We start from the raw sequence: 57,671 nt of genomic DNA on the forward strand, positions 1-57,671 counted from the left end.
TTTTAGCCGATCGCCTTCAGGTGCACGGCAAAACGTTCTGCCAGCCAGTGCGCCGCGGGGCCCAGAGGTTCGTCACGGCGCCAGGCCAGTTCCACCACCAGTGCCGGGGGCGTCCATTGGCTGGCCAGCTCCACCATCTGGTTCTGATAGGCCGGGTACTGCACCACATGCCGTGGCAGCCAGGCCCAGCCCAGCCCGCGCATCAGCCATTCGGCCAGGACGTAGAAGCTGTCAGCCCGCCAGACCTGGGGGCTGACCTGCTCACCACCGGGGTAGCCACTGGCTTGCGGAGCGATGAGCAACTGCCGGTGTAGGGCCAGCAACTGGCGGTTGACCCTTTTTTCATGGGCCAGCGGATGCCCCACGGCGCAGACAGTGACCATCTCCACACTGCCCAGGGCCCGGCGCTCCAAAGTTTCCGGCATCTGCTCATGGTGAAACAGCAACCCCAGGTCGGCCCGGCGCTCCACCAGTTTGCGCGCTACGTCGCCCTGGGCCCCGCTGGCCAGTTGCACCTCCAGGCTGGGAAAGTGTTCCGCCAGGGCCTCCAGGCTGTCGAGCACCGGCTGATAGGGCATCGCCTCGTCCTGGGCCAGGCGCAACCGCGCTTCCTGGCCGCGCATCAAGGCCAGCGCCCGGCCATTGAGGCGGTCGCACTGGCGCAGGATCTCCCGCGCTTCCTGCAACAGTGCACTGCCCGCCTCCGTCAGCCTTGGCTGGCGGCCACTGCTGCGTTCGAACAGGCTGACTCCCAGGTCATCCTCCAGCTGGGCGATGGCACTGCTGATGGCCGATTGCGCCTTGCGCTGCTGGCGGGCCACGGCAGAAAACGAACGCAGTTCGGCGACCCCGACAAACAGGCGCAACTGCTCCAGGTTCCATTGCATGTTCATGGCACAACCTATCTATCATCCAGATAGGTAATGACTTTACCCCATCTGAACTTTCTCTAGAATGCCGACCTCACAAAGCAGTCCCAGCCCCGAGGAACCCTCCCATGAACGCTTACTACTACCTGGCTATCGCCATCTGCGCGGAAGTGATCGCCACTGTTTCAATGAAAGCGGTCAAGGGCCTGAGCACTCCGCTGCCCCTGGCATTGATCATCGTCGGCTACGGCGTGGCCTTCTGGATGCTGACCCTGGTGGTGCGTACGGTGCCGGTGGGCGTGGCCTACGCGGTATGGGCCGGCATGGGCATCGTCATGGTGAGCATCGCCGCGCTGTTTCTGTACGGCCAGAAGCTGGATATCCCGGCGATGCTGGGCATGGCGCTGATCGTCCTCGGCGTGGTGGTGATCCAGTTGTTCTCGAAAACCGCCGGGCACTAGAAAGCAGCCTCACGCCACACGCCTCAAACGGCCAGAGTGAGCGCCAAGCTTGCAGCTTGAGGCCTGAGGCTTGAAACTTGCGGCTTCGTTTTACTTACCGAGGTCGCTGCATGCCATCCGCTATTTCCACCGATGTGCTGATTGTCGGCGCAGGCGTCGCCGGTCTCTGGCTCAACGCTCGCCTGCAACGCCTGGGTTTTTCCACCGTGCTGGTGGAAAGCGCCAGCCTCGGCGGCGGACAGAGCGTGAAATCCCAGGGGATCATCCACGGCGGCGCCAAATACGCCCTGCACGGCGCCCTCACTGGCGCCTCCGAGGCCATTGCCGACATGCCACGGCGCTGGCGCGAAGCCCTGGCGGGCAATGGCGAGCTGGACCTGTCCGGCGTGCGCCTACTGTCCGAGGCCCACTACCTCTGGTCCCCCGGCACCCTGGCCGGCAACCTCACCAGCTTCTTCGCCAGCAAGGCGGTACGCGGGCGGGTCGATCAGGTCAAGGGCGAGCAACTGCCCCCGGCCCTGCAGGACAAGCGTTTCAAGGGCAAGGTTTACCGCCTCGCCGAACTGGTAGTGGATGTGCCGAGCCTGATCGAGCGCCTCGCGCACCTGGCGGGAGACAGCCTGCTGGCCGGGCAGAAGATCGAGCCCCTGCTGGAGAACGGCCAACTGCTGGGCCTGCGGGTCGACGGCCGGGAAATCCGCGCGCAACGCATTGTTCTCAGCGCCGGAGCCGGCAACGCCGAGCTGCTGCAAGCGGCCGGCCTGAGCCAGCCCGCCATGCAAAGGCGACCATTGCACATGGTGCTGGTCAAGGGCCCGAGCCTGAAACCGCTGTACGCCCACTGCCTGGGCGGCGGGCCAAAACCACGGATCACCGTCACCACTCACCCGGCCGCCGACGGCCAGTGGGTCTGGTACCTGGGGGGCGATATCGCCGAAGCCGAGGGCGTGGCCCGGGAACCGGCAGCGCAGATTGCCGCAGCCCAGAAGGAACTGGGGCAACTGCTGCCCTGGATCGACCTGAGCCAGGCGCAATGGGCCACCCTGCGGGTCGACCGCGCCGAACCGGCACAGTCGGGCCTGGCCCGCCCGGACAACGCCTTCCTCGCCGAGCAGGATCGCCTGCTGGTGGGCTGGCCGACCAAGCTGGCCCTGGCACCGGACTTCGCCGACCGGGTCCTGGCTGCCCTGGAGCGCGACGGCATTCGCCCCGCCGCCGCCCAGGCCCTGCCCGAACTGCCCAAGCCGCCCCTGGCGCAACCAGCCTGGGAGCAACTGCTGCCATGAGCCAGCCAACCCTGCACGATCTGCATCGCCCCTTGGGCAGCACCGGCCTGCTGGTGTCGCCCCTGGGTCTGGGCACGGTGAAACTGGGCCGCGACCAGGGCGTGAAATACCCCAACGGCTTCCAGATCCCCGACGACCAGGAGGCCCGCATGCTGCTCAAGCTGACCCGCGACCTGGGCATCAACCTGATCGACACCGCTCCGGCCTACGGCCGCAGCGAAGAGCGCCTGGGCCCGCTACTGCGCGGCCAGCGCCAGGAATGGGTGATTGTCAGCAAGGTCGGCGAAGAGTTCGCCGATGGCCTGTCGCGGCACGATTTCAGCGCGGCCCATACCCGGATGTCCGTGGAGCGCAGCCTGCAACGCCTGGAAACCGACTTCATCGACCTGGTGCTGGTGCATTCCGACGGCAACGACCTGGCGATCCTCGAGCAGTGCGAGGTCTACCAGGCCCTGGCGCAGCTCAAGCAGGAGGGCAAGATCCGTGGCTTCGGCTTCTCCGGCAAGACCGTAGACGGCGGCCTGAAGGCCCTGGAGCAAGGCGATTGCGCCATGGTTACCTACAATCTGAACGAACAGGCCGAGCGGGCAGTCATTGACTACGCTACCGCTCACCACAAGGGCATTCTGGTGAAAAAGGCGCTTGCCAGCGGCCACGTCTGCCTGAGCCCGGGCATCGATCCCGTGCGGGCCAGCTTCGAGCTGCTGTTTGACCGGCCCGGTGTCGCCAGTGCTATTGTCGGGACCATCAATCCCTTGCACCTGGCCCATAACGTGTCGACTGTGGCGCAGGTCCTTGGCAAGAACTGATGCCGCCGACGCGGCCGACCCCGACGCAAGAAGGAGCCGAGATGTCGCGACCGCTCATTAGAAAGAACCCCAGCAACTTCAAGACCCTGCCCCTGTTCGTCGAAGCGACTCCCGAAGGCTTGAGCTACCAGAGCGTCGGAATGCCGCTGAACTTCGCCCAGACCCTGCAGCGCCGGCGCGCGGTGACGGTGGCCGACAATCAGCGCTTCGCCCTGGAGCTGGCCAACCTCGGAGTCTCGGTGCGCCTGACCCTGCACTGGCAGAACCGCGACTACTGGGTGCTGGTGCGCCAGCGCCGCCAGGATCGCGGCGATGTGGTGCTCAAGCTGATTTCCGGCTATGTCCCGGCTCACGAGCTCAACCTGCCACTGCATACCGCGATCCAGGAAATTGCCGAGGAATGCCTGCTGGAAACCCCCGAAGGCTGGCTCGGTGGGCGCTTCAACGACACCTGGCTGCCCGCGCCCTACGCCGGCGCCCTGCACTATCGCGAGGCCCTGCCCTTTCGCCTGACCCCGCTGTCCGGGGCGGCGCTGCCGGTGCGCTGTGGCAACCTGCAGTTGCTGGAGCGTCCCCGGGCCTATGTGCACCTGCCCACCGCCTCACTGCAGTTGATCTACGACCTGCGCCTGGACGTGCCGAGGGAAGCCAAGTCCCTGAGCCTGTTCCACGTCGACGAGCGCCTGGAGGGCGACCAACTGGTGGCACGGCTGGACCGCAAGCGCCCGGACCTGTACCTGATGCCCCTGGACAACGGCGAGCCCTGCGCCGAGCTCTACACCCTGAAGAAAGACCAGTTGCATCCGGCCAGCACCCGCGGCCTGTACCTGGCGGAAAGCTTCGCCCAGCAGGAAGGCTGGGTGGTGAGTGACGAGCGGATTCGCTGGAAGGACTGGCTCAGGCAGCGGGGCCTGGAGCCACCGCAAAAGGCGTCGAAGCTATCGCGGCTAACCGGCCGGGCCCGGCAGATCCTGCGCAAGATCGTCCCCGGCAACGCCCGGCGCCAGGGCTGAGGCAAAAAAAGGCGCCTGCAACAGGCGCCTTTTTTTGCGGACCGCAAGGCCGTTACTCGGCCTTGTCGGTCTTGCGGATCTTCTCGACGATAGCCGTGGTCGAGCTGTTTTCCACAAGCCCCAGCACCTTAACGGTGCCGCCATAGGCACCGACTATATCGGCACCTACAACCTGGTCGATGGAATAGTCACCGCCCTTCACCAGCACGTCCGGCCGAACCTGGGACAGGAGGTTTTCCGGGGTGCCTTCGGGGAAACTGATCACCCAGTCCACCGCCCCCAGCCCCGCCAGCACCGCCATGCGCCGGTCGACACTGTTGATCGGACGGCCAGGGCCCTTGAGGCGGCTGACCGAAGCGTCATCGTTGATCGCCACGATCAACCGGTCGCCCTGGGCTCGCGCCTGTTCCAGGTAGGTCACGTGCCCGGCATGCAGGATGTCAAAGCAGCCGTTGGTGAAGACGATCTTCTCGTTGTGGGCTCGGGCATCATCGATGGCCAGCAACAACTGGTCGAGGCTCAGCACCCCGCGCTCGGAGCCTTCCTCGCGCTGGATCGCCCGGCGCAGTTCGGGAGCACTGATGGCGGCGGTACCCAGCTTGCCAACCACGATGCCGGCCGCCAGATTGGCCAGGCCCACTGCGTGGGGCAGCTCTTCGCCGGCGGCAATGGCGGCCGCCAGGGTGGAGATCACCGTATCCCCGGCACCGGTAACGTCGAACACTTCCCGGGCCCGGGCTGGCAAGTGCATGGCCGGGTGGTCGGGGCGCAACAGGGTCATGCCATGTTCGCCACGGGTCACCAGCAGCGCCCCCAGCTCCAGGTCATGCATCAACTGCGCGCCCTTGCTCACCAGTTCGTGCTCGTCGGCGCAGCCGCCGACGATGGTCTCGAACTCGCTGAGGTTCGGCGTGATCAGGCTGGCGCCGCGGTAGATGGAGAAATCCTTGCCCTTGGGGTCCGCCAGCACCGGAATGCCCCGGGCCCGCGCAGCGGCGATCAGCACTTGGTGATTGCGCAGCGCGCCCTTGCCGTAGTCGGACAACACCAGCACCTTGATCCCGTCGAGCAGGGCATCGACCTCGGCCGCCAGGGCCAGGGCGTCGGTGGCGAAGGGTTCTTCGAAATCGATACGCAACAACTGCTGGTGACGGCTCATGACCCGCAGCTTGACGATGGTCGGCTGGTGCTTGATGCGCTGGAACAGCGCACGCACGCCCGCGCCTTGCAGGCTGTTGGCCAGGCTGTCGGCGGCTTCATCGTCGCCGGTCACGCCCACCAGGGAGGCCGGCGCGCCGAGGGCAGCGATGTTCAGGGCAACGTTGGCGGCACCGCCGGGGCGATCCTCGATTTGCTCGACCTTGACCACCGGCACTGGCGCCTCAGGGGAAATCCGTGAGGTACCACCATGCCAGTAACGGTCGAGCATGACATCGCCGACCACCAAGACGGGGGCTTGATCGAATCGCGGCATGGACAACTTCATGGAGCATCCCACATACAAAATGAACAGGGGCGCGATATTAACACAGGGTTGGCGCCGCCTAGTTCTATGCCTTGAATGGGGCCGACGAAGAATTCTTGCCGCTTATTTACGGGGCAGCAGTTGCAGCAGGCGGCGGATCGCCTCCGGCAGTGCCACGGTCGCCGTGTCGATCTCGCAATCGGCCTGCAACGGCGCTTCATAGGGGCTGTCGAGCCCGGTGAAGTCCTTGATCCGCCCCTCCAGCGCAGCCTGGTACAACCCTTTGGGGTCACGCCGGGCACAGGTGTCAAAAGGTGTACTGACGTACACCTCGATGAATTCCCCCGGGCCGAACAGCGCGCGGGCGGCATCGCGCTCGGCGCGAAACGGCGAGATCGCCGACACTATGACCAGCAGGCCGGCGTCCACCATCAACCGCGCCACCTCGGCCATGCGGCGGATATTCTCCTTGCGCGCCTCGGCCCCCATTCCCAGGTCACTGCACAGGCCACCGCGAACGTTGTCACCGTCGAGGACGAAGGTGTGCATACCCAACTCGTTGAGCCGCAGCTCCAACAGATTGGCCAGGGTCGACTTGCCGGCCCCCGACAATCCGGTCAGCCAAAGACAGCAGGGTTGCTGCTGCTTGAGGGCGGCCCGGGCCTCGGTGGACAACGACAGGCTGTAGGGACGGATTTGCGGGCACTCCAGCGGTACACAGGCAAGCTTATTCATAACCGAGCATCTCGTAGTCGCGTTGATAGACCCGGCGCACCAGGCGCCGGGTGCGTACCGAACAGATATCCCTGACGGGGGTGCTATGGCGCTGCTGGGTGCTGTTGACATGGGGCAGTCGGGTCTGGACCTGCAACTGCTCGCACAGCAGTTGGAAATCTCGCTGCAGGTGCTCCTGATAGCCGACGAAATCCAGGGCCAGGCGGCCCAGGGAATCGGTGAGAAAATCGCTCTGGGCAGCAAAGTGCATCTGCTTGTGGATGGTTTCCGGGTGCAGCCAGCGGCCGATAAAGTCATCGAAGTCGCGGTAATGCCCTACCAGCGCCTGGGCTGCCTGGTCCCGTCGGCCGAGGCGATTGCCCCGCAGGAAAGCGTAGGCCGAGTAGGCGCGCTCCAGGGGGTCGCGCACGAAAGCAAACTTGAAGCTGCTGGAAAAGGCCTGGGGAAACTGCTGCTCGTACCAGTACAACGGCAGGTGCCCGGGCATCCAACCGTCGAACAATGCCGAACAGATGCTGCTGCCCGCGCACTTGGGGACATGAATGAACAGGCAGGAGTGCCGGGAGAAGGCATCAGGAAAGCGCACATTGGCCGACATGGACTTGTTCACCACTTGGCGATCCACCACCGACAGGCGCCCAAGCAGGAAATTGCGCTGGGTCTTGGGTAATAACTTCCACACAAAGCGTTGCAACATTCTGCTACCCACGCGAGAGGGATGGCCCCCTCGATCTGTTCAAAGATTCAGGCGGGAACCATAACAAGCGGGAAACGCAGAATTATTTAGGCTTGGTCAAGACTGTAAGGAAGCGGCTACAAATGATGCCAAGGTGCCTTGCACACCAAGGCCCCGGGGAGCGAGCCGGCTCGCTCCCCGGAACAGGTCAGGCGATTCCGCTGGGCGCGGGCTCTTCCAGGCCCATGGCATGCAACCGCGAGTAGTAGCCGTTCTGTGCCAGCAACTGGGCATGGCTGCCGCGCTCGACAATCCGCCCCTGGTCCATGACCAGGATCAGGTCGGCTTTCTCGATGGTCGACAGGCGGTGGGCAATCACCAGGGTGGTGCGGCCCTTCATGACCTTGTCCAGGGCGGCCTGGATGTGCCGCTCGGATTCGGTATCCAGGGCCGAAGTGGCCTCGTCGAGAATCAGCAGCGGGGCGTTCTTCAGCAAGGCCCGGGCAATCGCCAGGCGCTGGCGCTGGCCACCTGAAAGCAGTACGCCGTTCTCCCCTACCTGGGTATCCAGGCCTTCGGGCAACTGGGCAATGAAGTCCATGGCATAGGCATCGGCGGCGGCCTTCTCGATGTCCTCACGCGGCGCACCGGCCAGGTCACCGTAGGCAATGTTGTTGGCCACGGTGTCACTGAACAGGGTGACGTGCTGGGTAACCTGAGCAATATGCCGACGCAGGTTCAGCAGGCGGAAGTCTTCGACCTCGGTGCCATCCAGAAGAATCTGGCCCTTGTCGTGGTGGTAGAACCGCGGAATCAGGTTGGCCAGAGTCGACTTGCCACTGCCGGAACGCCCCACCAGCGCCACCATTTTCCCGGGCTCGATACTGAAGCTGATGTCATCGAGCACCTGCCGTTCGGTTCCCGGGTAGGTGAAACTCAGGTTGCGCACCTCCAGGTGCCCATTGATGCTGGCGCGCTCGACGGTGCCGCGATCGACCTCAGGTTCGACGTCCAACTGCTCGAAGATGCTCTCCGCACCCGCCACGCCTTTCTGGATCGTTGAGCTGACTTCGGACAGCTGGCGGATCGGCTTGGGCAGCAGACCGGCCATGGTGATATAGGCCACCATTTCACCGGCAGAAGCATCACCGCGCAGATACAGCACCAGGAACATCAGCACCGCCATGGCGCTGTAGATCACCAGTTGCAACAGTGGGGTGTAGATGGCGCCGGTACGGGTCATGCGCAGTTGCTTGTCAGTGTTGCCCTGGCTGGCCGCAAGAAAACGCTGCTGCTCATAGGTCTCGCCGCCAAAGCTGCGAACCACGCGATAGCCCTGGATGGTTTCCGAGGCAACATGGGTCACATCACCCATGGCCACCTGGATCTTCTTGCTCTGCTTGCGGAATTTCTTGCTGGCGGTGCGGACCATGACCGCGATCAGCGGCAGGATGGCGATCATCACCAGGGTCAGGCGCCAGTTCATCCACAACAGCGAGCCGAACAGGAAGATCACGGTCATGCCTTCGCGGATCACCACCTTGATCGCGTCCGTCGCCGCCCCCGTGACCATGGTCACGTTGAAGGTGATACGCGAGATCAGGTGCCCGGAGTTGTGCTTGTCGAAGTAACGGTTGGGCAGGGTCAACAGGTTGTTGAACAGTTGCACCCGCAAATCGTGCACCAGCCCCAGGGATACCTTGGCCAGGAAGTAGTTGCCCAGGTAGGAGCCCAGGCCTTGCCAGGCAGCGATCAGCACGATCAGCAGCGGCACCGCTTGGAGCAACTGCATGTCGCGCAGATAAGGCACACCGGGAAACAGCACCGCCTGAGGGTTGGACAGGCCGTCGACGAAATACTTGAGGATGTAGCCGAGCATGGGCTGAGTCGAAGCGAAGATCAGGAACCCGACGATGCTGATGAGAAACAGACCAATATAGGGCCGCACATAGCCGAGCAGACGGAAGTAGATTTTCAAGCTCGAGGGGCTTGCGTCAGGACTGGAGTCGGTCATATCACGCGAATGTCGTCAAAAAGGAGGCTGACTTTAGCACAGCTTGTTCGCGGTACTGGCACTCCCATAGGCCCGAGATTGTTCAGCTGACCAACGACATCGCCAGCCATAAGTCGTTATGATTGCCAGCTTAACTTCCGGGATGAACGTTCAAGCATGCAACCCAATGCCCTTCACAACACGGCCAATCGAGTATTCGATTTCATTTGCCTGTGGATTCTGCCGATCGGTTATCTACTGCTTCTCTGTGCGATGTTCTTCCTGCCGGGGCGCAGTGGATTGCACAAGCTGTACTACGGACTGTTCAGCATCCCGACGCTTATTGCCCTGTGTACTCGCCCCAGTGAACTGAAAAGCCTTCTGCGCGAACCTGTCTTCATCGCCATGTTGCTGTTCTGCACCTGGGCCATTGTCAGCCTGGCCTGGAGCCCTCCGGTGGACAGCGTGCTCGGGGAAATCAAGACGCCTCTGCACACCCTGATGCTGTTCGCCGGCTGCATGCTACTGGTTCGCTACCGCGGCGAGGTGCTACAGCCGCTGGTCTTTTGTGCTGCGATCGTTGCTCTCATCGCCTCGATCTTCAACCTGTACGTCTTCGTTCGATACCACACCCCCGAACTGCGCATGATCGGTGCGGGCGCCTTTGACAACCCATTGCTGAGCTCCCATGTCTTTGGGTTCTTCTGTGTCTACTGGCTGTGCCTGAGCATGAACTGCCGTCGTTACCAGATACTCTGGCTGAGCGTTCCGGCGTTGGTCATCATGGTCGCCGCGCTGATCGCCACGGGCTCCAGAACGCCTCTGGTGGCATTGACCCTGGCGGCACTGTGGCTGAGCTTCATTAGTTGGAACCGTCGTTCGCTGATGCTGCTGGGCGGCATGCTGGCAGGAGGTATAGCCGTCGTTGCGCTGTTCTCGCAGATGCTTCTGGAACGGGGCAGCTCTTCGCGTTTCGATCTCTGGCGCCTGGCCCTGGAACAGATTGCCAACCACCCATGGATCGGCCACGGCTACAACGCCAGTCTGTCCCTGGACCCCGGCATCGGTTTCCTGCTGCAAGAGCCCCATAACTTCGCCCTGGGCGTGCTCTACTATGTGGGCATCATCGGCCTTCTGCCGTGGCTGTTCATGCAGGCCTGGGCCCTGTTCAAAAGCTGGCAACTGCGGGCCGAACCACTACTGATCCTGGCCTCGACCTGGCTGATGTTCGGCATTGGCGCAGGCCTGACCGAAGGCGGCGGGATTCTCTCTCGCCCCAAAGAGCACTGGTTCCTGCTGTGGATTCCCCTGGCCCTGATCGCTGCCCTGTGTATCAGCCAACGTGCGCGACGCTCACCCAGCCACACGGTCGAGTCGCTCACCCAGGCCGACGCCGACAAGCTGATGGCCAATGCCCGGGTTATCGAAGCCGACGGCCTGGGCCCCAAGGTCCTGCGTCTTGACGACGGCAGCTTCCTCAAGCTGTTTCGCCCTCGCCGCTGGTACACCTCCGGAGGGTTCAACCCCTACTCCACGCGGTTTGCCACCAATAGCGAGCAACTGCGCGAGCTGGGCGTCACCACCCCGAAAATCCTCGGACTGTATCGTCTTGCCGACGGCAGCAACGCCGTCCGCTACCAACCGCTGCCCGGCCAGACTCTGCGCCAGAGTCTGCAATTGGCAAGCTCTGGCGACGAGCGTGCCAAGTTGATCAAGCGCTTTGGCGCCTTCATGGCCAACCTGCATGAGCAAGGGGTGTATTTCCGCTCACTGCACCTGGCCAATGTGCTGGTACTGGAAAATGGCGAGTTCGGGCTGATCGATCTTGCAGACCTGCGGGTCTACCCCTCCTCACTGAGAAAATCGCTGCGCCAGCGCAATGTGCGCCATATGCAGCGCTATGCCGAGGATTGTGGCTGGCTGTTCCTGGAGCACCTGGACGCACTGCAGGCCGGTTACGCCCAGGGCACCTCGATGCCCCTGGCCACCGGACTGTTGAAGCAGCTACCGGCGAATGACCTGCACCAGGTGGCTCGCTGATCCCTGCGCACGCACCTGTTCCATGACAGCTACACAGGGCTGCCTGGAACAGGTTCGGAAGGGATTAAACAGCGAGCGGTCAGGCTGAACGCTGCCGGGCGTAGGCCAGGAAGCCGTCAATATCATCGCTGCAGAGCTTGTCGGCCAACCCGTGCAACTCAGCCTCCGGCCAGTCCCACCAGGCACTCTGCAAGAGTTGCTGGCGCTGCTCCTCGGGAAAGCGCCAGCGCAGGAAACGCGCCGGGTTGCCACCGACCACCGCATAAGGCTCGACGTCCTTGGTAACCAGCGCTCCCGCCGCGACAATCGCACCATGGCCAATGGTCACACCGGATAACAGCGTGCTGTTGGAACACAGCCACACATCACTGCCCACCCGGACGTCGCCATTGGTCCCGGCGTAGCCACTGATGTGCGCGGCCTGAGGCAGCATGGCCGGGAAGGGATAAGTGGTGACCCAATCCGCTCGGTGGTGGCCACCGAGGAATATCTGCACCCCTTCGGCAATCGAGCAGTACGCCCCGATGCTCAGGGTCGAGCCCTCCTGCCAGTCATGCACCTCGGGCAAGCCATAGCTGCCACGCCCGATGCTGTAACCTGGATATCTCTGCTGGAAACGCACCACGCCGCGCTCGATTTTCGGCAGCTTGCGGATCGCACGCTTGGCGCGCTTCTCCAGAAAACGTTGAATCCAGCCCATGCTCCGGCGTCTCTTCAGTCTTTTTCCAGTGGAGAAAAATAAAGGCGGCCCAATCCACGCCAGGTTTTCTTGTTCCAGGCCTTGAACGGAATCTGTGCCAGCAGCTCGCGTGCCAGTTTGCGATCCCGATTGGAGACTTTGAGGAACATCGAACTGAGGAACTTGTAGCGCACCTCGTCATACAGCGGGTGGTCGCTGAACAGGGCGTAGGAACGCAGGATGTTGTCGATCATGAACCTGTGGTTCTTGTAGGAGTTGGTGGCGTGCTTGCGATACCGCGCCATCAACACGTTCAAGCCATCGATGAAATAGCCGGCCCGGGTGATCTTCAACTCGATCAGCAGGTCTTCAAGACGGATATTCGGATCGAAACCGCCGACCTTTTCCAGGGCCTCACGACGAATCATCAGGGTCGGAGCCGGTGGATAGGGCTTGCGCTCAAGGAACATGTCGTCGAAGTCCAGGCGCCGGAACGGCACGTCACGGCGCTGGCGCTTCTCGGGAAACAGGTTGCCATCGCTGTCGATCAGCTCGATATTGCCCGCGCAGATCCCCACCTCAGGCTTGCCATCCATGTAGGCCACCTGAGTCGCAATGCGCTCGGGCAGCATGATGTCGTCGGAGCCGAAAGGCACGATCAGGCTGCCCCTGGACCGTGCAATGGCACCATTGAGAGTGTTGGTCAGGCCCTGATTCTGCTGGACCCGGAAGTCGAAGCCATGCTGCTCCTGCAGGCGCCGGATACGCTCGACACTGTCATCGCTGGAACCGTCATCCACCACCAGCAGCTCGATGTTCGGATAGGTCTGGTTGAGCACACTGAGAATGCTTTGCTCAATGTAGGGCGCGTGGTTGTAGGAGGCGATAATCACCGTCACCACAGGTTGCTGGTCTGCCATTACTGCCTCTTGCCCGCTTGACTCAAGCCGGAGTCGATCAATTGCCGGTACTCCTCGCGGAACACCTCGATATCGTGTTCTTTCTGCAGATAGGCATAGGCCTGCTGGCCCTTGGCGGCCAGTTCCTCGTCGGACAGCCCGAGATAGGCATCCAGCGCGGTGACCAGCGCCGATACATTGGCCGGCTCCACGGCCAGGCCGCCAGCCCCCTCGATCAGGGGCAGCATGGCCGGCACGTTCGAGGCAATCACCGGCAACTGTCCGCTCATGCCTTCAAGCAAGGCCAGGCCCAGCCCCTCGGCCAGCGATGGCATGGTCCAGATATCGAAGGCCCGCACGTATTGCAGGGCGTTCTCCTTGAACCCCAGCAGGTGAGCCCGGCCCTGCAGCCCCAGGCGCTCGATTTCAGCACGCAGATTGGCTTCCTCGCGACCGGCACCAATGATTGCCAACTGAGTTTTCGGGTACTTGTCCTTGAGTTGAGCAAAGGCCTGCAGCAGATAGGTATGACCCTTGACCGGCACCAGGCGGCCCAAGGCACCAATCAGCCGCACATCGGGGGCCAGCCCCAGCAACTCTCGGGAGCGCTCGCGGGAATGCTGCAAGGCCTCTGCCTGTTCAATGTCGATGGCGTTGGTGATCGCCCAGGTGTTCTGGTCGGTGAAACCGCATTGGCAATCGAGCAGGTACTGCTTGACGGCCGGGGACACACCGACAAAGCGCCAATGCCGATCGATCAGACGCTGGGTCTGGCGGCGCCGGTAAAGCCGGTCGTACTCACCAAAACCGTGGGAAATTCCGATGCACAACGGCACCTTCAACCAGCGGTTGAGGGTCAGCATCATGTTCACCGGCTTGAAGCGATTGCAGATCACCACATCGAACTGTTCCTTGCGGCAGAACTGATACAGCCGCCACATGGCCCGCAGGCGCATGCCCTTGAGGGATTTGTCGGAAAACTCGAAATACACCGAATGCGCGGCGCGACTCACCGGATCGTTCGGCCCGGGGCGCCCCCGCAGGAACGCTGCGGTGACTTCGTAACGCTCAGCCGGCAAGGCCTTGACGATCTGCTCGGCGAGATCGGCGAAGTCGTGGGATTTGACGTTGTAGTCCGGCTGCAACTGCAGGACCTTGAAGCGCTGACTCATAACTATCCCCGGTGAAAACCTGCGGCATCGATGATCCAGGACGGCTCACTGGCCAGGGCTTGGAGCGACTGCGCATCCTGCTCCGGCAACTGCGACCACTCATTGCGCTTCCAGCACACAAAGTGGAAGTACGGGAAACTGCGGTCGCCGTCGCGGTCATTGGTCAGATGCCCATCCTTCCAGTACCAGCGCGTCGGAAAATCACGGCTGCCGTCATGCCACTTGATGACTCCGCCCGGCGTGCTGAAGGCCTCGGTGAACTCACTGCGGCGGCGCCATGGATTGAACTTGCCCACCAGCTTGAACAGCGGTTCCGGGAAGTTCTTGCGCCAGAGGAAAATCCGACTGAACGCCCCTTCATCCAGTGCGTGATGCTGCTGGTCGGTAAAGCGCGTCTGCCAATCCTTGATCTGCCTGAACAACTCAAGCTTACGTGCAGTATTGCGTATCAGGCACAAGTGCCCGGCGACGCGCCGTTCATGGGTGGAGAACAGGTCATACCCCGCCAGGCGATCCGCAGTGAAATAGGCCCGCAGGTCACCGTAGACCAGGTCGATATCGCCGAAGGCCCAGAAGTCGTAGCCCTCCAGACGATCAATATGGATGTACCCCATTGCCGGCCTGATATCACAGAGCTTGTAGGCCGCATTGGGCGCAAAGTCGATCTCCAGGCGCCGGGATACCAAAGCGCAGTACTCAGCAAAGCTCATGCTTTCTAGCTTGACGTTCGGCGGCAGATTGTCCGGGGTCCCGCAGTCGCTGAAAAAGAGCCAGTCTATATCCGGATTCCGGCGGCAGCTTTCGAGAAAAAACGGCATCCAGAATGGCCAACGCCCGAAGTAGGGCATGAGAAACAAGATTCGCGGGCGAGGATTGATCACAAAGGACTCACTGTCGGATTGGGGCTACAAAACGCCCCCATGGTTATGTCGGTTTATCGCTGTTGCAATAGCCAGAACAGCTCATGGCGTCTGACCGCCTTGCGAAAGAACTCATTCTCCCCAAGTGCTGAAGGCATCCTACTGGCCATAAGCCATTGTATCGACCTGCGCAGGCGTCGCTTGAACGGCATTTTCGGTTGCAGGTCATGCATCATGCCCAAGGCCATGGCCTTGTCATACTGCTCGCCCTGGGACAGTGACAAGCACCAGGGACGCAACACCGCCGTCGACTCGAACACCGGCGGCAACGCAATGCCTGCGCCCGAATCCCCCATGGGCCAGCGGTCGTTGTCATGCAGGTGATTGGCGTAGCCAAGGATAGTGGTCGGCTGCCAGGCCAGCCCTTCCAGGGCTTGCATGACCGCCTCGCGAGCACAGATGTGGTCGGGATGAGGGTCCAGCGTCGGGTGCGGCAGCACTATCACCTCAGGGCGCGCCTTGAGCAGCAGCTCACGCAGGTCGGCCAGGAGATTGTTCCAGGTCGGCAACCCGTCCTGGTCGGCGGGCAGCGGGAATGGATTGAACTGGCGGAACAAGCGGATATCGCTCAGTTGCGCCTCGCGAGAGGCCACCGGCTGTTCAGGGGAGGCCTGCATGGCAGGCAGCTGCAGGCAGAAATAGCCCAACTGCACGCAATGGGATTCAGGCACCCCGGCCCAGCGCGGCACAGTAATACTGTCCCAGGCCCGCAAGCGCCCCTTGATCCGCGCCGCCTCTGCCGGGTTCATGCCCATGGCCTGGTAATGCTCAGCCTCGATTTCGCCTGCGGTGAGGGTCACGATCCAGGCCTCGTCGGCCTGGCTGTACAGACCGAAGGCTGCCAACTCGGCATCGTCGGCATGGGGAGCGATCACCATCACCCGCTGGCGCCGGTAGTCGGGATCCCGCCAGAACATCAGTTGCGGCTGGATGCGGAGCCGACAGAAGCGCCCGCGCAACCTCAGCTCGCCACTGACCAGGGAACTGGCCAGGCCGCTGAGGTTGAGGTAGCGCAGGCCATTGACCCCGCGCTCGAACACCTGACGATCGGCAAGCGGACCGCCCGACACCTCAACAGCCGGGTCGAGAAAACGTCCCAGCCACGAGCTCTTGACGTGCACGCCTAGAACCAGGGTTTCATCCCCGGCCAGCGCCAGCGGCGCCTCCAGCAACAGGCGCCCCCCTTCAAGGCGCACAGCGGCCTGCTGGGCATCGCTGCCGAAGTCGTAGCAGTAATCATCCTTGGGCGAATAGAACAGATGATCGGCAAACCAGGCTTCATGGGCCAGCCAGGCCAATACCGCCAGCAATACCGGCACCCACCAGGCCACCAGGATGCCGGCCACCAATAGCAGCACCAGCCCGATCAACAGAGCGATTCGTTTATTGCGCCGGTGACGCTTGAGCAGTTGTTGCTTGCGACTCATGGGCTGACTCACACCTGGAAAACCGGCACAGGATTGCACCAACGGTCCTTGTATTCACGGTCGGCACGACCGAAGGAGAAACGCAGTGGCTTGTTCAGGGCACGGGCCTGTTCCCAGGCACTCTGGGTGTTGAGAAAACTCAGCACGCTGCCAGGGCTGAACTCACGAGTCTCCGGGTCTACCCCACCGTTCACGTACTCGACGCTGATCCACTCCGGCGCTTCGACCCGGTAGATCAGTTGCACGGCAATCGGCGCGTCGTTGAGGAAGATCACCGAACCGATCAGCAGCTCGCGCAGGCGCTCCAGCACCTCGGCCATACGCTCGGCACCGGTGGCGGCAAAGCCCCAGCGGCGCTGGAACAGGTCGCAGTAGATCGCCGCCAGCTCGGGGCTGCTGAAATCACTGACCGGGCGTACAACCCCGCCCGCCTCTTCCAGCAGGCGCAGCTCACGACGCTGGTTGTAACGAAACTTCTTCGACAGCTCTTCCGGCGTCCTGGCCATGGCCAGCTGTTCAGCCTGGGGCTTGAGGCCGGTCAGGCGCCCCTCGTTCAATGCGGACAGGTAACGCCCACGATGGCGCAACACCGCCTGAGCATCAGCAGCGGCGGGCAGGATCAGCTCGGCATTGCCGATATCGAACAGGCCCTTCTTGCCGGCCCGCTTGAGCACGTCCTTGGACAGCGCCAGGTCGCGCCCCCAGGTGGCAATGGCCGCCTGCAATTGGCCGTTGCGCTCCCAGGCCAGGTAGCGCACCGGGATCTGCGCCAGGTCCGCCAACTGCTCCACCACCAGGGGATGGGTTGCCACACTGCCACCGAACCGCTGCCAGGCATCGGCGTAGGTCGATGCGTCAATGACTGACCAGCCACGTTCGCGCCAGCCTTGAAATCGATTGAGCATCAGCCCCTCGCGGTCAGATCGGTGACTTGCGGCAAACGCCAGAATACGTCGCGTACAGCACGGTCGGAGAAGCGCTCGCGCAGGCGATCGAGCATCAGCTCGGCACAGACCCGGCGCTGGTGGTCGTCCATCGCGGCCAGATGCTGAAGCCCCTGGGCCATATGTTCAACGTCGCCCAGGGGGAACAGGATGCCCACCCCCTCGACCACTTCCCGGGCACCGCCACAGGCGGTGGCCAGCAGCGGCACGCCGGCGGCCATGGCCTCCAGCAGGACCATGCCAAAAGGCTCGTGGTCGGAGCTCAAGGCAAACACATCGAAGGCGCGGAAATAGCGTCGGGCCTGAGGCACCTGCCCGAGGAACAGCACGCGATCGGCAATCCCCAGCTCGCGGGCCAGGGACTTCAGGTCTTTTTCCAGACGCCCGGTTCCGAGAATCGCCAGTTGGCTGTGCGGCGGCAATTGCGGCAAAGCCGCGGCAAAGCCACGCAGCAAGGTGGCCTGGTCCTTGTCCGGATGCAGGCGCCCGACGTTGCCGACAATCCAGGCATCGGCGGACAGGCCCAGCTCGCTGCGCGCCTGGGCAGCGCTCAGTTGCTCGGCCTGCAGTGCCTCAAGGTCGATACGGTTGTACAGGGTCTGAATGCGCTGCGCCGGCCATTTCGGCAGGCAGGCACGCATGTCGTCACGCACCGCATCGGACACCCCGAGCAGGCTCAGGCGCTTACGGAACAGTTGGGCGAAGAGCTTGCGGCTGCCGCGCTTGTAATCGGAAAACGCATGATGGACACCGATCACCGGCAAGCCGGTACCGAGCAAGGCGATATAGATCGGCTTGAAGCGGTGAGCGATGCAGAAGCTGAAATTGCGTGACGCGGCGATCTTGCGCAGGTCGCGGATGGCGCCCAGCTTCAGGCCGCGGATGGCCTTGGAGCTGTATTCCATGAACAGCACTTCATCAGACGCGCAGCCCGCGGCGACATCGGCATCGGCGGCCCCGGTGAGAAACACCGTGGTCACTCGATAGCCGCTGCCCGCGAACAGGTTGGCGTATTGCCGGGCACAGTCCAGGAACGGCCCGTCATAGCCGTGGCAGAACTGCAGCACATGGCGTTCAGCCGAGCGTGTCATAAGGGTCCACGCCGTCTTTGACCACCAGAATGTCTTCCATGATCAGGTACTGCAGGTCGGAGCCGTAGAACATGTTCAGGGCATCGGTGGGCGAACAGATCATCGGTTCGCCACGGCGGTTCAACGAGGTGTTCAGCGACACGCCGTTGCCGGTCAGTACTTCCAGGGCCTTCATCATGTCGTAGTAGCGCGGGTTGTATTCGCGCTTGAGCACCTGGGCCCGGGACGTGCCATCCTCGTGGACCACTTCCGGTACCCGGGTCTTCCACTCTTCAGCCACTTCGAAGGTGAAGGTCATGAACGGCGCCGGGTGATCGACCTTGATCATCTGCGGGCCGACGGTGTCGAGCATCGACGGGCAGAAAGGCCTCCAGCGCTCGCGGAACTTGATCTGTTCGTTGATCCGGTCGGCCACGCCAGTGGCGCTCGGGCAACCGATGATCGAACGGCCGCCCAGGGCACGCGGACCGAACTCCATGCGGCCCTGGAACCAGGCCACCGGGTTGCCATCCACCATGATCTTGGCGATACGCTCCGGGGTGTTGTCGATCTGCCGCCAGGCTGGCTTGTTCGGGTGGCGGGCACAGGCCGCGATCACGTCTTCGTTGCTGTAGGACGGGCCGAGATAGACATGCTCCATCTTCTCTACCGGCACCCCACGGGCATGGGAAACGTAAGCCGCCGCACCAACGGCGGTACCGGCGTCGCCGGAAGCCGGCTGCACGAACAGCTCCTTGACCTCGGGACGGGCAATGATCTTCTGGTTCAGCTTGACGTTCAGCGCACAGCCGCCGGCGAAGGCCAGCTTGCCGGTTTCCTTGAGGATGTCGCCCAGGTAATGGTCGATCATCTGTAGGGCCAGCTTCTCGAACAGCGCCTGCATGCTCGCCGCGTAGTGGATGTACGGCTCGTCGGCGATGTCGCCTTCGCGCTTGGGACCCAGCCACTCGATGAGTTTTGGCGAGAAGTAGAAACCCTTGCCCTTCTCTTTGTAGCGACGCAGGCCGATGACGTTGGCGTAATCGGTGTTGATCACCAGCTCGCCGTTTTCAAAACTGGCCAGGCGCGAGAAATCGTATTTGCTGGCATCGCCGTACGGCGCCATGCCCATGACCTTGAACTCGCCGTCGAGCATCTCGAAGCCGAGGAACTCGGTGATCGCGCCATAGAGGCCGCCCAGGGAGTCCGGGTCGAAGAATTCCTTGATCTTGTGGATCTTGCCGTTTTCGCCGTAGCCGAAGAAGGTGGTGGCGTACTCACCCTTGCCGTCGATCCCGAGGATCGCGGTCTTCTCCTTGAAGCCCGAGCAGTGGTAGGCACTGGAGGCGTGGGCCAGGTGGTGCTCCACCGGCTCGATCTTGACCTTTTTCGGGTCGAAGCCCAGTTGCTCCAGGCACCAGACGATCTTATTGCGGTAGCGCTTGTAGCGACGGTTGCCCATCAGGATCGCGTCCAGGGCGCGGTCCGGGGCGTACCAGTAGCGCTTGGCGTAGTGCCAGCGAGCCTTGCCGAACAGGCTGATCGGGGCAAACGGAATCGCGACTACGTCAACGTCGGAAGGCTTGATCCCGGCCTGCTCCAGGCAGAATTTCGCCGACTCGTAGGGCATGCGGTTCTTTGCATGTTTGTCGCGCACGAAACGCTCTTCTTCAGCGGCGGCAATCAGCTTGCCGTCGATATACAGGGCCGCTGAAGGATCATGGCTAAGGGCGCCGGACAGGCCAAGAATCGTCAATGCCACAGGGGTCTAGCCTCGTTTAGTCTGCATGCGGGCGCGATGCGCCTTGAAAATGAAGTGTGCTCGCAAGGGGCGAGAAACAACGAAAGGGCGGGATTATAACGTAAAAGCAGGTGCAAGCCTCTAGCGGCGAGCGCCAAGCCCGGGTTGGCACCCGCCGCGCGCCGTGGCCGCGGCGCAGGCAGCGGCCATGGGTCGCAGGTCAGGCCTCGGTGCCCTGGGCCGTCTTGGGCAGGCGCTGGTCAATCACTTGATACAAATTGCTGTCTTGCGGCCAATTGCGCATGAATCGCGCGCGATCACGGGCATAAGCCGGGGCAAAGCTGCTCAGGCTGGAGTGCTGGCACATGGAATCGAGGTCTATCAGCGCCCAGCGACCCTCTTGCCAGAACAGGTTGTGGCCCTTGAAGTCGCCATGGCTGATGCGCTCCTTGATCAGCTCGGCAAACAGCTGGTCCAGCGCCAGCAATTCCGGCTCCGGGGCTTGCCCGCTGTCCACGAAGGGTGCAAAGCGCTCGATGATGTCCGGCCCTGGCAGATGCTCGGTCACCAGGTAGGCGCTGCGCCGCAGCCACAGGAAACGCCGCTCCAGCAAGGCCAGAGGCTTGGGCGTGGCAATGCCCAGGAACGCCAGGCGATTGCCTTCGCGCCAGGAATGCCAGGCCCGGCTCGGGCGCCAGAAGCGCTTGAGCCAGTGAGCAAAGCCCTTGATGTTGTAGCGCTTGATCACCAGCGGCCGGCCCGCAACCTCGACCCGCCCAACACTGGCCGCGCCACCGGTCTTGTACAGATGGCCCTGATCCAGCAGGGCGTCGGCCTGCTCCAGCACCGGCAGCATCGCCGCCTCTTCCTCACGGCGGATCGCGCGCAAGGCGAACGGGCCGCGCTGCACGCTGAACAGCGTGCACTCGCGGCCGACCTTGTTGAGAAAGTCCCGCAGGCGCCAGCCCCGGACCTTGTTCACCTGCTTCTGCAGGGCTTCCAGGGGCAAGGCATGCTCGGCGTTGCTCAACAGGTAGTGCACCAGCAACTCTTCGGTGAACGGTTCCAGACTCTTGGGCAACTGGGCGAAGAATACCCCGAGGTTCTCCAGGACCTTCTGCCGGGACAGGGGCTTGCCCGCCTCTTCGACACAGATCCCCGCCCCATCGATCAAATACAGCCGGTTGTCGTGGCGCAGCAGATTGTCCAGGTGCAGGTCCGATTGCCACAGGCCCTTGGCGTGCAACTGGCCGATAGCCCCGAGGGCCTCGGCCAGTACCTCAGCCTGCTCGTCGGCCAGCACTGGCAGAGCTTCCACCTGCTTCCAGGCGTCGCCCAGGCTTTGTGCGCCCTGCAGTAACTCGAACAGCAGCCAGCCGCCCTCGCCTTCCTGCAAACCGTCCGCCAGCAGCAAGGGCGTCGTCAGCCCTTGTTCTGCCAGCAGGCGCACACCCTGCAATTCTCGCTGGAAATGCCGAGCGGCCTTGGAGCCCACCAGCAGCTTGGCCAGCACCGGACGCCCGCGCCAGACCCCGGCCCCCACGTAACGCTGCCCCGGCAGCACCCGCAGCAGGCTCAGCAACTGCAACTGTGCCGGGCCGGCGGCGTCCGCCAACTCAAGGCTCAAGGGCAGCGTCGGGCTGCGCCCGCTGTTCTTCAGTTCGGACAGACGCATCAGCGTGCCCCCTTGTGGCTGCGCCGAGCACTGAGCCGCGCCACCCAGGCATCCACCAGGGAGCTGTCCCGAGGCTGGCCCACATAGGCCGCCAGCAGGCTGCGCACCTCATCGCCGCTCCACACCGCAGCCCGGCGTAGCAAGGGCTCCAGATCCTTGACCCGATCACGCTGGCCAAACAGCAGGGGCCGGGTCTTTTCCAGGTCGATCAACTGCGCCTGATACCCATCGCCCTCGGCCCGCAGGAAAATATGCTTGGGATAGAAACAGCCATGCACCTGGCGCAAGCCGTGCAGCTGCCGGGCCAGTTGCCCGCAAGCCTGGAGCACCGCCTGCCGCTGATGCTCGCTGAGCCGGTCCCACTGCAACAGCAGCGCATCCAGGTCATCCCAGCCATCCAGGGCCCGGGTCAACAGGATCGCCCGGGACTCGCCATCGACCTTGCGCATACCGAAGAACACCGCTTGCAAGGCCGGAATGCCCAACTGCTGGTAGCGGCGGATATTGCGAAATTCACGGGCGAAACTCGGCTCGCCAAAGGGCCGGTGCAGGGTCCGGGTCAGGTAGTTGGTCTGGCGCTTGAGGTAGAACCCCTGCCCTTCCACATCCAGGCGAAACACACTGCTGCTGCCGCCACGACCGGTATTGGGTTCATCCACCGCTTCCAATTGGGTGGCCCACAGCTGGTCGAAAGTGCCGAGGCCATTGCGCTCCAGCAGCGCACGCTCCTCGGACGCCAGAAAATCAGTCATTCACGCCCCTCGAAAAATCTCACCACGTGGCGAATACGCTCCTTGTCGGCGGCACTCAAGTGATCACGCTGACGGTATTGCAGGTAGAAACGCAGGCGCTGGGTGGCCGACAGATGGTATTTGGCCACCTTATCCAGACAGGCCAGGTCCTTGGTGATCCGGTACTTGAGCCAGAAACCACGCCAGAAATCGCCGTTCGGACAATCGATCAGGTACAACCGGTCCTGGTCGTCGACCAGCAGGTTGCGCCACTTCAAATCATTGTGGGTAAAGCGGTGGTCATGCATGACCCGGGTGTAAGCGGCCAACTGACGGCTGACGCCATCCACCCAACGACGGTCCTGCAGACGCGGGTCGTTGCGTTCGGCCAGCACCGAGAGATCCTCGGTACGCGGCAGCTCCCGAGTGATCATCGCCCCCCGGGAATAGGCCAGGCAGCGACGCTCCAGGCCCCAGGCCACCACATCGGCGGTGGGAATGCCCCATTTGGCGAAGCGCTTGAGGTTCTGCCACTCGAACTTGACCCGGGGCTTGCCCAGGTAGCGCCGCAGATTCTTGCCGGCGCCGGTATAGCGCTTGACGTAATAGTTGACGCCACCACGCTCGACGCGGATGACTTCGGACAACGGATCCCGGGTCAGGTGCTCGCCCTGCAGGGCAAACACCGCTTCCAGACTGCCGAAATCCTCCGCCAACGCCTGATAGGCCGGGTCCAGGTTCCAGCTCGCCATCAGAGTGCATCTCCGTACCGTTGCTTGCGGGCGTAGAGCTTTTCCGCCTTGCCTTCGAGCCAGGCCAGCAGTGCGGCCTCCTCGGCCAGAATCTGCCGCAACGGCTGCTGGAAGTAGCCCTTGAGAAAGCGCAGCTTGTCGCGGCGCGTCAGGCCGATATCCAGGGCCGAGAAATACAGCGCCGCCAGATCCTTGTTGCGCCAGCGCTGAGTGATCTTCGGCCGGGTCTGGGCCCGGTGCAGGTCGATCACCGAGAGCTTGAGCCCTTCGGGAGTGACAGGCCGATCGGTGTGCAGCAGGAAGTGGCAGATATAGCAGTCGCGGTGGTTGACCCCGGCGCGATGCATCATGCCGGTCATGCGCGCTACCTCGGCGATCAGCGCGCGCTTGAGCGCAGGCGCCGGCGGCTGCTTGACCCAGTCGATGCTGAAATCTTCGAGGCTGACGGTCGGCGCCAGTTCCTCGGTGACGATGAACGAATGCTGGTCTGCCGGATTGGCCCCACGCTCGCCGTAGGCCACGGCGGTCATGGTGGGCACGCCCACCTGATGCAGGCGCTCCAGGGCGCGCCATTCCTGGCCGGCGCCGAGCACCGGCAGTTTGGCGGTGACCAGGTTCTTGACGATCTCGCCCCAGCCGATACCACGATGGATCTTCACGAAATAACCGCGGCCGTCGACTTCCGTACGCAAGGTACGGCGCGCTTCCAGCTCACGGTAGACCTGGCCCTTCAGGCCCTCGACAGCGTCGAACGCATCGCGTCCGGCCCAGAGGCTCTTGAAGGGTTCGGCAAGCATCAACTTCATCGGTGTTGCTCCGCCAGAATCACATCCGCAGCGTGCTGCGGCATGCTGTAAAGGTCGGCCGTCTCGGCGAACGCCAGGCCATTTCGGCTCCAGGTCGCGCGTGCAGCGTCGTCGGTCAACATGGTGGTGAGGTATTGATTGAGCTGCGCCTGTTCCAGCGGCTCATCCAGCACCAGGCCGCTCTGGGCCTCGGCAATGTAATGGGCATAACCGCAGACCGCGCTGACCAGCACCGGCAGGCCGGCCACCAGGGCCTCCAGCAATACGGTGCCGGTGTTTTCGTTGTAGGCCGGGTGAATCAGCAGGTCGGCGCCCAGCAGGAACCGCGGGATATCGCTGCGGCCCTTCATGAACTGCACCTGGTCGCTCAACCCCAGCGCAGCACTTTGTACCTGGAATACCTTGGGGTCGTCCTGGCCGATTACAAACAGCCGGGTGCGTTTTTTCAGCGCCGAAGGCAATGCCGCCAGGGCCTTGAGGCTGCGGTCCACACCCTTGGTCTTGAACCCGGAACCGATCTGCACCAGCAGCAGGTCGTCATCCTTGAGCTTGAATTCGCGACGAAAATCCGCCCGGATCTCGGCGGCGTTGGCCGGTGCCCGGCGGTCCTGGGCGATCCCCGGCGGCAGCAGATGGAAGCGCTCCAGCGGGGTGTCGTAGTGCTTGATGAACAGCGGCTGCTGGACCTCGGAGATCATCAGGATCTCGGTCTTGGCGTCCTTGGCAAACACCGCGCGCTCGTACTCGGCAAAGTGCCGGTAACGGCCCCAGCGCCGGTACAGGGAGTGCCGCAGGTTCTGTGCCTTGTCCTCGAAACAGCCATCGGCGGCGTAGTACACGTCCAGCCCCGGCATCTTGTTGAAACCCACCAGCCGGTCCACCGGGCGCTTGGCCAGGTCGGCCTCCATCCAGGCGCTGAGCTTTTCATTGCGACGATGGTTGAACAGCGCCTTGACCGGCGCCACCAGCACTTCGAAACCGGGAGGGACATCGCCTTCCCAGATCAGGGTGTAGACACGGATCTGATGCCCGCGCCGCTGGCACTCCAGGGCGATGCGCATGAAATCGCGCTGCAGGCCGCCGAAGGGGAAATACTTATAAAGGACAAAAGCCAATTGCATCAGCGCGGCTCCTCAGCCAGTAACAGGGTGCTCAGTCGGCTGGCGACACGCTCGGGATTCAGGCGAGTGAAGCACAGCGGCCACTCGCGTTTGAGGTCATAACGCTGCTGGTCCACAGCGGTGGGCTGATAGGTGCATTTCTTCTGCAGGCACGGTGCGCACGGGAAGTTGCTGCCCAGGTGGATCTGCACCCGGCCATAGGCGCCGGTCAGCCCCGGGTTGGTCGGCCCGAACAGTGAGATGGTCGGTACATCCAGTGCCGCGGCGAGGTGGCCCAGCCCGGTGTCCACGGCCACGCAGGCCTGGGCATCGGCCAGCACCTTGGCGACCCCGGCCAGGTTCAGCTTCGGCAGCACCGTGGCGTTTTTCAGGCCGCTGGCGATGCGCTCGGCTCGAGCCTTTTCCGCGGGGTTGCCCCAGGGCAGCTTGACCTCGACGCCGAGCATGCCCATGCGTTCGGTCAGCTCGCGCCAGTAGGCCTCGGGCCAGTGCTTGGTGTCCCAGGTGGTGCCATGCAGGAACAGCACGAAGGGCTTCTTGCGCGGCAACTCCACGAGTTTTTCGACGTTCAGGCCATAGTCGCCCAGGCCCTGGGGCAGGTCGTAGCCCAGGGCCACGGCGAACAGTTGGCGCACGCGCTCCACCGCGTGCTGCCCACGGGCCACCGCCAGGCGCCGGGAGTAGAAGCGTGAAGCCAGAGGCTCGCGGGCCGAGTTCTTATCCAGCCCCGCCACCGGGGCGCGCACGTAGCGGGTCAGCCAGGCGCTTTTCAGCAGGCCTTGGGCATCGATCACCAGGTCGTACTTGGTCGAGCGCACGCTCTGCTTGAAGCGTCGCCACTCGCCACTCTTGATGGTCTGCCAGATGTTCTTGCGCCAGCGACGGATCGCCACCGGTATCACCTTGCCGACCGCCGGATGCCAGGTGGGAATTTCGGCAAAGCCTTCTTCCACCACCCAGTCGAACTTGATCCCGGGGATGGCTCGCGCGGCATCGGTCAGCGCCGGCAATGCATGGATCACATCCCCCAGGGACGAGGTCTTGATCAACAGTACCCGCAACTTATTGAACCTCGACCACGGTGCCCTGCAACCGCTGCAGGGCTTCGTTCACCGGCTGCGGCAACAACTGGCGCAGGCAGTTGTAATGGCCGAAGCGGCAGGTGCGGTCAAAGCACGGGCTGCATTCGATCCCCAGCCGTACTACCTCGACCCGATCGGCCAGGGGCGGGGTGAAGCCCGGCGAAGTGGAGCCGTACACCGCCACCAGCGGGCGATTGAGCGCCGCAGCCACGTGCATCAAGCCGGAATCGTTGGACACCACCGAGTCGGCGCAGGACAGCAGATCGATGGCCTCGGCCAGGGACGTTTCGCCACTGAGGTTGCTCGATTCCTCGCGCAGGCCGGGAATCAGCCGCCCGCGAATCTCTTCGCCCACAGCATGGTCATTCTTCGAGCCGAACAGCCAGACCTGCCAGCCTTCGCGGATCTTCGCCTCGGCGACCTGGGCGTAGTGCTCGGACGGCCAGCGCTTGGCTTCGCCGAACTCCGCCCCCGGGCACAGTGCCAGCACCGGGCGGTCCAGGCTCAGGCCGAACTTGGCCAGGGCCGCGTCCCGGCTTTGCGGATCGATCTGCAGGCTCGGGCGCGGATAAGGCTTGGGCAGCTCGGTCCCCGGCTCATAGGCCAGGGCCATGAAACGCTCGATCATCAGCGGATAACGTTCTTTGTCGAGCTTGCGCACGTCATTGAGCAGGCCGTAGCGGAACTCGCCGCGCCAGCCGGTGCGCTTGGGAATGCCGGCAAAAAACGGCACCAGCGCCGACTTCAGCGAGTTGGGCAGCAGGATCGCCTGATCGTACTGGCCAGCCAGGGACTTGCCGATCCGCCGGCGGGTCGCCAGTTCCAGGGCGCCATGGCCCAGGGGAAAGCTCAGGGCCCGACGCACCTGGGGCATGCGTTCGAGGATCGGCCGGCTCCACTCGGGGGCCAGCACGTCGATCTCGCATTGTGGATGACGCTGTTTCAGGCACTCGAAGAGTGTCTGCGCCATCACCATGTCACCGACCCAACTGGGCCCAACGATCAGAATATTCATGTGGTTTCCATAAACGAACCGGGGAGGCATACGCCTCCCCGCCTCGAGAATCCAGCACCGCGGCCTTCACCGCCGGTTCAGTTTGGGCGAGCCGGCAAGGCCCGCCGAATACATGGTTGGCCTTCTCAGGCCGCTTAGCTTAGCCCCAGCTCACGCCAAATTCGTAACACTTCCCGTCGTTCGGTCACAAATTGATCACCGGTAATGATTCCGGCCTCATTCTGCAACGCCTGCCGGTGAGCCGCGGAACGGTAGGCCTTGTAGACCTCGCGCAGCAGGCTGGCATCGCTCGCGGGCATCAGCCCGACTTGCTCCAGACCTTCCAGGATGCGGATGTTATCGGTATAGCGCAGCAGTGACGGGTGCTCTTCGGACCACGCCAGGGCCGCGTATTGCACCATAAATTCGATATCGACGATACCTCCGGCGTCCTGCTTGAGGTCGAACGGCGCCGTGGCTTCGAAGGCATTGGCTGCAGTTCCGGCGGCGGTCAGGCGGCTGCCCAGGTTGTCGCGCATCTTGGCCCGCATCTCGCTGACTTCCTGGCGCAGCTTGGGCAGGTCGCGTTTTTTCCCCAGCACCGCGGCCCTGACCTTTTCAAAGGCCTGGCCCACATCCTGGCTGCCCACCAGCACCCGCGCCCGCACCAGCGCCTGGTGCTCCCAGGTCCAGGCCTCGTTTTCCTGATAGCGGGCAAAGGCCCCCAGGGAACTCACCAGCAACCCAGACGCGCCGGAAGGCCGCAGGCGCATATCCACTTCATAGAGCTGGCCGGAGTTGGTCTGGGTGGTCAGCAGGTGAATGATGCGCTGCCCCAGCCGGGTGAAGAACTGCGCACCGTCTATGGGTTTGGGCCCGTCGGTTTCCGCCTGGGGGTCGCCATCATGGATGAACACCAGGTCCAGGTCGGAACCGTGGCCCAGCTCGATGCCGCCGACCTTGCCGTAACCGACAATGATGAAGCCCGGGTCGCACAAGGTGCCGTCGGTACGCAGCGGTGCACCGTGCTTGGACACCGTCTGGCGCCAGGCCAGGGCCAGCACCTGTTCCAGGATCGCTTCGGCGAGCCAGGTCAGGTAATCGCTGACTTTCATTAAAGGCAGGCTGCCGGCGATCTCCGAGGCGGCCACTCGCAGGCGGTGGGCCAGCTTGAAGTGGCGCAGGGCTTCCATCTGCTGCTCCAGGTCATCCTCGGGAATGCGCGTCAGGCGCTCGCGCAACTCGGCAGCCAGTTCCGGCGCCAGGGGCGGCTTGAACAGGCGCCCTTCGTTGAGCAGTTCATCCAGCAGCAGGGGGAAGCGGGTGATCTGCTCGGCGATCCACGGGCTGGCGGCGCACAAGGTCAGCAGACGACGTAGAGCCCCCGGGTTCTCGGTGAGCAGCACCAGATAGGCCGAACGCCGCGCCACGGCTTCCACCAGCGGCAGCACTCGCTCCAGCACCAGGTCCGGATTGGCGTGCTCCACCGCCTGGGCCAGCAACCGCGGAATAAAGGCATCCAGACGTTCGCGTCCCAGGCGCTGCATGGCACGTAGCTGCGGGCTGCCCCGCAGACCGGCCAGGGCACGCAGGGCCTTGGGCGCATCGACGAAGCCGCCCTCCTGCAACTGGCGGCAGGCGGCCTCCTCGTCCTGGGCTTCCTCCCACAACGGCAGCCATTCGCCACCCACCACCACTTCGCTTTCGGCGCCTTCATCCTCATCCGGGTCGGCGATGACCTGACGGAAGTGCCAATCTACCCGGCCGCGCCAGTGCATCAACTGTTCGTGGAAGGCGTTCCAGTCGGCAAAGCCCAGCATGAAGGCGATCCGCGCCTGATCCTGGGGATTGTCCGGAAGCATCTGCGTCTGGCGATCGGCGATGGCCTGGATCGCGTGCTCGGTATAGCGCAGGAACTCATAGCCTTCGCGCAGCTCGCTGATCACGGCAGGCGGCAGGTAGCCCTGCCCTTCCAGAGTGCCCAGCACCTTTAATAGAGGACGCTGCTGCAGGCTCAGGTCGCGTCCGCCGTGGATCAGCTGGAAAGCCTGGGCGATGAACTCGACCTCGCGGATCCCCCCCGAGCCCAGCTTGATATTGTCGGCCATGCCCTTGCGCCGGACTTCCTGCTGGATCAGCTGCTTCATGGTGCGCAGCGCCTCGATGGCGGAAAAGTCCAGGTAACGGCGATAGACGAAAGGCCGCAGCATGTCCAGCAACTGCGCACCGGCGGCCTGATCCCCTGCCACCACCCGGGCCTTGATCATGGCGTAGCGTTCCCAGTCGCGCCCCTGATCCTGGTAGTACTGCTCCAGCGCATTGAAGCTCAACACCAGGGCACCGGCAGAACCATAGGGCCGCAGGCGCATGTCGACGCGGAACACGAACCCGTCGACGGTCATCGGGTCCAGGGCCTTGATCAGGCGCTGCCCGAGGCGAATGAAGAACTCCTGATTATCCAGGGGCCGCTTGACGCCGACGGTCTCGCCGCCTTCGGGGTAGGCGAAGATCAGGTCGATGTCCGACGACAGGTTGAGTTCCACCGCCCCCAGCTTGCCCATGCCGAGGATCACCATCTGCTGCGGCTCGCCGCTACGCCCGCCGGTGGGCACGCCGAACTGCTGGGTGTGACGCAGATACAACCATTGATAGGCCTGGTCGATGCAGGCGTCGGCCAGATCGGAAAGGTCGCGGCAGGTCTGCACCAGATCCGCCTGGCGGGTCAGGTCGCGCCAGATGATCCGTACCTGCTGACGGGTGCGCTGGCGCCGCAGCACGCGCCCCAATTGATCCTCGCTCTCGGCCGCCTGCACCGCGGCGGCGATTTGCGCGCACAACTCCCCAGGCGCGAATGGGCGGTCCAGCTCGCCGCTGCGCACCAGCTCTAGCAACATCAAAGGGTCACGCAGGCTCTGTTCAATGACAAAGTCGCTGGCGGCGCCCACCCGGGCGAACTCCGCCCAGCGTTCGGCGCTCCAGTCGGCCAACCCGGGATCGCCTTCCAGGGCCGCGACGGCGCCACGCAACGACTGCTCTGCGCGGCTGACCAATGGCAAGAGAATCGCGGGGACGGGGGCAAGCGCGGGCAGGCTCATGGGCTATCCTTGATCGGCGTGGAAAATGCGGGCGGGGACGGATGTCGCGGGCAGGCCGCCTGATGGACTGTCGAACAAAAGTTAGAAATAGCTGAAAATAGGTTTTTTTTAGCAGCCGGCATTAATTTATTACCTATTCCCGTTAGCCATCGACCAACAGTAACGATTATTCTCACAACGCAGCAGGAGGCCACAAGCCGCTCTTCTGTAGTTTTACTACTCGTATATACATTCGAAAGGCTGAAATGGCCGACGATTTGTAGTAAAACTACACGCCGCTGGATCAACCTCCGGCAATCCAAGAATTTATAATCGTCTGCCCAAAAGGCCAGTCGCAAACTCAGGCAACCGATTCTGGAAGCCTTTCCGCCCTGGAGCAAGCCATGCAAGACCTCGATCCCGTCGAAACCCAGGAATGGCTGGACGCCCTGGAATCGGTTCTCGACAAAGAAGGCGAAGACCGTGCTCACTATCTGATGACCCGTATGGGCGAACTCGCGACCCGCAGCGGCTCGCAACTGCCCTACGCCATCACCACGCCGTACCGCAACACGATTCCCGTCACCCACGAAGCACGCATGCCTGGCGACCTGTTCATGGAACGCCGCATTCGCTCGCTGGTACGTTGGAACGCGTTGGCCATGGTCATGCGTACGAACCTGAAAGATTCTGACCTGGGCGGTCACATCTCCAGCTTCGCCTCCAGCGCCACCTTGTATGACATCGGCTTCAACTACTTCTTCCAGGCCCCGACCGACGAACACGGCGGCGACCTGATCTACTTCCAGGGTCACGCATCGCCAGGCGTCTACGCCCGTGCGTTCATGGAAGGCCGCATCACCGAAGACCAGATGAACAACTTCCGCCAGGAAGTCGATGGCAATGGCCTGTCGTCCTACCCGCACCCTTGGCTGATGCCTGACTTCTGGCAGTTCCCGACCGTTTCCATGGGTCTGGGCCCGATCCAGGCGATCTACCAGGCGCGCTTCATGAAGTACCTGGAAGCCCGTGGCTTCATCCCTGCCGGCAAACAGAAAGTCTGGTGCTTCATGGGCGACGGCGAGTGCGACGAGCCGGAATCCCTGGGCGCGATCTCCCTGGCCGGCCGCGAGAAGCTGGACAACCTGATCTTCGTCATCAACTGCAACCTGCAGCGCCTCGACGGCCCGGTTCGCGGCAACGGCAAGATCATCCAGGAACTCGAAGGCGTGTTCCGTGGCGCCCAGTGGAACGTCAACAAGGTGGTCTGGGGCCGTTTCTGGGACCCACTGCTGGCCAAGGACGTCGACGGCATCCTGCAGCGCCGCATGGACGAAGTCATCGACGGCGAGTACCAGAACTACAAGGCCAAGGACGGTGCGTTCGTCCGTGAGCACTTCTTCAATACCCCTGAACTCAAGGCGATGGTTGCCGATCTGTCCGACGACGAGATCTGGAAACTCAACCGTGGCGGCCACGACCCGTACAAGGTCTATGCGGCCTACCACGAGGCGGTCAACCACAAAGAGCAGCCGACCGTCATCCTGGCCAAGACCATCAAGGGTTATGGCACCGGCGCCGGCGAAGCGAAGAACACCGCGCACAACACCAAGAAAGTCGACGTCGACAGCCTGAAGCTGTTCCGCGACCGTTTCGACATTCCGGTGAAAGACGACGACATTGAGAACCTGCCGTTCTTCAAGCCAGAAGAAGGCAGCGCCGAAGCCCGCTACCTGAGCGAGCGTCGTGCCGCACTGGGCGGTTTCGTGCCGCAGCGTCGCGCCAAGAGCTTCAGCGTCCCGACTCCGCCACTGGATACCCTCAAGGCCATCCTCGACGGCTCGGGCGACCGTGAAATCTCCACCACCATGGCCTTCGTGCGGATCCTCGCGCAGCTGGTCAAGGACAAGGAAATCGGCCAGCGCATCGTGCCGATCATCCCGGACGAAGCCCGTACCTTCGGTATGGAAGGCATGTTCCGCCAGTTGGGCATCTACTCCTCCGTCGGCCAGCTCTACGAGCCAGTCGATAAAGACCAGGTGATGTTCTACCGCGAAGACAAGAAGGGCCAGATCCTCGAAGAAGGCATCAACGAAGCGGGCGCCATGAGCTCCTTCATCGCTGCCGGTACTTCGTACTCCAGCCACAACCAGCCAATGCTGCCGTTCTACATCTTCTATTCGATGTTCGGCTTCCAGCGTATCGGCGACCTGGCCTGGGCTGCCGGCGACAGCCGTACCCGCGGCTTCCTGATCGGCGGTACTGCCGGGCGCACCACCCTCAACGGGGAAGGCCTGCAGCACGAAGACGGTCACAGCCACATGCTGGCCGGGACCATCCCGAACTGCCGCACCTTTGATCCGACCTACGGCTACGAGCTGGCGGTGATCATCCAGGACGGCATGAAGAAGATGACCGAAGAGCAACAGGACGTCTTCTACTACATCACCGTGATGAACGAGTCCTACCAGCAGCCAGCCATGCCGGCCGGTGTCGAGGAAGGCATCATCAAGGGCATGTACCTGCTGGAAGAAGACACCCGCGAGGCCGCGCACCACGTGCAACTGATGGGCTCCGGCACCATCCTGCGCGAAGTTCGCGAAGCCGCGAAGATCCTGCGTGACGAGTTCAACGTCGCTGCCGACGTCTGGAGCGTGACCAGCTTCAACGAACTGCGCCGCGACGGCCTGGCCGTGGAACGCAGCAACCGCCTGCACCCTGGCCAGAAGCCGAAGCTGAGCTATGTCGAAGAGTGCCTGAACGGCCGCAAGGGTCCGGTCATCGCCTCCACCGACTACATGAAGCTGTTCGCCGAACAGATCCGCCAGTGGGTCCCATCCAAGGAGTTCAAAGTCCTGGGCACCGACGGTTTCGGCCGCAGCGACAGCCGCAAGAAACTGCGTCACTTCTTCGAAGTAGACCGTCATTTCGTGGTGTTGGCAGCCCTGGAAGCCTTGGCTGACCGTGGTGACATCGAACCTAAGGTCGTGGCTGAAGCCATCACCAAGTTCGGTATCAACCCGGAAAAACGCAACCCACTGGACTGCTGAGGAGACTTTCTGTGAGCGAACTCATTCGCGTACCTGACATCGGCAGCGGTGAAGGTGAAGTAATCGAACTGTTTGTGAAGGTCGGCGACCGTATCGAAGCCGACCAGAGCATCCTGACCCTGGAATCGGACAAGGCCAGCATGGAAGTGCCGGCCCCGAAATCCGGCGTCATCAAGAGCCTCAAGGTGAAGCTGGGCGACCGTCTGAAAGAAGGCGACGAACTGCTCGAACTGGAAGTCGAGGGCGCCGCTGCTGCGGCCCCGGCGGCTGCTCCTGCGGCAAAAGCTGAAGCCAAACCGGCGGCTGCTCCTGCCGCAGCGCCAGCCCCAGCCGCAGCCCCTGCTGCCGCTTCGGTTCAGCAAGTGCACGTGCCGGACATCGGTTCGTCGGGCAAGGCCCAGATCATCGAAATCCAGGTCAAGGTCGGCGACAAGGTCGAGGCTGATCAATCGCTGATCACCCTGGAATCCGACAAGGCAAGCATGGAAATCCCGTCGCCTGCCGCTGGCGTGGTCAAGGCCATCAGCGTCAAGCTCAACGACGAAGTCGGCACCGGTGACCTGATTCTGGACCTGGAAGTGGCGGGTGCTGCGGCTCCTGCTGCCGCTCCGGCCCAGGCTGCTGCTCCGGCCGCTGCCGCTGCGCCTGCTCCTGCAGCAGCCCCGGCTGCTCCAGTGGCTGACAGTGTTCAGGACATCCACGTTCCGGACATCGGTTCGGCCGGCAAGGCCAAGATCATCGAAGTGCTGGTCAAGGCTGGCGACAGCGTTGAAGCCGACCAGTCGCTGATTACCCTGGAATCCGACAAGGCGAGCATGGAAATTCCATCGCCTGCCGCTGGCGTGGTGGAAAGCGTTTCCATCAAGCTGGACGACGAAGTCGGCACCGGCGATCTGATCCTCAAGCTGAAAGTCAAAGGCGCAGCGCCTGCTGCTGCCCCGGCTCCGGCTGCGGCGCCAAGCGCTCCGGCTCCAGCCGCCGCTGCTGCCCCGGCTGCCGCTGCACCTGCTGCCGCCCCGGCCGCCGCACCTGCCAAGCCAGGCGCGAAAGTTCACGCCGGCCCGGCTGTGCGTCAACTGGCCCGTGAATTCGGCGTCGAGCTGAGCGCTGTCGGCGCCAGCGGCCCGCACGGTCGCATCCTGAAAGAAGACGTGCAGGTCTACGTCAAGGCCATGATGCAGAAGGCCAAGGAAGCGCCAGCTGCTGGCGGCGCAACCGGTGGCGCGGGCATCCCGCCGATTCCGGTCGTGGACTTCAGCCGCTTCGGTGAAATCGAAGAAGTGCCGATGACCCGCCTGATGCAGGCCGGCGCCGCCAACCTGCACCGCAGCTGGCTGAACGTGCCACACGTGACTCAATTCGACTCGGCCGACATCACCGAGCTGGAAGCTTTCCGCGTTGCACAGAAGGCCGTGGCCGAGAAGGCCGGCGTCAAGCTGACCATCCTGCCGCTGCTGCTCAAGTCCTGTGCCCACCTGCTCAAGGAACTGCCGGACTTCAACAGCTCCCTGGCGCCAAGCGGCAAGGCGATCATCCGCAAGAAGTACGTGAACATCGGCTTCGCCGTGGACACTCCGGATGGCCTGCTGGTACCGGTGATCAAGAACGTCGACCAGAAGAGCCTGCTGCAACTGGCGGCCGAGGCGGCTTCCCTGGCGGAAAAAGCCCGCACCAAGAAGCTGTCCGCGGACGAGATGCAAGGCGCCTGCTTCACCATCTCCAGCCTCGGGCACATTGGCGGCACCGGTTTCACGCCGATCGTCAACGCGCCGGAAGTGGCGATCCTCGGTGTTTCCAAGGCCACCATCCAGCCAGTCTGGGACGGCAAGGCCTTCCAGCCGAAACTGATGCTGCCACTGTCCCTGTCCTACGATCACCGTGTGATCAACGGCGCGGCCGCCGCACGCTTCACCAAGCGCCTGAGCGACCTGCTGGCAGACATCCGCACCATTCTGCTGTAACCCGCGTACCGGCCCTCCTGTCATGGGTGGGCCGGTAGCGCACGCTTTCCGAGCGCCACGCTCGTACCTCAACCCCGTCAATTTGGCGGGGCTTTTTTTGCCAGAAAAACGTCGCCAATTGCCCGTCAGTGCACGACGCCAAACAGCAAAAAAGTTACTTTGCAGAAATCCTTCTGCCTGCCGATACAGGTTTATAGCACTTAGCCTTCATCTTACTTGTCAGTCGATGCGCCATGATGCAACCTTGCCGCAGGCAACAGTAAAGAGGGCGTGAGCCCGGCGCGATCAGCAATTTCGAAGCGAGTTTCCCCATGAAAAGCCAACCCGATGCCGCCAGCCGTATGGCGGCCGAGGTAGTGACGCAGTTGCCTGTGCCCTCGCGGCTCGGCATGTTGCGTTTCGAACGGCTGAATGAAGCGAGCTGGGCGCTGCTGTTTCTCGATCCCAATTGCGAACGCCAGTTCGGCCTGCCCGCCGTCGAACTCTGCGCCCTGGTCGGCTCGCCCTATGCCAGCCTGATGGAGCCCGAAGCCCGCTATCAGTTGCACGACACCATCCAGCAGCAACTGAGCAACAGCTCCCATTACCTGATCCGCTATACCCTGCACACCGCCCAGGGGCCCTTGAGCATCCTCGAGCTGGGCGAAGCCTACAAACAGCACAACCGGCACCTGCTGCGCGGCTACCTGTTGGTGGTCGAAGGGCTGTTCAGCGATGCTTCGGCGCTGCCGGCACTGGATCTGGAAACCCAGAACACCCGCCTGCAGATCGCCCTGGAACTCAACCAGCGGGCCCAGCAGGAGCAATTGCAGCACCTGGAACGGGTGCGTGCGCAGCAGGATTTGATCCTGCTCCTGACCCGCCAGCGCTACAGCACCGGCAATTCGTTGAAGGAAGCTGCCGAACTGATTACCCGCAGCGCCTGCGACATCTACCAGATCGACTGCGCCAGCATCTGGAACCTGGAAGACCAGCAACTGGTGCCGATTGCCGCCTATCACCGCGGCCCCCAGGAATACCGCATGCCGGAGTCCATCGACGCCAGCAGCTTTCCCGACTACCTGGAAGCCCTGCACAGCTGCCGCGCCATCGACGCGCAGAACGCCATGCGCGACCCGCGAACCCGGGAGATGGCCGAAAGCCTGCGCCCGCGGGACGTCAACGCCATGCTCGACGCCAGCATCCGCATCGACGGCCAGGTGGTCGGGGTGCTGTGCCTGGAACAGACCGGCATGACCCGGGCCTGGCAGTCCGACGAGATCGCCTTCGCCGGCGAACTGGCAGACCAGTTCGCCCAGGTCATCAACAATCACAACCGGCGGGCCGCCACCAGCGCCCTGCACCTGTTCCAGCGCGCCGTGGAACAGAGCGCCAACGCCTTCCTGCTGGTCAATTGCGACGGCGTGGTGGAGTACGTCAACCCCAGCTTCACGGCGATCACCCAATACAGCACCGAAGAGGTCCATGGCCACCGCCTGTCCGAACTGCCGGCCCTGGAAAACCTCAGCGAGCTGCTGTTCGACGCTCCGTCCAGCCTGGCCAAGAGCAACAGCTGGCAGGGCGAGTTCAAGAGCCGGCGCAAGAACCTGGAGCCTTACTGGGGCCAGCTGTCGATCTCCAAGGTGTATGGCGACAACCGCGAGCTGACCCACTACATCGGCATCTACGAAGACATCACCCAGACCAAGCTCGCCCAGCAGCGCATCGAGCGCCTGGCCTACACCGACAACCTGACCAACCTGGGCAACCGCCCCGCCTTCATCCGCAACCTCGATGAACGCTTTGCCCGAGACAGCGATACCCCGATCAGCCTGCTGCTGGTGGACATCGACAATTTCAAGCGGATCAACGACAGCCTCGGCCACCAGACCGGCGACAAACTGCTGATCAGCCTGGCCCGGCGCCTGCGCAACAGCCTGAGCCCCAGCGGCAGCCTGGCGCGCTTCGCCAGCAACGAATTCGCCGTGCTGCTGGACAACACCGACCTGGAAACCGGGCAACAGATCGCCAGCCAGTTGCTGATGACCCTGGACAAGCCGATGTTCGTCGACAACCAGTTGATCAGCGTCACCGGCTCCGTGGGCCTGGCCAGTGCGCCGCTGCACGGCCGTGACCCGCAGACCCTGATGCGCAACGCCGGCCTGGCCCTGCACAAGGCCAAGGCCAACGGCAAGCACCAGGTGCAGGTGTTCACCGAGGCGCTGAACGCCGAGGCCAGCTACAAACTGTTCGTCGAGAACAACCTGCGCCGCGCCCTGACCCAGAACGAGCTGGACGTGTTCTACCAGCCCAAGCTGTGCCTGCGCAGCGGCCGCCTGCTGGGCATGGAGGCTCTGCTGCGCTGGAACCATCCGGAAAAGGGCATGATCCGCCCCGACCAGTTCATCAGCGTGGCGGAAGAAACCGGCCTGATCATCCCCATCGGCAAGTGGATAGCCCGCCAGGCCTGCCGCATGAGCAAGCAACTGACCGCCGCCGGCATGGGCAACCTGCACGTGGCCATCAACCTGTCGCCCAAGCAGTTTTCCGATCCGGACCTGGTGGCCTCCATCGCCAGCATCCTCAAGGAAGAACAGCTGCCCTCCTCGCTGCTGGAGCTTGAGCTAACAGAGGGCCTGCTGCTGGAAGCCACCGACGACACCCACCAGCAGCTGGAACAACTGAAAAAACTCGGCCTGACCCTGGCCATGGACGACTTCGGCACCGGCTATTCGTCCCTGAGTTACCTGAAGAAATTCCCCATCGATATCATCAAGATCGATCGCAGCTTCATCCACGAGATCCCCGACAACCAGGACGACATGGAAATCACCTCCGCGGTGATCGCCATGGCCCACAACCTGAAGATCAAGGTGGTCGCCGAAGGCATCGAGACCGCCGAGCAACTGGCCTTCCTACGCCGCCACCGCTGCGACGTGGGCCAGGGCTACCTGTTCGACCGGCCGATTCCCGGCTCCGAGCTGATTGCCAAGCTCAAGCGTTATCCTCGTGGCCCAATTGCCTGACAGCGCTGTAACACTCGGGCAAACTGCGTGTCTGATTAATTACTCGATCCCACCCTGACTGAGAGGACTGATCATGGTTCTGCGCTCGGAAATTCTGGTGAACAAAAACGTGCTACCGACCAAAGAACAAGCTCTGCCTGGCCGCGAAACCCCGATGACTCTGCCTGAAAAGCACTTTGTCTTCGAAGACACCCCGCTGCTTGGCCCGTTCTTCCAGGACGTCGACTTCGCGATCTTCGGCCTGGGCTGTTTCTGGGGCGCCGAACGCCGCTTCTGGCAGTGCGAGGGCGTGGTCAGCACCGTGGTCGGTTACGCCGGCGGCTTCACCCCGAACCCGACCTATGAAGAGGTCTGCTCGGGCTTAACCGGCCACACCGAAGTGGTGCTCGTGGTGTATGACAAGGCCAAGGTCAGCTACAAAGAACTGCTGGCAATGTTCTGGGAACTGCACAACCCGACCCAGGGCATGCGCCAGGGCAATGACATCGGCACCCAGTACCGCTCGGTGATCTACGCCACCAATCCGACCCAGCTGGAGCAGGCGCTGCACAGCAGGGACGTGTTCCAGGCGGAGCTGACCAAGGCCGGCCTGGGCACCATCACCACGGAAATCGAAGAAGCGCCGACCGTGTACTTCGCCGAGGCTTACCACCAGCAGTACCTGGCGAAGAACCCTGAAGGCTATTGCGGGATCGGCGGCACCGGCGTGACCTGCCCGATCTGAGTCCTTGGGCCGGCCAGCCGGCTCCTGCAACCTTCCGCAGGAGCTGCCTGGCCAGCGCCCCCTTACTCCGCGATCAACCAGTCCATCTGCCAGCCGCCCTGGGTCTGGCCGAGCTTCTTCGACAGCCAGGGCAGCAGCTCGCGCAACTCCTCTTCCAGGCCCCAAGGCGGGTTGGCGATCGCCAGGCCCGAACCGTTGAGGCTGTTGGGCGTATCCAGCGGATGCACCAGCAACTCCACCCGCAGCAGCTTCGGCGCACCGGTACCGGCCAGATCCTGGTAGAAACGTCGCAGGGCGCGCTGGTCCTTGACTGGGTACCAGATGGCCGCCACGGTCTGGCGCATGCGGCCAATGGCTTCCTTCAGCGAGGCCGCACAGCGCTGCATCTCGTCCAGTTGCTCGAAAGGCGGGTCGATGAGCATCACCGCGCGTTTTTCCGCCACCGGCAGCAGGGCCCGGGCCACGTGCCAGCCCTCGCCCAGGTGCACCGCTACCCGCCGGTCACCCTTCATGTTGTCCTTGAGCAGCAGGCCGTCTTCCGGGTGTTTCTCGTTGAGCAGCACCCGATCCTGGGAACGGGTCAGGCGCCTAGCCAGTTCCGGCGAGCCCGGGTAGTAACGCAACTCGCCATCGGGGTTCATCTTGTGCAGCACCTGCATGTAATCGGCGGTCAGCGCCGGCAGGTCCTCGTCGCCCCACAGGCGGGCGATGCCTTCCAGGTACTCGCCGGTGCGCGTGGCCTGGTCGCCCTTGAGGTCATACAGGCCGATACCGGCGTGGCTGTCGAGGTAGGCGAACGGCTGCTCCTTGCGCGACATCAGGGCGATGAGGCGGGTCAGGGTCAGGTGTTTGAAGACGTCGGCGTGATTACCGGCGTGGAAGGCGTGACGATAGTTCATGGTTGCTCCTGCGCAGGGGGGCAAGTTTACCCTGTGCGCAGGCTGTCGTCAGTTCAGAGCGGGGCCGTACCCGGCGCAGGCGACGACGGGCACGGCCAGGGTTTCAGACAAACTCGTGGCTGACTTGCGACCACAGGCTGACCCGCCGCCCGGACGTTTCGAACACCTCGATCTCGCGCTTGATCCCGCCACTGTCCTTCCAGCCCGGCAGGTCGAGCACGATCAGCTCCTCCATCATCGCCATGTACAGCGCATCCACCGGCGCCCAGAGCTTGCCGATGGCGGCATTGTCCTTGCCCGCCAGGCACAGGTTGATCGGGTGGGACATGCTCACCTGGCTGAACACCGCATGGCCGGCTTCCAGTATCTGCGCCGCGACCTGGTTGCATTGGAGAAAACGCTCGTTGATGACGGCCGGCTCGGAATGGCTGTAGGGGCAGGCCAGGAAAATCTTGCGCATCGTTACCTCGATCTCAGGGATAGGTGATGCGGGCCGTCAGGCCCGCGCAGGTTGCAGGGCAAAGGCGGCCGCCTGTTCCTGCTCTTGCAGCTCATAGCGCTGGGCGGCCGGCACCGAGATGCGGATGGCGATCGCCACCGCCAGCAGGCCGCCAAACAGTTTGCCGAGCAGAATCGGCAGGATCAGGCTTGGCTGGAAGTTCGCAGTGAAGGCCAGGTGGTCGCCGATCAGTGCCTGGGCGCAGACCCCCAGGGCCACGCACAGCACCTTGTCGCGGGCGGTCATGTGCTTGAACAGGTGGAAGGTGGCGATGATGTTGGCAAACACCATGATGAACCCCGCGGCACCGGTGCTGGACAGGTTCAGATGGCGCCCCAGCAGTTCCATGGGCTTCTTGCAGTAGCGCTGGAACAGGTAGCAGATGGGGAAGGTACCGGCGAGCATGATGCCGATGTAGCCGGCGATCTCGATGGCCCGGAACAGCTCCTTTTCGTCGGCGAACATCGGGTCGAAGCCCCAGCCGCCGAAGTTGATGCTGAAGAACTTGGTGAAGTGCTCGACGATGCTCAGGGCCAGGATCAGCTTGATCGCCGCGTCCATGATCTTGCCGAACACCAGGAAGCCCCTGACCATCATCTGCGGCCGGTAGCGCAGCCCCGCCGCCAGCAGGAAGCAGAACACGAACAGCGGCGCCAGCAGCTTGAGCATGTCGACGAAGCCCAGGGACAGGTAGTACAGCGCCTCGGAGTTGGTGGAAACGATGTCCCGCACCGGCAGGTGGGTAGCGGTGATGATCAGCAGCGACATCAGCACCGCGAACGGAATGCTGATCAGCCCGGCCATGGCACCCAGGGCCAGGTACTTGTGGTCCTTGCGCTCGAGCATGGTCAGGCCCACCGGGATCAGGTAGACGATGGTCGCCCCGGAGGTGTAGCCCACCAGCATTGCGGTAATCCACAGGTCACGGTTGGCGGTCAGGGCGTTGGCCAGCTGGTAGCCGCCCATGTCCACGGCAATGATCGACAGCGCCGCGATGGAGACATCCGAACCCAGGGCGTTGAAGAACGGCCCCAGGGCGTGGGAAATGCCCTGGGACAGGTAGGGAATCGCCACCATGATCCCGGCCTGGGCCAGGAACACCGGGCCGATGGAGTGGATACCGTTGACGAACTCCTTACCCAGCCCGCTCTCGGGCTTGATGATGGATGACAGGGCGCCGATCACGGCGCCGAGCATGATCAGGTAAATGACGTAGTTTCCAAATTCAGCCATGTGGGTTCATCTCTCTGAGCGTCATTTATAGGTTTCCCCCGCCGGGGAAGTTCTTGTCGAGGCCAGCTCTGGTCACTCATCGCCAAGGAGAACGATGAACCAGGTGATGAAACACAGGGCACATCCCGTGCCACAATGTGTATTAGTTGTGGTTTTTACTTTGAAACAACCATATTTCGGTCAATACACCTTCGCAACATTGGCTCGACCTGTCGTGGGTCTTGAGCCAACCCCATGACTGCAGGCCATTGTGAAACGTGCAAGTAAATGCTTAACTTTTCCATCGAATTTGACCGAATCAGCACATTCCTGAACCAGGAGTGTGCGTAAGTAACAAAAAATGCCCATTTGTGTGGCGAAGTACCACTAAACGGAAAACACCATGCGCCCCAACGAACGACGACAGCACATTCTCGAACTCCTGCGGCAACGGGAGCGGATTTCTGTGGAAGAGCTGGCGCGCATCACTGCCACGTCCCAGGAAACCATCCGCCGCGACCTCAGCGACCTGGCGGAAAGCGGCCTGGTCACCAAGTTCCACGGTGGCGCGGCCCTGCCCCCTACCGGCGAGCACGAAAACACCTTCCAGACCCGCATGAACGAACACGCCCAGGAGAAGCGCGCCATCGGCCGCTACGCCGCCGGCCTGTTCTGCGCGGGCGACAGCATCTTCATCGATACCGGCACCACCACCCTGTTCTTCGCTCGGGAACTGGCGCAGCACACCCGCCTGACGGTGATCACCAACTCCCTGCCGATTGCCGGCTGCATTGGCGAGTCGGGCAATCGGGTGTTCATGATCGGTGGTGAATATCGCCCCGACTCGACACAGAACGTCGGCACCCTGGCCCTGGAACAGATCACCCGTTTCAACGCCGAGCACGCGGTGATCACCATTGGCGCGCTGAATGAAGACGGCGCCATGGACTTCTCCATCGAAGAAGCCGAAGTGGCCCGCGCCATGATTGCCCAGGCCCGCCAGCTGACGGTGATCGCCGATTCCTCGAAGCTGGAACGCCGCGGCCTGTTCAAGGTGTTCCCGCTGGAGCGCATAGACCGCCTGGTGATCGACCGCCAGCCCGGCCCGGAGCTGCTGGCGGCCCTGGAGAAAGCGGGCGTGGAGGTACATCTGGTGCCACAGCCCTGAACCAGGGCCGTTGCCACAGGTGATGGCTATCACCGAAAACCACAACCAAATGACCGATATATGACCGAATAGAAAATAAAAACAACAATCATGGCCCACATTATGCTTTGATTCCTGCACAGATCCTTGGGTGTTACCGCAGGAAACAGGCATTTATATGACCGAACTTTATCCGAACAATGTGACTTTCGATGTGGCCATCGTCGGTGGCGGGGTCGTCGGTTGCGCCATGGCCCGACGCTTCGCCCTCGAAGGCGCACGGGTGGTGCTGCTGGAAAAGGGCAGCGACATTCTCTCCGGCGCCAGCAAGGCCAACAGCGCCATCCTGCACACCGGCTTCGACGCCCCCAGTGGCAGCCTGGAACTGCAGTGCATGCAGGCCGGCTACCAGGAATACCTGGAAATCCACTCGGCCATGAACCTGCCACTGCTCAAGAGTGGCGCGCTGGTAGTGGCCTGGAACGCCGAGGACCAGGCCAGGCTGCCGGGGATCCTCGCCCAGGCCCAGGCCAATGGGGTAGACAACGTTCGCCTGCTGGAACGCAGCGAGATCCTCGCCCTGGAGCCGCACCTGGCCAATCACGCCGTGGGCGCGGTACTGGTCCCCGACGAGCACCTGATCGACCCCTGGTCCGCCCCCCTGGGTTACCTGCAGCAGGCCATGGCCCATGGCGCCCGCGTACAGTTGCAATGCGAGGTGCAGCAAGGCCAGTTCGATGGCGACGCCTGGACCCTGCACACCAACCGGGGCACCCTGCGCAGCGCCCAGGTGATCAACTGCGCCGGGCTGTTCGGCGACACCCTGGAACACAACCTGCTGGGCCACAGCGAATTTCGCATCATGCCGCGCAAGGGCCAGTTCGTGGTCTTCGACAAGGCCGCGGCCACACTGCTGGAGCGCATCGTCCTGCCGGTACCCAACGAGCGCACCAAGGGCATAGTCCTGACCCGCACGGTGTACGGCAACCTGCTGGTGGGCCCCACCGCCGAAGAACAGGAGGACCGCGTGCATGCGGGGCTCGACGGCCCGACCCTGCAAAGCCTGATCGATGCCGCCGTGGAGCGGATTCCCGCCCTCGCCGGGATGCCGGTCACCGCCACCTACGCCGGGCTGCGCCCCGCCAGCGAAAAGAAGGAGTACCGGATCCAGGCCGACCACGCCCGGCACTGGATCACCGTCGGCGGCATCCGCTCCACCGGGCTCACCGCCGCCCTGGGTATTGCCCGGCATGTCTACGGCCTGTACAGCCAGCGCCGCCAGCACCAGCCGGTGCGCGAACCGGTCTGGCCACAGATGCCCAATCTGGCGGAGCACTTGCCCCGCGACTGGCAGCGCCCCGGCTATGGCGAAATCGTCTGCCATTGCGAACTGGTGACCCGGCGCGAAATAGAAAGCGCCCTGCACAGCCCCCTGCCACCTGGCGACCTGGGCGGGCTCAAGCGCCGCACCCGCGCCTGCATGGGCCGCTGCCAGGGTTTCTATTGCTCGGCCCAGGTCGCCGAACTCAGCGCCAGCCAACTGGCCGTCCCTCTTGCCACAGGTCGTTGCCATGAACAGCACTGAACTTCTTCAGGCCGAAGCGGCCATTATCGGCAGCGGCCCGGCGGGCCTGGCCGCGGCCATCGAACTGCGGCGCCAGGGTATCGGCCCGGTGATTGTCATCGAACGTGAAAGCGAAGCCGGCGGCATTCCCCGGCACTGTGCCCACCCGCCCTTCGGCATGCGCGAGTACCAGCGCCTTCTCAGCGGCCCGGCCTATGCCCGGCGCAATGTCGAAGCCGCGCTGAAAGCCGGCGTGATCCTGCTGCTGCGACACACGGTGGTCAGCCTGGAACCCGGCGGCCTGTTGCGCCTGGCCACTCCAGACGGGCCACGGCAGATCCAGGCACAGAAGGTGCTGATCGCCACCGGCGCCCGGGAAACCCCGCGCTCGGCACGCCTGCTGTCCGGCGACCGCCCGGTGGGGGTGATCAACACCGGGGCCTTGCAGAACTTCCTCTATGTGCAGCACCTCAAGCCTTTCGAGCGGCCCCTGATCATCGGCACCGAACTGGTCAGCCTGTCTGCCGTACTCAGTTGCCGACGCGCCGGTATCCGTCCGGTGGCGGTGCTGGAAGCCAATAAACGAGCCACCACCCGCTGGCCGCTGTCGGTGTTCCCAAGGTTGCTGGGCATCCCCATGCACTTTGGCGCCGAGCTGCTGGCGATCAATGGGTGTGGCCGGGTGGAGTCGGCCCGGGTGCGCCTGGCCGATGGCCAGGTTCGCGACATTTCCTGCGACGGCGTGCTGCTCACCGGCCAGTTCACCCCGGAGTCGAGCCTGGTGCGCCTGAGCCACCTGCAACTGGACAATGGCAGCGGGGGGCCGAAGATCGACCAGTACGGCCGCTGTTCGGACCCGGCCTACTTTGCCGCCGGCAACCTGCTGCGGCCGATCGAGACGGCCGGCTGGTCCTACCGCGAAGGGCGGCGCATCGGCAGCCTGATGGCCCTGGCCCTGAGCGGCCAGCTACCCGATGCCAATGACGCCCTGACCCTGAAGTACGCCGCCCCGATCAAGCTCGGCGTGCCGGGCCGCCTGGTGCGCGGCGAACTGGCGGGCCTGGCGCACATCCAGTTGCGGGTCAGCCAGGCGGTCAGTGGCACCCTGCGGGTCCGCGCCCAGGGCCTGGAGCTCTGGAGCCGACCGGTCTCGGTACTGCCGGAACGGCGCCTGCTGATCCCCATCAAGGACCTGCACCTGCCGGAACATTTCGACCAACTGGACATCTGCATCGACCAGGCCGTCCCACAACAAGAGAAATGACCATGCGAATAGCCGCACTTGACCAGGGCACCACCAGCACCCGCGTACTGGTCGTGGACATGCAAGGCCGTGCCGATATCCAACTGGCGCTGCGCCACCAGCAGCATCACCCGCGCCCGGGCTGGGTCGAACACGACCCGCTGGAGCTGCTGGCCAACCTGCAACGCTGCCTGGAAGCCACCGGCCGGGTCGACGCCATCGGCCTGGCCAACCAGGGTGAAAGTTGCCTGGCCTGGGACGCCGTCAGTGGCGCGCCGCTGTCGCCGGTGATCGTCTGGCAGGACAACCGCAGCGCCGCGCGCATCGAAGAACTGCGCGCCAGCGGCGCCGAAGCCCTGACCCTGGAGCGGGCCGGGCTGCCCCTGGATGCCTACTTCTCCGCCAGCAAGCTGGCCTGGATCGTCGACAACCTGCCGGCGGCACAGGCCGCCCTGAGTGCCGGCCGCCTGCGCCTGGGCACCACCGATGCCTACTTTCTCGATCGCCTGACCGGGGTCTACGCCACTGACATCACCACCGCCTCGCGCACCTCGCTGATGAATCTCGCCACCGGCCAGTGGGACCCGCAGTTGTGCCAGCTGTTCGGCGTGCCCATGCAGGCCCTGCCGGAAATCCGCGCCACGGTCGGCGACTTCGGACGCATCGGCCAGACCCCCATCAGCGCCTCGGTGGTCGACCAGCAAGCCTCGCTGTACGGTCACGGCTGCCGGGAGCCGGGGGACGCCAAGATCACCTTCGGCACCGGCGCCTTCGCCCTGACAGTCACAGGCGAACAGATCATTCGCGCCCCGGAGAAAGGCCTGCTGGCCACCGTCGCCTGGCAGGCCGACGGCAAACCGGTGTATGCCATGGACGGTGGCGTGTACGACGCCAGCGCCGCAGTGGAATGGGCCGGGCGCCTGGGCCTGTTCAGCGATTTCTCGGAACTGGCAGCCTTCGATCAGCCACCGGCGATTTCCCGCGAGCTGGCGTTTGTCCCGGCCTTGTCCGGGCTTGCCTGCCCGCACTGGGACCGCAGTGCCGGGGCGGTATGGATCGGCATGAACGCCGCCACCACTCGCCAGGACCTGTGCCAGGCGGTACTGGAAGGCGTGGCCCTGCGCAGCGCCGAAGTGATCACGGCGATGGACGATCACCTCAACGTCACCGACCAGTTGTCGATTGACGGCGGCCTGGCCCGCAGCCCGTATTTCGCCCAGTTCCTGGCCGATATCCTGCAACGCACCATCGTCACCCAGCGCTTCGACGAACTCACCGCCCTGGGCTGCGCCGCCCTCGCCGCCCGCGGCCTGGGGCTGGAGTTGCCAGAGCTGGACAACACCCGCACCGACTACCGGCCGCGTATCGACCGGGCCACGGCAGACGCCTGGCGCTGCACCTTCAGCGCCGCCGTCAGCCGTGCCCAGGGCTGGTCCCAGCCGCGCTGAAACCGCCATCGGCCAAGGACGGCCGCCCCTTTCCCGGCAAGCCTGCGCCCCCTTGCCCAACCGTCGCGCCTATTGGACACTGACGCGCCCGCTCGCGGCCAAGCGGCGGGCACATCAAGCGGTTACTGGCGACTCAGACACACGGGACCACTGACTGCTGCGCGGGCACACGACCTGCCTGGCTGTGCTCATTAATGGATTATTTCTGAGTCGAGGATTTATGAAAGACGCAACGATTGCGCTGCACCATGGATTCAAGTCGGACCCGACCACCAAGGCCGTGGCCGTGCCCATCTACCAGAACGTCGCCTTCGAGTTCGACAACGCCCAGCACGGCGCTGACCTGTTCAACCTCGATGTGCCCGGCAACATCTACACCCGCATCATGAACCCCACCAACGATGTGCTGGAACAGCGCATGGCCGCCCTGGAAGGCGGGATCGCCGGGCTGGCGGTGGCCGCCGGCAGTGCCGCCATCCACTACGCGATCCAGACCCTGACCCAGGCTGGGGACAATATCGTCTCCACGCCCCAGCTGTACGGCGGCACCTACACCCTGTTCGCCCACCTGCTGCCCAGCTTCGGGGTCGAAGTACGCTTCGCCCGGGACGACTCGGCCGAGGCCATTGCCGAGCTGATCGACGACAAGACCAAGCTGGTGTACTGCGAGAGCATCGGCAACCCCGCGGGCAACATCGTCGATATCGAGGGCCTGGCCCAGGCCGCCCACGCCCGTAACGTGCCACTGATGGTGGACAACACCGTGGCCACGCCGATCCTGTGCAAGCCGATCCAGTTCGGCGCCGACATCGTGGTGCACTCGGTGACCAAGTACGTCGGCGGCCACGGCAACTCCCTGGGCGGGGTGATCGTCGACAGCGGCAACTTCCCCTGGGCCGACCACCCGCAGAAGTTCGCCAGCCTCAACACCCCGGAGCCGGCCTACCACGGCGTGGTCTACACCGAGAAGTTCGGCCCCGCCGCCTTTATCGCCCGGGCCCGCACCGTGCCGCTGCGCAACACCGGCGCAGCATTGGCGCCGATGAACGCCTTCCTGTTGCTGCAAGGCCTGGAAACCCTGGCCCTGCGCATGGAGCGCCACACCGACAACGCCCTCAAGGTGGCGCAGTTCCTCAAGGCCCACCCGCTGGTGGCCTGGGTCAGCTACGCCGGCCTGCCCGACCACCCGCACCATGAACTGGCGCGCAAATACATGCAGGGCAAGCCGTCGGCGATCCTCTCCTTCGGCCTCAAGGGCGGCTATGCCGCAGGCGTGCGCTTCTACGATGCGCTGCAGATCTTCAAGCGCCTGGTGAACATCGGCGACGCCAAGTCCCTGGCTTGCCACCCGGCATCCACCACCCACCGGCAGATGAACGAAGAAGAGCAGGCCAAGGCCGGGGTCAAGCCGGAGATGATCCGTCTCTCGGTAGGCATCGAGGCCATCGAAGACCTGCTCGAAGACCTGGACCAGGCACTGCAACAAGCCTGATCCCCGGCCCTGGCGTTCTGCGCCAGGGCCATTGCCTAGCGCGTTGGCACCCACGCCTCTCCCCTCTCCAGCCCCCAGGACCCTTGATCACCCGCAAAGGAACCCGACATGATTGTGCGTTACGTCAAGATCACCATGACCCTGGCAGTGGCGGCTTTCGCCCTGCTGGTGGCCTACAACAACATCAGCGACTACGGTTCCAACTTCGCCTTTGTCCAGCACGTGCTGAGCATGGACAGCGTCTTCCCCGGCAACAGCGCCACCGACCGCGCCCTGACCTTGCCGCTGCTGTGGAATGCCGGTTACTGGCTGATCATCGCCGGCGAAGCCCTGACCGGCGCGCTGCTGGTGTTTGGCGCCCTGCACCTGTGGCTGGCCCGGCACGGTGTCGCCAGCGACTTCAACCGCGCCAAGCGCTGGGCCATTGCCGGCTTCTGCCTGGGCTTCTGCGTCTGGTTCTTCGGTTTCATGGTGGTCGGCGGCGAGTGGTTCATGATGTGGCAGTCCAAGGCCTGGAACGGCCAGGACGCGGCGTTCAAGTTCTACATGGCGATCCTGGGCGTACTGATATTCCTCAACCAGCCCGACACCGAGCTGCACTGACCCTGTAACCGCAGCCGAGCCATGGCGAGGCTGCGCAAAGGCCCGCAGGGCCTTGCGGTCCCTCCGAGCGCCCCTCGTTAGCAGCCTGCGGCAGCGGCTACGGGACGCAAAAAAAACGGCCCGCTGCGGTGACGCAGCGGGCCGTTCTTCAGCGCCCCGGGGAATCAGGGCAGGATTTACGCACTCAGTGGTTGAGCTTGAAATCCTTCTCGGCCGCTTCGAAGCGCTGGACCATGCCGGCGCTCGGCGTGCCCATCTTGCTCACCAGCAGGATTGCCAGGCTGGCGAAGATGAAGCCCGGGATGATTTCGTACAGGCCCAGCAGAGCGAAATGCTTCCACAGGATCACGGTGACGGCACCGACGATGATGCCGGCCAGCGCGCCGTCACGGGTCATGCCTTTCCAGATCACCGAAATCAGTACCACGGGGCCGAAGGCCGCGCCGAACCCGGCCCAGGCATAGCTCACCAGGCCCAGCACGCGGTTTTCCGGGTTGGCGGCCATGGCAATGGCGATCAGCGCCACCACCAGCACCATGGCGCGGCCGACCCACACCAGTTCCAGCTGGGAAGCGTGCTTGCGCAGGAAGGCTTTGTAGAAGTCTTCGGTCAGGGCACTGGAGCACACCAGCAGCTGGCAGCTCAGGGTACTCATGACTGCCGCCAGGATGGCCGACAGCAGCACACCCGCGATCCACGGGTTGAACAGCAGCTTGGCCAGTTCGATGAACACCCGCTCAGGGTTTTCGGTCACAGGGCCGGCCACCTCAGGGTGCGCCGAGAAATAGGCGATACCGAAGAAGCCCACCGCCACGGTGCCGCCCAGGCACAGGATCATCCAGGTCATGGAGATGCGACGGGCCTTGGCAATCGACTTCACCGAATCGGCGGCCATGAAGCGCGCCAGGATATGCGGCTGGCCGAAGTAGCCCAGGCCCCAGCCCATCAGCGAGATGACGCCGATGAAAGTGGTGTTCTTGAGCATGTCGAAATTGGTCGGGTCCTTGGCTTCGATGGCCAGGAAGGTGGTGTCCACGCCACCGGTCGCCAACAGCACGATGATCGGCGTCAGGATCAGAGCGAAGATCATCAGCGTGGCCTGGACGGTATCGGTCCAGCTCACTGCCAGGAAACCACCCACGAAGGTGTAGGCAATGGTTGCCGCCGCACCGGCCCACAGCGCTGTCTCGTAGGGCATGCCGAAAGTGCTTTCGAACAGGCGGGCACCGGCGACGATGCCGGAGGCGCAGTAGATGGTGAAGAACACCAGGATCACCACCGCAGAGATGATCCGCAGCAGGCCGCTCTTGTCTTCAAAGCGGCTGGAGAAGTAGTCCGGCAGGGTCAGCGCGTCACCGTTGTGTTCGGTCTGCACCCGCAGGCGGCCGGCCACGAACAGCCAGTTGAGGTAGGCACCGACGATCAGGCCGATGGCGATCCAGCTTTCCGAAAGACCGGACATGTAGATGGCGCCCGGCAGGCCCATCAGCAGCCAGCCACTCATGTCGGAAGCACCGGCGGAAAGCGCGGTGACCACGCTGCCAAGGCTGCGGCCGCCAAGAATGTAGTCAGAAAGGTTGTTGGTGGAGCGATAGGCCATGAAGCCGATCAGCACCATTGCCGCGATGTAGATCACGAAGGTGATCAAGGTTGGATTGCTTGCACTCATTGAGTTACGCCCTGGCTTTGTTTTTATGGTGCGGCGGCCACTGCCACCCGCCGCCAAACGATGACGCTTGGGAGACGATCAGGCGGGCCGCGCATTTATGACTGATGTTTCCCCAGGAAAGCCATCAGCCGATGAACCAGTCCTGCAGGACGGTTGCACCTTGGCCGCGAATCCTATGCAACAAGACGAACAAGGTGCAACCAATTTGCGCCGAATCAGTTGCACCTTGTCCAAAAACTGGTCGTTGACGACGCTTTTGCTCCTTTTTGGAGCAAAAAATGGCGTTTTCAGAAGTAAAGGCACCAGTAGGAGGCAAGCCACTCCGTGCAGGAATTTTATTCCTGACAAGCTGCTTCTTTTTCCAGCTAAAAATGGGTTGCACCCGGTTGCACCTATTGCAGTGCGCGGATAATCTTGCCGCCAGCTGATGCCACACGTGCGTGGCAAACATGAGGATAAAAATATGGCTACCACCACCCTCGGGGTCAAACTCGACGACCCTACCCGCGAGCGCCTCAAGGCCGCCGCGGCCTCGATCGATCGTACGCCGCACTGGCTGATCAAGCAGGCGATTTTCAATTACCTGGAAAAACTCGAGGGTGGTGCAACCCTGACCGAGCTGAGCAGTGCCACCGCCAAAGACGGCGAGGATGCCGGCGAGGTACAGACCGATCACGCTCACCAATGCTTCCTGGAGTTCGCCGAAAGCATTCTCCCGCAGTCGGTGCTGCGCGCCTCGATCACCGCCGCCTACCGCCGCCCGGAACCGGAAGTGGTGCCGATGCTCCTGGAGCAGGCGCGCTTGCCGGCTGCCACCGCCGAAGCCGCGAACAAGCTGGCCGCCTCGATCGCCGAGAAGCTGCGCAACCAGAAGAGCGCCGGCGGCCGTGCCGGTATCGTCCAGGGCCTGCTGCAGGAGTTCTCCCTGTCGTCCCAGGAAGGCGTGGCGCTGATGTGCCTGGCCGAAGCCCTGCTGCGCATCCCCGACAAGGGCACCCGTGACGCGCTGATCCGCGACAAGATCAGCACCGGCAACTGGCAGCCGCACCTGGGCAACAGCCCATCGCTGTTCGTCAACGCCGCCACCTGGGGCCTGCTGCTTACCGGCAAGCTGGTGTCGACCCACAACGAGGCCGGCCTGACCTCCTCCCTGAGCCGCATCATCGGCAAGAGCGGCGAGCCGATGATCCGCAAGGGCGTGGACATGGCCATGCGCTTGATGGGCGAACAGTTCGTCACCGGCGAAACCATCGCCGAAGCCCTGGCCAACGCCAGCAAGTTCGAAGCCAAGGGCTTCCGCTATTCCTACGACATGCTCGGCGAAGCCGCACTGACCGAGCACGACGCACAGAAGTACCTCGCGTCCTACGAGCAGGCCATCCACTCCATCGGCAAGGCCTCCCACGGTCGCGGCATCTATGAAGGCCCGGGCATCTCCATCAAGCTCTCGGCCCTGCACCCGCGCTACAGCCGCGCCCAGTACGAGCGCGTGATGGAAGAGCTGTACCCGCGCCTGCTGTCCCTGACCCTGCTGGCCAAGCAGTACGACATCGGCCTGAACATCGACGCCGAGGAAGCCGACCGCCTGGAGCTGTCCCTGGACCTGCTGGAGCGCCTGTGCTTCGAGCCGCAACTGACCGGCTGGAACGGTATCGGCTTCGTGATCCAGGCCTACCAGAAGCGCTGCCCGTACGTGATCGACTATGTCATCGATCTGGCCCGTCGCAGCCGTCACCGCCTGATGATCCGCCTGGTGAAAGGCGCCTACTGGGACAGCGAGATCAAGCGCGCCCAGGTCGAAGGCCTGGAAGGCTATCCGGTCTACACCCGCAAGGTGTACACCGACGTTTCCTACATCGCCTGCGCACGCAAGCTGCTGTCGGTGCCGGAAGTCATCTACCCGCAGTTCGCCACCCACAACGCCCACACTCTGTCGGCGATCTACCACATTGCCGGTCAGAACTATTACCCCGGCCAGTACGAGTTCCAGTGCCTGCACGGCATGGGCGAACCGCTGTACGAGCAAGTGGTGGGCAAGGTTGCCGAGGGCAAGCTGAACCGTCCATGCCGCGTCTATGCACCGGTGGGCACCCACGAAACCCTGCTGGCCTACCTGGTACGCCGGCTGCTGGAAAACGGCGCCAACACCTCGTTCGTCAACCGTATCGCCGACCAGTCGATCTCGATCCAGGAACTGGTGGCCGATCCGGTGACCCAGATCGAACAGATGGCCACCCTGGAAGGCGGCTTCGGCCTGCCGCACCCGCGCATTCCGCTGCCGCGTGACCTGTATGGCGCCGAGCGTGCCAACTCCGCCGGCATCGACATGGCCAACGAACACCGCCTGGCGTCGCTGTCCTGCGCACTGCTGGCCACCGCCCACAACAACTGGAAAGCCGCACCGATGCTCGGTTGCGCCGCCAGCAGCGAAACCCCGGCGCCGGTACTCAACCCGTCGGACCATCGCGACGTGGTGGGCCATGTCCAAGAAGCCACGGTGGAAGACGTCGACAACGCCATCCAGTGCGCCCTCAACGCCGCACCGATCTGGCAGGCCACGCCGCCGGCCGAACGCGCTGCAATCCTGGAACGCGCCGCCGACCTGATGGAAGGCGAGATCCAGCCGCTGATGGGCCTGCTGGCCCGCGAAGCCGGCAAGACCTTCGCCAACGCCATCGCCGAAGTGCGTGAAGCCGTGGACTTCCTGCGCTACTACGCGGTGCAGGCCCGCAACGACTTCAGCAACGACGCCCACCGTCCGCTGGGTCCTGTGGTGTGCATCAGCCCATGGAACTTCCCGCTGGCGATCTTCAGTGGCCAGGTCGCCGCAGCCTTGGCTGCCGGCAACCCGGTCCTGGCCAAACCGGCCGAACAGACTCCGCTGGTAGCCGCCCAGGCCGTGCGCCTGCTGCTCGAAGCCGGGATTCCCGAAGGCGTGCTGCAACTGCTGCCGGGCCAGGGCGAAAGCGTCGGTGCCCGCCTGGTAGGTGACGAGCGCGTCAAGGGCGTGATGTTCACCGGCTCCACTGAAGTTGCGCGCCTGCTGCAACGCAACATCGCCGGGCGTCTGGACAACCAGGGCCGGCCGATCCCGCTGATCGCCGAAACCGGTGGCCAGAACGCCATGATCGTCGACTCCTCGGCCCTGACCGAACAGGTGGTCATTGACGTGGTGTCCTCGGCCTTCGACAGTGCCGGCCAGCGTTGCTCGGCCCTGCGCGTGCTGTGCCTGCAGGAAGATTCCGCCGACCGCGTGATCGAAATGCTCAAGGGCGCCATGGCCGAAAACCGCCTGGGCAACCCTGAGCGCCTGTCGGTGGACATCGGCCCGGTGATCGACGCCGAAGCCAAGGCCGGCATCGAGAAGCACATCCAGGCCATGCGCGACAAAGGTCGCAACGTGTACCAGATGGCCATCGCCGACGGCGAAGAATGCAAGCGCGGCACCTTTGTCATGCCGACCCTGATCGAGCTGGAAAGCTTCGACGAGCTGCAGCGCGAGATCTTCGGTCCGGTGCTGCACGTGGTGCGCTACAAGCGCAAGGAAATCGACCAGCTGATCGCCCAGATCAACGCTTCCGGCTACGGCCTGACCCTGGGCGTGCACACCCGGATCGACGAGACCATCGCCAAGGTGGTGGACAACGTCCACGCCGGTAACGTCTACGTCAACCGCAACATCGTCGGTGCCGTGGTCGGCGTGCAGCCGTTCGGCGGCGAAGGCCTGTCGGGCACCGGCCCGAAAGCCGGCGGCCCGCTGTACCTGTACCGCCTGCTGTCGACCCGCCCGGTGGATGCCATCGAGCAGTCCTTTGCCCGTGGCGACGCCGAGTACGCCCCGGACCTGCGCCTGCGCGAAGTCCTCAGCAAGCCGTTGAACGCCCTGCAAGCCTGGGCCGAGAGCAGCAAGCTGGCGGAACTGGCGATCCTGTGCAAACAGTTCGCCGGCCAGTCCCAGAGCGGCATCACCCGGCAGTTGACCGGCCCTACCGGCGAGCGCAACAGCTACGCCATCCTGCCCCGCGAGCACGTCCTGTGCCTGGCGGAAGTCGAGGGTGACCTGCTGACCCAACTGGCAGCCGTGCTGGCCGTCGGTGGCTCGGCGGTGTGGCCGGAAAGCGAGATCAGCAAGGCGCTGTTCGCCCGCTTGCCGAAGGAAGTCCAGGCACGCATCCAGCGCGTGGCCGACTGGAGCAAGGACGAAGTGGTATTCGACGCCGTCCTGCACCACGGTGATTCCGACCAGCTGCGCAGCGTCTGCCAGCAGGTGGCCCAGCGTGCCGGTGCCATCGTCGGCGTCCAGGGTCTGTCCCAGGGCGAGACCGCGATTGCCCTGGAGCGCCTGGTGATCGAGCGCGCCCTGAGCGTCAACACCGCAGCGGCCGGCGGCAACGCCAGCCTGATGACCATCGGCTGATCGCCGAAGGTTCTGCTGCATCGATGGGCGCCCTGACCGGCGCCCATTTTTTTTGCCCGTCCTCTGTAGGAGCCGGCTTGCCGGCGAAGAGGCCCTTGAGCCCTGCATCACCCTCCCATGACGCCTTCGCGGGCGAGCCCGCTCCTGCAGAAGCCGACGCCTATTGAGGTTTTTTGGGCTTTGCATCACCGAAATCAATCTTGCTATCCAGCCTTCATTCACGCGCCTAGACTCGGCCCATTCCCTATCCCACAGGTATGCCGCCATGTCCGAGACGCTGCTCAGTTCCCGCAATCTGGCCTTCGAACTGTATGAGGTACTCGACGCCGAGGGCCTGACCCAGCGCGAGCGGTTTGCCGAGCACAACCGGGAAACCTTCGACGCCGCCCTGGGCACCGCCCGCAGCATCGCCGAGAAGTTCTTCGCCCCGCACAACCGCAAGGGCGATGAGCACGAGCCACGCTACGAAGACGGCCAGGCGGTGCTGATCCCCGAAGTGAAACCGGCGGTGGATGCGTTCCTCGAAGCCGGCTTCCTGAATGCCGCCCGCAGTTTCGAGGCCGGCGGCATGCAACTGCCAACCCTGCTGTCCCAGGCCTGCTTCGCCCACTTCCAGGCGGCCAACGCGGCCTCGACCTCCTACCCGTTCCTGACCATGGGCGCCGCCAACCTGATCGAGAGCTTCGGCACCGAAGAACAGAAACAACGCTTCCTGCAGCCGATGATCGACGGTCGCTTCTTCGGCACCATGGCCCTGACCGAGCCCCATGCCGGCTCGTCGCTATCGGATATCCGCACCCGTGCCGAACCGGCCGCCGACGGCAGCTACCGGCTCAAGGGCAACAAGATCTTCATTTCCGGCGGCGACCACCCGCTGTCGGAAAACATCGTGCACATGGTCCTGGCCAAGCTGCCGGACGCGCCGCCCGGGGTGAAGGGCATTTCGCTGTTTATCGTGCCCAAGTTCCTGGTCAACGACGACGGCAGCCTGGGGCCGCGCAACGATGTGCTGCTGGCCGGGCTGTTCCACAAGATGGGCTGGCGCGGCACCACCTCCACCGCGCTGAACTTCGGCGATAACGGCCAGTGCGTGGGGTATCTGGTGGGCAAGCCCCATCACGGCCTGAGCTACATGTTCCAGATGATGAACGAGGCACGGATCGGCGTCGGCATGGGGGCGGTGATGCTCGGCTACGCCGGCTACCTGTACTCCCTGGAATACGCCCGCGAACGCCCGCAAGGTCGCCTGCCGGACAGCAAGGACCCGAGCACCGCGCCGGTGGCGATCATCCAGCACGCCGATGTGCGGCGCATGCTGCTGACCCAGAAGGCCTACGTCGAAGGCGCCTTCGACCTGGGGCTATACGCGGCGCGGCTGTTCGACGACACCACCACCCTGGCCGATGCGGCCGAGCGCCAGCAGGCCCACGAACTGCTGGACTTGCTGACCCCGATCGTCAAGTCCTGGCCTTCAGAGTTCTGCCTGAAGGCCAACGAACTGGCGATCCAGATTCTCGGCGGCCACGGCTATACCCGGGAGTACCCGGTGGAGCAGTACTACCGCGACAACCGCCTGAACCCGATTCACGAAGGCACCCACGGCATCCAGTCCCTGGACCTGCTGGGACGCAAGCTGGCGCAGAACGGCGGCGCCGGGCTCAAGCGCCTGGTACGCCTGATTGCCGAGACCGGCGAGCGGGCCCGCGCCCATCAATCACTGGACGCCCTGCGCCTGCCCCTGGAACAACTGGTAACGCGCCTGCAAAGCGTGACGCTGGGGTTGCTGGGTGACCTGGCCAGCGGCAAGGTCACCGGCACCCTGGCCAACTCGGCGCTGTATCTGAAAGCCTTCGGCCATGCGGTGATCGGCTGGCGCTGGCTGGAACAGGCCATCCGGGCCGAGGAAGGACTGGCGCGAGCAGTGGCGGCGGATCGGGATTTCTACCTGGGCAAGTTGCAGGCCGCGCGCTACTTCCTGACCTGGGAAGTGCCAGGCTGCCAGCACGAGCTGGCACTGCTGGAAGCGCGGGACGATACCTGCCTGAGCATGCAGGACGCCTGGTTCTGAGGCCACCCAGGAGCGGGCTGCCGACGAAAGCGCCCGGCCTGACGCACCGCGGCGCATGGCTCGCTGGCAAGCCAGCTCCTACACCAGGCGCCATTGCTCCCCGTAGGAGCCGGCTTGCCGGCGAAGGCGCCCGGCCTGACGCACCGCGGCGGGTGGTCAGTGCAGCTTGAAGCCGCCCACCTGTCGGGCCAGGTCCTCGGAGAGGCGCTGCAGGGTCCGGCAGTCTTCACGACAGG

At 63.7% G+C, this 57,671-nt stretch carries 44 protein-coding genes (1 of these 44 only partly in view); 17 read left to right on the forward strand and 27 right to left on the reverse strand.

Translation table 11 applies throughout. The annotated features are described in order from the left end of the window. Nucleotides 1–2 precede the first annotated feature (2 nt). Nucleotides 3–887 (reverse strand): LysR family transcriptional regulator, encoded by an 885-nt coding sequence (locus M2395_RS31180; protein WP_015633922.1) that lies wholly within the window; start codon nt 885–887, stop codon nt 3–5. Between the two features lie 110 nt (nt 888–997). Here M2395_RS31180 and M2395_RS31185 point away from each other — a divergent pair, with 110 nt between their 5' ends. The 4 genes from M2395_RS31185 (at nt 998) to M2395_RS31200 (ending at nt 4,438) form a co-directional block, all read left to right on the forward strand. Continuing rightward, entirely contained in the window at nt 998–1,330 is a 333-nt protein-coding gene (locus M2395_RS31185; protein WP_011058907.1) for a multidrug efflux SMR transporter, read from the forward strand. 110 nt (nt 1,331–1,440) lie between these two features. Next, nucleotides 1,441–2,616: an FAD-binding oxidoreductase gene (locus M2395_RS31190; RefSeq protein WP_015633921.1), complete on the forward strand. Its 1,176-nt coding sequence runs from the start codon at nt 1,441–1,443 to the stop codon at nt 2,614–2,616. Continuing rightward, complete coding sequence (locus tag M2395_RS31195; RefSeq protein WP_015633920.1) at nt 2,613–3,425, forward strand: aldo/keto reductase; 813 nt, start codon at nt 2,613–2,615, stop codon at nt 3,423–3,425. The genes M2395_RS31190 and M2395_RS31195 overlap by 4 nt, the downstream gene beginning before the upstream one ends. A 41-nt stretch (nt 3,426–3,466) precedes the next feature. Further along, nucleotides 3,467–4,438, forward strand: a complete 972-nt coding sequence (locus tag M2395_RS31200; protein WP_011058904.1) for a hypothetical protein — start codon at nt 3,467–3,469, stop codon at nt 4,436–4,438. A gap of 52 nt (nt 4,439–4,490) precedes the next feature. Here M2395_RS31200 and hldE read toward each other — a convergent pair whose 3' ends face one another. From hldE to msbA, 4 genes are all read right to left on the reverse strand, one after another. Next, on the reverse strand, nt 4,491–5,924 hold the full coding sequence (hldE, locus tag M2395_RS31205) for a bifunctional D-glycero-beta-D-manno-heptose-7-phosphate kinase/D-glycero-beta-D-manno-heptose 1-phosphate adenylyltransferase HldE (RefSeq protein WP_011058903.1): 1,434 nt from the start codon (nt 5,922–5,924) through the stop codon (nt 4,491–4,493). Nucleotides 5,925–6,026: 102 nt separating this feature from the next. After that, the gene (cysC, locus tag M2395_RS31210) at nt 6,027–6,638 is read right to left on the reverse strand and encodes an adenylyl-sulfate kinase (RefSeq protein ID WP_015633919.1); all 612 of its coding nucleotides are present in this window, start codon (nt 6,636–6,638) and stop codon (nt 6,027–6,029) included. Continuing rightward, nucleotides 6,631–7,335: a sulfotransferase family 2 domain-containing protein gene (locus M2395_RS31215; RefSeq protein ID WP_015633918.1), complete on the reverse strand. Its 705-nt coding sequence runs from the start codon at nt 7,333–7,335 to the stop codon at nt 6,631–6,633. Before M2395_RS31215 ends, cysC begins: the two co-directional genes overlap by 8 nt. Nucleotides 7,336–7,522: 187 nt before the next feature. Continuing rightward, nucleotides 7,523–9,328, reverse strand: a complete 1,806-nt coding sequence (msbA, locus tag M2395_RS31220; protein WP_011058900.1) for a lipid A export permease/ATP-binding protein MsbA — start codon at nt 9,326–9,328, stop codon at nt 7,523–7,525. 156 nt (nt 9,329–9,484) lie between these two features. Here msbA and M2395_RS31225 point away from each other — a divergent pair, with 156 nt between their 5' ends. After that, nucleotides 9,485–11,347, forward strand: coding sequence for an O-antigen ligase family protein (locus M2395_RS31225; RefSeq protein WP_077933256.1), 1,863 nt, complete (start codon nt 9,485–9,487; stop codon nt 11,345–11,347). Nucleotides 11,348–11,426: 79 nt separating this feature from the next. On the opposite strand, the gene M2395_RS31230 is transcribed toward M2395_RS31225, so the two are convergent. The 16 genes from M2395_RS31230 to glnE all read right to left on the reverse strand — a co-directional run bounded on the left by M2395_RS31230 (nt 11,427) and on the right by glnE (nt 30,455). Continuing rightward, nucleotides 11,427–12,047 (reverse strand): CatB-related O-acetyltransferase, encoded by a 621-nt coding sequence (locus M2395_RS31230; RefSeq protein ID WP_011058898.1) that lies wholly within the window; start codon nt 12,045–12,047, stop codon nt 11,427–11,429. A gap of 14 nt (nt 12,048–12,061) precedes the next feature. Further along, nucleotides 12,062–12,946: a glycosyltransferase gene (locus M2395_RS31235; RefSeq protein ID WP_015633916.1), complete on the reverse strand. Its 885-nt coding sequence runs from the start codon at nt 12,944–12,946 to the stop codon at nt 12,062–12,064. Beyond that, nucleotides 12,946–14,097, reverse strand: coding sequence for a glycosyltransferase (locus tag M2395_RS31240; RefSeq protein WP_015633915.1), 1,152 nt, complete (start codon nt 14,095–14,097; stop codon nt 12,946–12,948). Before M2395_RS31240 ends, M2395_RS31235 begins: the two co-directional genes overlap by 1 nt. 2 nt (nt 14,098–14,099) lie before the next feature. Beyond that, complete coding sequence (locus M2395_RS31245) at nt 14,100–14,978, reverse strand: DUF6625 family protein (RefSeq protein ID WP_019093035.1); 879 nt, start codon at nt 14,976–14,978, stop codon at nt 14,100–14,102. Between the two features lie 53 nt (nt 14,979–15,031). Beyond that, complete coding sequence (locus M2395_RS31250) at nt 15,032–16,444, reverse strand: PIG-L deacetylase family protein (protein ID WP_053148735.1); 1,413 nt, start codon at nt 16,442–16,444, stop codon at nt 15,032–15,034. A gap of 8 nt (nt 16,445–16,452) precedes the next feature. Beyond that, nucleotides 16,453–17,349 carry an antimicrobial resistance protein Mig-14 gene (locus M2395_RS31255; protein ID WP_011058893.1) on the reverse strand — a complete coding sequence of 299 codons (897 nt, stop codon included), beginning with the start codon at nt 17,347–17,349 and terminating at the stop codon, nt 16,453–16,455. Then, the gene (locus tag M2395_RS31260; RefSeq protein ID WP_011058892.1) at nt 17,349–18,479 is read right to left on the reverse strand and encodes a glycosyltransferase; all 1,131 of its coding nucleotides are present in this window, start codon (nt 18,477–18,479) and stop codon (nt 17,349–17,351) included. Before M2395_RS31260 ends, M2395_RS31255 begins: the two co-directional genes overlap by 1 nt. After that, complete coding sequence (locus M2395_RS31265) at nt 18,463–20,220, reverse strand: carbamoyltransferase (RefSeq protein WP_015633912.1); 1,758 nt, start codon at nt 20,218–20,220, stop codon at nt 18,463–18,465. The genes M2395_RS31260 and M2395_RS31265 overlap by 17 nt, the downstream gene beginning before the upstream one ends. Before the next feature lie 199 nt (nt 20,221–20,419). Next, nucleotides 20,420–21,874: a lipopolysaccharide kinase InaA family protein gene (locus M2395_RS31270; RefSeq protein ID WP_015633911.1), complete on the reverse strand. Its 1,455-nt coding sequence runs from the start codon at nt 21,872–21,874 to the stop codon at nt 20,420–20,422. Continuing rightward, complete coding sequence (locus tag M2395_RS31275; RefSeq protein ID WP_011058889.1) at nt 21,874–22,626, reverse strand: lipopolysaccharide kinase InaA family protein; 753 nt, start codon at nt 22,624–22,626, stop codon at nt 21,874–21,876. Before M2395_RS31275 ends, M2395_RS31270 begins: the two co-directional genes overlap by 1 nt. After that, on the reverse strand, nt 22,623–23,357 hold the full coding sequence (locus tag M2395_RS31280) for a lipopolysaccharide kinase InaA family protein (protein WP_011058888.1): 735 nt from the start codon (nt 23,355–23,357) through the stop codon (nt 22,623–22,625). Before M2395_RS31280 ends, M2395_RS31275 begins: the two co-directional genes overlap by 4 nt. Beyond that, nucleotides 23,357–24,163 (reverse strand): lipopolysaccharide core heptose(I) kinase RfaP, encoded by an 807-nt coding sequence (gene rfaP, locus M2395_RS31285; protein ID WP_047283653.1) that lies wholly within the window; start codon nt 24,161–24,163, stop codon nt 23,357–23,359. The genes M2395_RS31280 and rfaP overlap by 1 nt, the downstream gene beginning before the upstream one ends. After that, on the reverse strand, nt 24,160–25,284 hold the full coding sequence (locus tag M2395_RS31290; protein WP_011058886.1) for a glycosyltransferase family 4 protein: 1,125 nt from the start codon (nt 25,282–25,284) through the stop codon (nt 24,160–24,162). The genes rfaP and M2395_RS31290 overlap by 4 nt, the downstream gene beginning before the upstream one ends. Beyond that, entirely contained in the window at nt 25,284–26,345 is a 1,062-nt protein-coding gene (gene waaC, locus M2395_RS31295; protein ID WP_011058885.1) for a lipopolysaccharide heptosyltransferase I, read from the reverse strand. The genes M2395_RS31290 and waaC overlap by 1 nt, the downstream gene beginning before the upstream one ends. A gap of 1 nt (nt 26,346) precedes the next feature. Beyond that, a complete protein-coding gene (waaF, locus tag M2395_RS31300) occupies nt 26,347–27,381 on the reverse strand; it encodes a lipopolysaccharide heptosyltransferase II (protein WP_041751920.1) in 1,035 nt (344 codons plus the stop codon). 134 nt (nt 27,382–27,515) lie between these two features. Beyond that, nucleotides 27,516–30,455: a bifunctional [glutamate--ammonia ligase]-adenylyl-L-tyrosine phosphorylase/[glutamate--ammonia-ligase] adenylyltransferase gene (gene glnE / locus M2395_RS31305; RefSeq protein ID WP_019093029.1), complete on the reverse strand. Its 2,940-nt coding sequence runs from the start codon at nt 30,453–30,455 to the stop codon at nt 27,516–27,518. Nucleotides 30,456–30,838: 383 nt separating this feature from the next. On the opposite strand from glnE, the gene aceE reads away from it, so the two are divergent. The 4 genes from aceE to msrA all read left to right on the forward strand — a co-directional run bounded on the left by aceE (nt 30,839) and on the right by msrA (nt 39,174). After that, nucleotides 30,839–33,484, forward strand: coding sequence for a pyruvate dehydrogenase (acetyl-transferring), homodimeric type (gene aceE, locus M2395_RS31310; RefSeq protein ID WP_011058882.1), 2,646 nt, complete (start codon nt 30,839–30,841; stop codon nt 33,482–33,484). Nucleotides 33,485–33,495: 11 nt separating this feature from the next. After that, on the forward strand, nt 33,496–35,445 hold the full coding sequence (gene aceF / locus M2395_RS31315; RefSeq protein WP_123431204.1) for a dihydrolipoyllysine-residue acetyltransferase: 1,950 nt from the start codon (nt 33,496–33,498) through the stop codon (nt 35,443–35,445). A gap of 311 nt (nt 35,446–35,756) precedes the next feature. After that, the gene (locus M2395_RS31320) at nt 35,757–38,450 is read left to right on the forward strand and encodes a GGDEF and EAL domain-containing protein (RefSeq protein ID WP_011058880.1); all 2,694 of its coding nucleotides are present in this window, start codon (nt 35,757–35,759) and stop codon (nt 38,448–38,450) included. 73 nt (nt 38,451–38,523) lie between these two features. Further along, nucleotides 38,524–39,174, forward strand: coding sequence for a peptide-methionine (S)-S-oxide reductase MsrA (msrA, locus tag M2395_RS31325; RefSeq protein ID WP_077933253.1), 651 nt, complete (start codon nt 38,524–38,526; stop codon nt 39,172–39,174). 62 nt (nt 39,175–39,236) lie between these two features. Here msrA and M2395_RS31330 read toward each other — a convergent pair whose 3' ends face one another. The 3 genes from M2395_RS31330 to eutH all read right to left on the reverse strand — a co-directional run bounded on the left by M2395_RS31330 (nt 39,237) and on the right by eutH (nt 41,805). Further along, nucleotides 39,237–40,073 (reverse strand): 23S rRNA (adenine(2030)-N(6))-methyltransferase RlmJ, encoded by an 837-nt coding sequence (locus M2395_RS31330; protein ID WP_011058878.1) that lies wholly within the window; start codon nt 40,071–40,073, stop codon nt 39,237–39,239. Between the two features lie 103 nt (nt 40,074–40,176). Then, nucleotides 40,177–40,533: a DUF1937 family protein gene (locus M2395_RS31335; RefSeq protein WP_011058877.1), complete on the reverse strand. Its 357-nt coding sequence runs from the start codon at nt 40,531–40,533 to the stop codon at nt 40,177–40,179. Between the two features lie 36 nt (nt 40,534–40,569). After that, the gene (gene eutH, locus M2395_RS31340; RefSeq protein ID WP_011058876.1) at nt 40,570–41,805 is read right to left on the reverse strand and encodes an ethanolamine utilization protein EutH; all 1,236 of its coding nucleotides are present in this window, start codon (nt 41,803–41,805) and stop codon (nt 40,570–40,572) included. Between the two features lie 382 nt (nt 41,806–42,187). Here eutH and M2395_RS31345 point away from each other — a divergent pair, with 382 nt between their 5' ends. The 6 genes from M2395_RS31345 to M2395_RS31370 all read left to right on the forward strand — a co-directional run bounded on the left by M2395_RS31345 (nt 42,188) and on the right by M2395_RS31370 (nt 49,281). Continuing rightward, nucleotides 42,188–42,952, forward strand: coding sequence for a DeoR/GlpR family DNA-binding transcription regulator (locus M2395_RS31345; protein WP_011058875.1), 765 nt, complete (start codon nt 42,188–42,190; stop codon nt 42,950–42,952). A gap of 157 nt (nt 42,953–43,109) precedes the next feature. After that, on the forward strand, nt 43,110–44,516 hold the full coding sequence (locus M2395_RS31350) for an NAD(P)/FAD-dependent oxidoreductase (protein ID WP_015633904.1): 1,407 nt from the start codon (nt 43,110–43,112) through the stop codon (nt 44,514–44,516). Continuing rightward, nucleotides 44,503–45,759 (forward strand): NAD(P)/FAD-dependent oxidoreductase, encoded by a 1,257-nt coding sequence (locus M2395_RS31355; RefSeq protein ID WP_015633903.1) that lies wholly within the window; start codon nt 44,503–44,505, stop codon nt 45,757–45,759. The genes M2395_RS31350 and M2395_RS31355 overlap by 14 nt, the downstream gene beginning before the upstream one ends. Before the next feature lie 2 nt (nt 45,760–45,761). Continuing rightward, entirely contained in the window at nt 45,762–47,186 is a 1,425-nt protein-coding gene (locus M2395_RS31360; RefSeq protein WP_123431205.1) for a glycerol kinase, read from the forward strand. A gap of 220 nt (nt 47,187–47,406) precedes the next feature. Then, entirely contained in the window at nt 47,407–48,678 is a 1,272-nt protein-coding gene (locus tag M2395_RS31365; RefSeq protein WP_015633901.1) for an O-acetylhomoserine aminocarboxypropyltransferase/cysteine synthase family protein, read from the forward strand. A 108-nt stretch (nt 48,679–48,786) separates the two neighbouring features. Next, nucleotides 48,787–49,281, forward strand: a complete 495-nt coding sequence (locus tag M2395_RS31370; protein WP_123431206.1) for a DUF2165 family protein — start codon at nt 48,787–48,789, stop codon at nt 49,279–49,281. Between the two features lie 184 nt (nt 49,282–49,465). On the opposite strand, the gene putP is transcribed toward M2395_RS31370, so the two are convergent. After that, nucleotides 49,466–50,950: a sodium/proline symporter PutP gene (gene putP, locus M2395_RS31375; protein ID WP_011058869.1), complete on the reverse strand. Its 1,485-nt coding sequence runs from the start codon at nt 50,948–50,950 to the stop codon at nt 49,466–49,468. A gap of 124 nt (nt 50,951–51,074) precedes the next feature. Continuing rightward, the gene (locus tag M2395_RS31380; protein WP_134532534.1) at nt 51,075–51,332 is read right to left on the reverse strand and encodes a hypothetical protein; all 258 of its coding nucleotides are present in this window, start codon (nt 51,330–51,332) and stop codon (nt 51,075–51,077) included. A gap of 81 nt (nt 51,333–51,413) precedes the next feature. On the opposite strand from M2395_RS31380, the gene putA reads away from it, so the two are divergent. Further along, a complete protein-coding gene (gene putA / locus M2395_RS31385) occupies nt 51,414–55,367 on the forward strand; it encodes a trifunctional transcriptional regulator/proline dehydrogenase/L-glutamate gamma-semialdehyde dehydrogenase (RefSeq protein WP_123431207.1) in 3,954 nt (1,317 codons plus the stop codon). Nucleotides 55,368–55,632: 265 nt separating this feature from the next. Beyond that, a complete protein-coding gene (locus tag M2395_RS31390) occupies nt 55,633–57,435 on the forward strand; it encodes an acyl-CoA dehydrogenase (RefSeq protein WP_077933246.1) in 1,803 nt (600 codons plus the stop codon). A gap of 156 nt (nt 57,436–57,591) precedes the next feature. Here the strand turns inward: M2395_RS31390 and M2395_RS32010 are convergent, their stop codons facing one another. Next, nucleotides 57,592–57,671: the end of a methyl-accepting chemotaxis protein gene (locus tag M2395_RS32010; RefSeq protein ID WP_370511282.1), read on the reverse strand. It continues 766 nt past the right edge of the window; the window shows 80 of its 846 coding nt (coding positions 767–846); its start codon lies beyond the right edge, outside the window; its stop codon occupies nt 57,592–57,594.

This window comes from Pseudomonas sp. BIGb0176, from assembly GCF_024810175.1.
Lineage (GTDB): Bacteria > Pseudomonadota > Gammaproteobacteria > Pseudomonadales > Pseudomonadaceae > Aquipseudomonas > Aquipseudomonas protegens.

Excerpts from the sequence above, each read along its gene's own strand:
- M2395_RS31270 (WP_015633911.1), bottom strand. The coding sequence starts at position 21,874 with ATGCGTCTGTCCGAACTGAAGAACAGCGGGCGCAGCCCGACGCTGCCC.
- M2395_RS31260 (WP_011058892.1), bottom strand. The coding sequence starts at position 18,479 with ATGACACGCTCGGCTGAACGCCATGTGCTGCAGTTCTGCCACGGCTAT.
- M2395_RS31390 (WP_077933246.1), top strand. The coding sequence starts at position 55,633 with ATGTCCGAGACGCTGCTCAGTTCCCGCAATCTGGCCTTCGAACTGTAT.
- M2395_RS31370 (WP_123431206.1), top strand. The coding sequence starts at position 48,787 with ATGATTGTGCGTTACGTCAAGATCACCATGACCCTGGCAGTGGCGGCT.
- M2395_RS31225 (WP_077933256.1), top strand. The coding sequence starts at position 9,485 with ATGCAACCCAATGCCCTTCACAACACGGCCAATCGAGTATTCGATTTC.
- M2395_RS31200 (WP_011058904.1), top strand. The coding sequence starts at position 3,467 with ATGTCGCGACCGCTCATTAGAAAGAACCCCAGCAACTTCAAGACCCTG.
- M2395_RS31335 (WP_011058877.1), bottom strand. The coding sequence starts at position 40,533 with ATGCGCAAGATTTTCCTGGCCTGCCCCTACAGCCATTCCGAGCCGGCC.
- M2395_RS31240 (WP_015633915.1), bottom strand. The coding sequence starts at position 14,097 with ATGAGTCAGCGCTTCAAGGTCCTGCAGTTGCAGCCGGACTACAACGTC.
- M2395_RS31195 (WP_015633920.1), top strand. The coding sequence starts at position 2,613 with ATGAGCCAGCCAACCCTGCACGATCTGCATCGCCCCTTGGGCAGCACC.
- msbA (WP_011058900.1), bottom strand. The coding sequence starts at position 9,328 with ATGACCGACTCCAGTCCTGACGCAAGCCCCTCGAGCTTGAAAATCTAC.
- waaF (WP_041751920.1), bottom strand. The coding sequence starts at position 27,381 with ATGAATATTCTGATCGTTGGGCCCAGTTGGGTCGGTGACATGGTGATG.
- msrA (WP_077933253.1), top strand. The coding sequence starts at position 38,524 with ATGGTTCTGCGCTCGGAAATTCTGGTGAACAAAAACGTGCTACCGACC.
- M2395_RS31215 (WP_015633918.1), bottom strand. The coding sequence starts at position 7,335 with ATGTTGCAACGCTTTGTGTGGAAGTTATTACCCAAGACCCAGCGCAAT.
- M2395_RS31365 (WP_015633901.1), top strand. The coding sequence starts at position 47,407 with ATGAAAGACGCAACGATTGCGCTGCACCATGGATTCAAGTCGGACCCG.
- M2395_RS31320 (WP_011058880.1), top strand. The coding sequence starts at position 35,757 with ATGAAAAGCCAACCCGATGCCGCCAGCCGTATGGCGGCCGAGGTAGTG.
- M2395_RS31360 (WP_123431205.1), top strand. The coding sequence starts at position 45,762 with ATGCGAATAGCCGCACTTGACCAGGGCACCACCAGCACCCGCGTACTG.
- cysC (WP_015633919.1), bottom strand. The coding sequence starts at position 6,638 with ATGAATAAGCTTGCCTGTGTACCGCTGGAGTGCCCGCAAATCCGTCCC.
- putP (WP_011058869.1), bottom strand. The coding sequence starts at position 50,950 with ATGAGTGCAAGCAATCCAACCTTGATCACCTTCGTGATCTACATCGCG.
- M2395_RS31355 (WP_015633903.1), top strand. The coding sequence starts at position 44,503 with ATGAACAGCACTGAACTTCTTCAGGCCGAAGCGGCCATTATCGGCAGC.
- M2395_RS31250 (WP_053148735.1), bottom strand. The coding sequence starts at position 16,444 with ATGAGTCGCAAGCAACAACTGCTCAAGCGTCACCGGCGCAATAAACGA.
- rfaP (WP_047283653.1), bottom strand. The coding sequence starts at position 24,163 with ATGAAGTTGATGCTTGCCGAACCCTTCAAGAGCCTCTGGGCCGGACGC.
- M2395_RS31255 (WP_011058893.1), bottom strand. The coding sequence starts at position 17,349 with ATGCTCAATCGATTTCAAGGCTGGCGCGAACGTGGCTGGTCAGTCATT.
- M2395_RS31345 (WP_011058875.1), top strand. The coding sequence starts at position 42,188 with ATGCGCCCCAACGAACGACGACAGCACATTCTCGAACTCCTGCGGCAA.
- M2395_RS31185 (WP_011058907.1), top strand. The coding sequence starts at position 998 with ATGAACGCTTACTACTACCTGGCTATCGCCATCTGCGCGGAAGTGATC.
- M2395_RS31190 (WP_015633921.1), top strand. The coding sequence starts at position 1,441 with ATGCCATCCGCTATTTCCACCGATGTGCTGATTGTCGGCGCAGGCGTC.
- M2395_RS31230 (WP_011058898.1), bottom strand. The coding sequence starts at position 12,047 with ATGGGCTGGATTCAACGTTTTCTGGAGAAGCGCGCCAAGCGTGCGATC.
- M2395_RS31330 (WP_011058878.1), bottom strand. The coding sequence starts at position 40,073 with ATGAACTATCGTCACGCCTTCCACGCCGGTAATCACGCCGACGTCTTC.
- M2395_RS31350 (WP_015633904.1), top strand. The coding sequence starts at position 43,110 with ATGACCGAACTTTATCCGAACAATGTGACTTTCGATGTGGCCATCGTC.
- M2395_RS31280 (WP_011058888.1), bottom strand. The coding sequence starts at position 23,357 with ATGGCGAGCTGGAACCTGGACCCGGCCTATCAGGCGTTGGCGGAGGAT.
- M2395_RS31275 (WP_011058889.1), bottom strand. The coding sequence starts at position 22,626 with ATGACTGATTTTCTGGCGTCCGAGGAGCGTGCGCTGCTGGAGCGCAAT.
- M2395_RS31180 (WP_015633922.1), bottom strand. The coding sequence starts at position 887 with ATGCAATGGAACCTGGAGCAGTTGCGCCTGTTTGTCGGGGTCGCCGAA.
- M2395_RS31235 (WP_015633916.1), bottom strand. The coding sequence starts at position 12,946 with ATGGCAGACCAGCAACCTGTGGTGACGGTGATTATCGCCTCCTACAAC.
- putA (WP_123431207.1), top strand. The coding sequence starts at position 51,414 with ATGGCTACCACCACCCTCGGGGTCAAACTCGACGACCCTACCCGCGAG.
- aceE (WP_011058882.1), top strand. The coding sequence starts at position 30,839 with ATGCAAGACCTCGATCCCGTCGAAACCCAGGAATGGCTGGACGCCCTG.
- eutH (WP_011058876.1), bottom strand. The coding sequence starts at position 41,805 with ATGGCTGAATTTGGAAACTACGTCATTTACCTGATCATGCTCGGCGCC.
- M2395_RS31290 (WP_011058886.1), bottom strand. The coding sequence starts at position 25,284 with ATGCAATTGGCTTTTGTCCTTTATAAGTATTTCCCCTTCGGCGGCCTG.
- hldE (WP_011058903.1), bottom strand. The coding sequence starts at position 5,924 with ATGAAGTTGTCCATGCCGCGATTCGATCAAGCCCCCGTCTTGGTGGTC.
- glnE (WP_019093029.1), bottom strand. The coding sequence starts at position 30,455 with ATGAGCCTGCCCGCGCTTGCCCCCGTCCCCGCGATTCTCTTGCCATTG.